Raw genomic sequence first — 54649 nt, forward strand, 5'->3', positions numbered from 1 at the left:
GCTGGCGGGATCGCCCACTGCCACCCATCCGATGGGCACCACCGCTCCGGCGTCGAGCCTGGAGTTGACCTGCACGACGCCGTTGATGCGGACTTCGGCACCCGGACCTATATAGGAGCCGGGAAAAAGCGAGGCCCCGGTGGCTATAAACGCCGCTGCTTCCACCGTGGCGCCGTTAATGTGGGCATGTGGCCCCACCATGACGCTGTCCCCGATGAGGGCGGGATGCCCGGAACGTCCGCGGACCAAAGCGTTCTCCATGACCACAACGTTCCGGCCGATGCGGACCTCGCCGTCCTCCGCCGTTATTACCGCACCGTGGAGGATCCGCGTTCCCTCGCCGATGACCACGGCACCCGACACGACGGCCGTGGGCGCAATATAGGCCTCGGGATGGATGGACGGGCGGGCACCTCGGTGTTCAAGCAGCATGAGGTCATCGTAGCTTTGTACTGTTGCCCCCTTTCCGTATAGCGGAGGAAGAATGATGGCCGAACCACTTTTCGATCGTTTGATGTCGATTGACGAAAAACTCGCCCACCTTGCCGCCGCCGACGAATTCTCCGGCGTCGTCCGAGTGGAGCGTGGGGGCGAAGTCCTGCTGGAATCAGCCCATGGGTTGGCCAGCCGCCGCTGGCAGATTCCTGTAACCGCCCGTACACGGTTCGATGTGGCATCGGTGACCAAGCTGTTCACCGCCGTCGCCGTTCTCCAGCAAGTCGACGCCGGCACGCTGGACCTCGATCAGTCGATCCACGCTTACGTTGACCTGGCGGGAACCACCATTTCCCCGGCGGTGACATTGCGGCACCTTCTGACCCACACCTCCGGCATAGGCGACGACGCCGACGAGGAAGCCGGCGAATCCTACGAAGCGCTCTGGATAGATCGGCCCAACTATTCCGTCACCGAAACGGCCCACTTCCTCGCCCAGTTCATCCACAAACCCGCAGTCTTCCCGCCCGGCGCCGGATGCCGGTACTGCAACGTGGGCTACATCCTGCTGGGCCTCGCCGTTGAACGGGTTACCCGTGAACGGTACCGTGACGTGATCGTCCGGGACGTCTTCCGGCGGGCCGGGATGTTTACGGCTGGATTTTTCGACATGCGTGATGCCGAGCCGGACGTGGCAGAGGGCTGGGAGCCCGTACGCAAATCCGACGGCGGCCCGGTGACAGGGTGGCGGCAGAACATCTTCTCCTACCCGCCGATCGGATCACCCGACGGCGGCGCCCACGCGACCGCCGGCGACCTGACCCGCTTCCTTACAGCGATACGCCAAGGGGAGCTGCTCTCACCAGCGTCAACGAGTGCGTTCCTCACGCCGCAGGTCTTGCACCATCGGATCAGCGATCCGGCAGAAGGCGCGACGGCGGAACTGCGCTATGCTTTCGGGCCCGCCGTCGAACTGACTTCAGAGGGCGCGGTCCGCTCGCTTTATAAGGAGGGAATCAATACAGGGGCCAGTGCGATGGTGAGGCACTATTCTGCACAGGACATCACGATGGCGGTCGTATCCAATAGCGAAAACGGCGCCTGGGAGCCGATCAGGCTGATCGATGAAGCTGTGACCCGCGCGTAGCAACATATTTGAAGAGGCACAGAGAAATCCCGGGCCCTTGCTCCAGATACCCCCTAGGGGTATATTGGTCGTGTTGTCAGTGAAGTGGTATGTCCAGGCCGGACCACCGGCCGTCACAGCCGTTCAACCCCAGCGCCATAACTTCTTCTAGGAATGGACCTGACATGCGCGGAACAGAAGACGCAAAAAGACTGCAGGATTCGACGACCCCCGGAACCACCAAGGCCCCTGCGGATGGCCATCACCACCACGACCAGAGCGGCCATCACCACCACGACCACGGCCCCCAAGCCGCCCAAGGGCATCAGGCTCATGACGCCCACGCCCACGAGGCACACAGCCAGGACGACGATCACGTGGTGCACAGCCACGGCCAGCACGCCGGGCACAGCACTGCGATGTTCAAAAACAGGTTCTGGCTGACCCTGGCACTGTCATTGCCGGTGGTCTACTTCAGCCCCATGGTCGGGCATCTGCTCGGCTACATGGCGCCGGTCTTTCCCGGATCGAGCTGGATCCCGCCGGTACTGGGAACTGTCATTTTTCTTTACGGCGGCCAACCCTTCCTTAAGGGCGGACTGAAAGAACTGAAGTCCCGGCGCCCCGGAATGATGCTGCTGATCGGCATGGCCATCAGCGTCGCCTTTGTAGCATCGTGGGCCACGACCCTTGGCATCGGCGGATTCGACCTCGACTTCTGGTGGGAACTGGCCCTGCTCGTGGCCATCATGCTGCTGGGCCACTGGATCGAAATGCGTGCCCTCGGTTCCGCGCAAGGCGCCCTCGATGCCCTGGCCGCCCTCCTTCCCGACGAGGCCGAGCGGGTCACTGACTCAGGTACCGAAACAGTCAGCGTCTCCGACCTCAGGGCAGGCGACGTCGTCCTGGTCCGATCAGGAGCGCGGATGTCTGCCGACGGCACGGTTATTGATGGCCAAGCCGAGTTCGACGAATCCATGATCACAGGCGAGTCGAAAACTGTTTCCCGCACCCCCGGTGACCAGGTCATCGCCGGAACGGTTGCCACGGACAACGCGGTCAGGGTCCGGGTTACGGCAATCGGTGAGGACACTGCGCTCGCCGGCATCCAACGCCTGGTCGCGGAAGCACAGGCGTCGTCGTCGAGGGCGCAGGCCCTCGCGGACAGGGCGGCAGCGTTCCTCTTCTACTTCGCCACCGTCGCAGGCATCATCACGTTCATCGCCTGGACGCTGCTGGGAAGCATCCCCGACGCCGTCACCCGGACCGTCACGGTGCTGGTGATCGCCTGCCCGCACGCTCTTGGCCTTGCCATCCCGCTGGTTATCGCAATCTCCACGGAACAGGCGGCCAGGGCCGGGGTGCTGATCAAGAACCGGATGGCGCTGGAACGCATGAGGACGGTCGACGTCGTCCTGTTCGACAAGACGGGAACGCTCACCAAAGGCGAGCCGGAACTCAAGGACGCCGCAGGCGCAGATGGTGTCAGCCGGAATCAATTGCTGGCGCTGGCTGCCGCGGTGGAGTCTGACAGCGAACATCCGGTGGCCCGTGCAGTGGTTCGTGCCGCTCAACGGGAGTCACTGGACATCCCCCGAGCCACGGGCTTTACGTCGCTGACCGGGAGGGGTGTCCGCGCCACGGTTGATGGGCGCAGCGTTCAGGTGGGCGGCCCCGCCTTGCTCCGCGAACTGGGGATCACCGAGCCTGACGAACTGTCCCGGGCGACCCGGGTCTGGATGGACCGCGGCGCTGCCGTCCTGCACGTCGTCGACGACGGAAAGGTCCTTGGCGCCGTGAGTCTCGAGGACGCCGTACGCACCGAATCACGGCAAGCCGTGAAAGCGCTGCAGGACCGCGGCGTCAAGGTGGCCATGATCACCGGAGACGCGAAGCAGGTAGCGCAGGCTGTTGGATCCGAGCTGCGTATCGACGAGGTGTTCGCCGAAGTCCTACCGGCGGACAAGGACAAAAAAGTGGCTGAACTTCAGGCCCGCGGTCTGAAAGTTGCGATGGTGGGCGACGGCGTCAACGATGCTCCCGCTCTGGCACGGGCAGAGGTGGGTATTGCCATCGGCGCCGGCACCGACGTCGCGATGGAGTCGGCAGGAGTTGTCCTTGCCGGCAACGATCCCCGGGCAGTGCTCTCCATGGTGGATCTGTCCCGCGCGAGCTATGGGAAAATGTGGCAGAACCTCGTGTGGGCCACCGGCTACAACGTCCTGGCCGTCCCGCTGGCCGCCGGAGTGCTGGCATTCGCCGGGGTTTCGCTCTCCCCTGCTGCCGGCGCGGTCCTCATGTCAGCCTCGACGATCGTGGTGGCATTGAATGCGCAACTGCTGCGGCGGGTGAAACTGAGCCCCGCCCAGGTACGGTGAGCCGTCGCCGTCGTGTATCAGCAGTCAGAGAGCTGCCCGGAACGGTAGGTTTGAAGTCACTTGCATCTTTGGAAGGAGGAACGCCATGAGCCGCAACATGACCGGTAATGCCATGGCGTTCCTGCGCAAGATCGGCCTGTTCGCCGCGGTTCTCTCGATCATCGCCGGTATCTTCGGCATGCACGTCATAAGCCCGGCGCACTCGGCCCAGCATCAGACACCGGCTCACCAGCTCGCGGCCTCACAGCATGACGCATCAGCCCACGCTCACGCCGCGGTCCCGGATATGGCCGCCGCATGGTCAATGGAGCAGTGCTCGTGCTCGGGTGACTGCACCAGCATGGACGCGACCCCGGCGTCCTGCACGCTCTCAACGAACACAACCTCCCTGGCGGCACCGTTTCCGGGCAGCACCTGGGTGGGGGTCAACACCAATGCCCGGGGAGTGAACCTTGCGACTGCCCACTGGGCTTTCCATCCTTCGAGCCCTTCTCCGGGTGAGCTGTCCATCAGTCGGACATAAAAACGGCCATTGATCGAACTGATGACTTGGACCATCCCGATGGCGCCATGCGCCACACCTGAAACTCGAAGGATCTGACTGATGAACAAGAAGACGTTTTTGACCGTGTCCGCCACCGCCCTCGCTGCCACGCTTGCCCTCGCGGGATGTGCAGCTGATCCAGGATCCAGCGGGCACGGCATGCCCGGCATGGATCACAGCACCTCAGCCGGCTCTCCATCCGGCACTGCAACCGCGTCAGCCGTGCTCCACAACGCAGCCGACACCATGTTTGCCCAGATGATGATTCCGCACCACGCCCAAGCTGTGGAAATGAGCGACATGATCCTGGAAAAGCAGGATATCCCTGCTCCAGTGAGGGACCTGGCCACCAGGATCAAGGCAGCCCAGGGCCCGGAGATCGAAACGATGACCGGGTGGCTGAAGAGCTGGAATGAATCCGCGACAGCTCACTCCGGCCACGGCATGGAGGGCATGATGGGCGAATCGGACATGGCAAAGCTGGAAGCCGCTCAGGGTACGGAAGCTGCCAAGCTCTTCCTGAGCCAGATGATCACCCACCACGAAGGCGCAGTAACCATGGCAAAAGCTGAAACAGCAGACGGGGTGAACCCGGACGCCGTGAATCTCAGCAAGGTGATCGTAACCGCACAGGAAGCGGAGATCGTCGAAATGCGGAACCTGCTGGGCACTCTCTGACCAACTGCCGCAGCTTGCGCTGTTAGCCGCTGCCCGCCGTCGTTCGTTCCACGGACTCACCGGCGGGCAGCGGTGGCTGCAGCCCGGCAAGGGTGACTTTCACTAAGCGGGCGATGGCCGCCCGTGAGCTCAGGCCCGCAGCCGCTTCCAGGGCATGGAGGCAGTAGGCAGCAAGCTCGTCCGGGGCAACGTCACTCCGGAAGACCGCAGCCTTAGCCCCTTCCTGAATCAGCTCTGTTAGGAAGTCAATGAGATGCTGCCGCGCGTGACCTACATGCCGCCCCCGATGCAGCTGGGCAGCTTCTGCACCGCCATGGTGCGAATGGGCGATCAGCGCGTAGGTCTCCAGGACGGCCTCGAGCTGGCGGGCTGGGCCATCATTATGCTGCCGGACCTCGGCCAGTTGCTCCAGATGGCTGTGGATTTGACGTTCATGCCAGGCCGCCAGAATGGCATCCACGTCAGGGAAGTACTTATACAGAGTGGCTCGTCCGATGCCGGCAGACTGTGCAACCTGCGACATGTTCAGCGAGGACAGTCCGTGCTCCGCCACCAAGGTTGCGGCGGTGTCCAAAATCGCTTCTCTCACTGCCTGCCGGTGGGTTTCAACTGTCGCATTCCAGAGCTTCGGCATCTAAGGAGTATACAACTTGACGCCCTTGTATACATGCCGTCGGATAGGATACATACTGTCTTATAAAATTCGCCGGAGTCTATTGAGGAGTTGCGGCAATGGCTGAACCAACTGAGCCCGCCAAATCGCCCGAAGAGAAGCACCACTCCATTGCCCGTGGCCCTCAGCAGGGAAGGCCGCGTTGGGTCAAAGGCTTCATGTTCGCAGCTGCGGTCCTCGTTGCCATCTTCGTCATTGTGCATCTGGGTGGCGGCGGGATGGGAAGCCATACACCGTGACAGTGATGACCACGGGCCTGCGAAAACTCATGCTGACCGCCCACGTCGTCTTTTCAGTCGGCTGGCTCGGAGCCGTTGCCTCCTTCCTCGCCCTGTCCCTCGCGGGCCTGCTCAACAGTGACCCCCAACTCGTTCGGGCGGCTTATCTCGGGATGGACCTCCTGGGATGGTCCGTCATTCTTCCGCTGAGCCTGGCGTCTCTGATCACCGGCACTGTTCAGGCACTTGGCACGGTATGGGGCCTCTTCCGCCACTACTGGGTGCTCATCAAACTGGTGATCACGGCCCTGGCAACTGCCTTCTTGCTCCTCCACTTGCAGGCCGTCACCGAGATGGCCCGAATAGCTTCGGCGTCTGAGCTTTCCCCGGGCGAAATGATGGGGATGCGAACGCAACTCCTGGTCGACGCCGGGGCTGCGCTGCTCGTGCTGCTGGTTGCCACAGTTCTTTCGGTCTACAAGCCCCGAGGACTCACCCGCTACGGACGGGCGCGCGCGACAGACGGGGCCTCACGCCCATAAAACCTGGAATCCTCGCTGCTAAGCGAGCAGAGTCAGAAGGTCATATTCGGGCTAAACCCCGGCCGCCTGAACGGCCACCGGCTTCTTGAGGAACAGCGCAACCATCAGCGCTGCGGCAAGGCAGAGACTTGCGTTGACCCAGATGGCCAGAGTGACGCCGCTGAGAACGGCCGGCGCGTCGGTTGACCCTAGTGACACGAGCCGCGCAGTAAAGATGGCGCTCATGATCGGGATGCCCATGGTGATGCCGATCTGCTGGCTCATGGTCGCCAGTCCGGTGGCCAGCCCCTGCTGCCCCTCCGGCAGCCCGGACGTAGCTGTGACCATGAAACCAACGATGACAACCAGGTTGGCAACACCGCCCACAAAGGTAGCGACCAAGAGCAGTGCAATGGCCGCAGCGTCGTTGCTCAGCATGACCAAGGATGCTGTCGCGATGGCCTGGACGAGGAAGCCATAGACGACAGCCTGCTTATTTCCTACCCTGGCGATGACCTTCGGTCCGAGGATGCCACCCAGGACGGTGCCCAGCCCCAGCACGGCGAAGGCGAGTCCGGCACCAAGGGGCGTGTAACCAAGAACCTGCTGGAGGTACAGGGTCAGCAGGAACACCAGGGACGTCTCAGTGACGAAAGCCAGAACTCCGGCGATGTTGCCCCAAGCGACGGTGGACCGCTTGAGGATTGTCAGGGGAACCAGTGGAAATTCGGCCCGCCGCTCGACGGCCGTGAAGGCAAGGAACAGTACTGCTGCTGCGGCCAACGAACCGAGCGTTAGCGGATCTGTCCAGGACTTCTCCGCAGCATTCGACATACCGAAGACCAAGGCAAGAAAGCCGAGGGTCACGGTGATTGCGCCGGGGACGTCCAATCTTGTCTTGGTGTTTGGCCTGCTCTCAGCGAGTACGACGGGCGCAATGGCCAGCACGGCTACTGCCACCGGAATATTGATGAAGAACGCCAAGCGCCAGCTGAAGACATCGGTGAGGAGCCCGCCTAGGATGGCACCCGTAGTGAAACCAGCGGCCATGAGCGCCCCGTTGAGTCCCAGCGCCTTGTCACGCAGTGGGCCCTCCGGAAATGCCCCCAACAGCAGTGACAGCGCCGCCGGGACAACCATGGCCGTAGCCACGCCCTGGCCTGCACGGGCAATGAGCAGAATGGTGGGTTCAACCGCCAGACCTCCCATCAGAGATGCGGCGCCCAGCAGCGCCATGCCGATGAGGAACATCTTGCGCCGGCCTGCCAGGTCGGCGACTCTGCCGAACAGCAGGGTCAGTCCCGCGGCACAAAGGGAAAATGCCGTGGCGATCCATTGCAGGTTCTCCAGGCTGAAGCCGACGTCGGCACCGATGGTGGGCAGGGCGACGTTGAGGATGGAGAAGTCGACGGCGAGCGTAAAGCTTGCGGTCAGGAGCACGATCAGGGCGAGCCGCTGTTTGCCGCTCATGCCAGGAGCCGCTGAGGCCTTTGGAAGAGCTGGCCTCGGTAGTGTGTCTGGATCGATGGTCTCGGATGGAGTGGTCATGTGAACGGTCCTTGTCGGCTTTATCTGGCCGCCAGGGCGGCGGGCTCAATCCTCAGCTTCGAGGAATGCGGCAACATCAACCACACCCCGCTGTGGGTACCCCTGCCAGTGACAGGACAACCACTGCGATTACCGGCAGACTGGGGCTCATGAGTAATCTGAGCGAACTTGGGGAGTTCCTTCGCGTCCGTAGAGCAGCCCTCCAGCCGGAAGACGTCGGTCTTTTGAACTACGGGATCCGCCGGGTGCCCGGTTTACGAAGGGAAGAGCTGGCCATGCTGGCCGGAGTCAGCAACACCTACTACACCCGGCTGGAGCAGGGGCTGAGCACCAATGCCTCCGAATCCGTCATCGGTTCCATTGCCCAAGCGCTGGGCCTGAACACCGATGAGCGCGCACACTTGTTCAACCTCGCCCGGCCAGGCAAAACAAAACGCCGCACGTTGACCAAACCCGACAAGGCCAGGCCTGGAACCCTGCGCCTGGTGCGCTCGATGTTTACCACTCCGGCGATTGTGTTGGGCCGCCGCAGCGAAGTGCTGGCATGGAACCCGCTTGGCCACCGTTTGGTGGCCGGGCATCTGGATCTGGCCGCACCGGATTCGCCGTCGACCCGTCCGAACATGACCCGGATGCTGTTCCTGGATCCGCACACGCGGGAGCTCTACTCGCACTGGCAGAAGGAGGCAACCCGCGCCGTCGCTTCGCTTCGCCTTCTGGCCGGTATGTCTTCGGATGATCCTGAGCTGGCAACCCTTGTGGGAGAACTGACCATGAAGAGCCCGGAGTTCGCCACGATGTGGGCTAAACATCCGGTGGAGAACTGCATGTCAGGATTGAAGCACATGCATAATCCTGAAGTGGGTGACCTTGAGCTGAACTTTGAAGTCCTGACTCAGAATGACGAGTCAGGCCACAGGATTCTGATGTTCACCGCTGACCCCGGCACACCGGCAGCGGAAGCTCTGCAGTTGCTGCGCGCGGATACAGATGAGCCCAAAGCAGCCAAGACAATAGGCACCGGGCAGACTGTAAGTGCCTGAAAAATCGGTCGGCTCCCTGCATCACGTCGAACTTTGGGTCCCCAACCTTCAGCGGGCCAGCGAGGAATGGGGTTGGCTGCTGTCCCGTCTTGGCTATCTACCTTTTCAGGAGTGGTCGTATGGGCGGAGCTGGCAGCTGGGCCCCACGTACATCGTGTTGGAGGAATCACCCCACATCACCAGCCGGGTCCATGAGCGCACCCGGCCCGGGCTGAACCATTTGGCCTTCAACGCGGGAAGCGAAACTCACGTCGATCTTCTGGCCAGGGAATGTAGAGGACATGGCTGGATGCCCTTGTTCGAGGAAAAGTACCCGAACGCGGGGGGATCCGGACACTACGCCGCCTACCTCGCCAACAGCGACGGATTCGAAGCAGAGCTCGTCGCGGGCTAAACCGGAAGCGTGACCGTGAAGCGCGTGTTCCCCGGCTGGCTGGTGACCCTGATGGTTCCGCCGTTGGCGTGCACCAGTGCCTGCACAATGGCGAGCCCAAGCCCTGTGCTGCCGGTGGAGGAACGGGCTGTGTCCGCCCGGCTGAAGCGCGTGAAGATGCTCCCAAGGAAGGCGTCATCAATCCCCGGCCCGTCGTCGGAAACGGTAACAGTTGCAACAGAGCCCTCCTTCCGGACGGTTGTCCGGATGGTCGTCCCCGGCGGAGTGTGTTTGTGCGCGTTCGCGATCAGGTTGATCAGCACCTGCCGGACTTCAGACTCGACGGCGGTGATTTGCACAGGCTCCTCCGGCAGGTCCAAAGTCCAGACGTGATCCGGCGCGGCCAACTGGACATCACGAGTCACCTCAACAGCCAGTTCCGTCAGGTCCACCTCCGTCGGATCCCCGCGCTGGCCCTCATCAAGGCGGGCAAGCAGCAGGAGATCCTCCACGAGGGAGGACATCCGCTGGGATTCACTGGCCACTCGCTTCAAGGCTGACTTGTCGGCGTCCTGAAGCCTGTCACCCATCAGGACCAGTTCCGTATACCCTCTGATGGACGTCAAAGGAGTGCGCAGTTCATGACTCGCGTCGGCAACAAAACTCCGCACCCGCGTTTCACTGTCCTGCCTGGCCGTAAGCGCCCGGGTGACGTGGTCAATCATTTCGTTGAGCGCGATTCCCACCGTCCCCACTTCCGTGCCGGGCTGGGCAGCTGTGGGCGGGACTCGGACGTTCACGGCGACTTCACCGGACGCCAAAGGAAGCTCTGTCACCGAGGTGGCAACGGCAGAAAGTTCCTCCAGCGGCCGCAGCGATCTCCGGATGATGAGGGTGCCGGCCAGGCCTGTCAGGAGGACCCCGAACAGAGAAACGGCCGCGATGGTCCCATCCAGGGACGCGAGCGTCCTGTCCCGGTCCGCCGTCGAGAGCCCTGTGACAAGGACGTCCCTTGTGCCCGGGACGACGGCGGAAACCACCCGGTACCGGCCGCTGGATAGGACAGTTTCCACCGGAGCAGAACCAGGCGTCAGCCTGGACACAACCTCCAAATCAGAGGCCGTCAGCGGTTTGGTGCTGCCATCATCCTGCACGACGGCGGAAACCCTCGCGGCACCGTCGTCGAACAAAGCGTTCAAGGTACCTGGGCGTTGCCCGCGGGCTTCTGACGGATCCGGGACGGAGGGCCGCCGCGGCCCTCCGCCGGGTGGACGCACCACACGCTCGGCAGCCGCGGCGAGGCCACCATCCAGTTCACTTGTCAGGTAGGCGTTCATGGCCACATGGCTCACCACACCGATCGCGGCGCAGATCAACGTCAGCAGAACAAGGGTGGCCACCACCAGCTTGGTGCGAAGATGCCACGCTCTGCGCCCCTCCCCCGGCCCGGCGCGCCGAGCCACAGGTCGGGCCCCCGACTCAGAATGCGCCCCCGCTTCCGTCATTGGGCGGCCGGTTTGATGACGTACCCGGCACCGCGGACTGTGTGGATCATCGGGGGTTTCCCGGCGTCAATCTTCTTCCGCAAATACGAGATGTAGAGCTCCACGATGTTGGCCTGCCCTCCGAAATCGTAGTTCCACACCTGGTCCAGGATCTGGCTCTTGCTCACAACCCTGCGCGGGTTCTCCATCAGGAAGCGCAGCAATTCCCACTGGGTTGCAGTCAGGGTTATCTCATCGCCTCCCCTGGTCACCTCCCGCGTCTCCAGGTTCAACACCAGGTCACCGACAACCAGCTCGGCCGAATCCGAGGCGGCCACCCCGGACCGTTGAACGAGGCGGTGCAGCCGCAGCATCAGTTCCTCCATGCTGAACGGCTTGGTGACGTAGTCATCGCCGCCAGCGGCCAACCCGGAAATTCTGTCCTCAACCGCGTCCTTGGCCGTGAGGAACAGCGCTGGGATCTGGGGAGCGAAGACCCGGATCTTGCGCAGCGCCTCAATTCCGTCGGCTCCGGGCATCATGACGTCGAGGACCAGCACATCAGGACGGAAATCCCGGGCAATCTTTACAGCGGAGAGCCCGTCATTGGCGATGGCAACGCTCCAGCCAGCCATCCGCAGGCCCATCTCCACCAGTTCGGCGAGGCTCTTTTCGTCGTCTACAACGAGTGCCCGGATGGGGCTTCCGTCGGGATGCGCCAGACGCGGCAGGTCGGAGAGCGAATGACTCGGACCTTCAGACATGGGTTCCCTTCCTTCATCCCTTGGATTTCCTCCTTCACTGTAAGCGCTGGGCCCACAATGTGTTTGGCGGGTTGCGCTCCTTTCGAAGGCACCCGGGGGTAGCGTTTCACTATGAGTGCCGAGCAGCCTGACGACGTCTACACCCACGGCCACCACGAATCTGTTGTGCGCGCCCATGCGTCCCGGACTGCAGAGAACTCGGCAGCCTTTGTCATCCCCCATCTCACCGCGGGCTCGTCGGTACTGGACGTGGGCTGCGGCCCGGGAAGCATCACGTGCGATTTCGCCAGCCTGGTTGCCCCTGGCAGAGTGACCGGGCTGGACAGGTCCCCTGACATCATCGCCCAGGCCAGGTCCCTCGCCGCAGAACGCGGCGTGGAGAACGTCGAGTTCGTCGCCGGGAACATCTACGACCTTGACTTCGAAGACGGAACGTTCGACGTCGTTCACGCCCACCAGGTCCTCCAGCACCTGACCGACCCCGTGGAAGCGCTGCGTGAGATGAGGCGGGTGGCCAAACCCGGCGGGATCGTGGCCGTGCGTGACGCCGATTTCCACGGCATGAGCTGGTACCCCACCATCCCCGAACTGGATGAGTGGATGGAGCTGTATCAAAAGATCGCCCGCCGGAATGGGGCGGAACCGGACGCCGGGCGCAGGCTGGTTTCCTGGGCCCAGGCCGCAGGCTTCACCGACGTCGCGCCCAGCAGCAGCAACTGGTTGTACGCCACTGGTCAGCAGCGGCGCTGGCAGGCACGGGTTTGGAGTGAGCGGGTGCTGCACTCGGCCTTCGCGGAGCAGGCATTGGAGTACGGCTTCGCCCAGGAAGCGGACCTGGCCCGCCTCTCCGCCGGCTGGCACCGCTGGGGTTCCACTGACGACGGCTGGTTCCTGATCCCCAATGGTGAGGTCATCGCCCGGGCGTGACCCGGGGGTGATGGCGGCGGCTGACGAGGTCCGGCGCGAAACCGCCGTCGAACTTTTTTCAAAAAGTGTCCCGGAGCATGTAGAGAACCAAGCTGCGGCTCCGACTTATCCATGAAGGCATCACCAAGAGGTGCCGCTAACCAAGGAGCCAGAGATGAAATACATGATCATGATGTTCGGTTCAGGCGAAAGCATGATGGAAACGGCGGATCCGGCATGGATCCAGGAAATGATCGGGTTCATGATCCAGATCGACAAGGACCTCACGGACTCCGGGGAACTGGTGTTCAATGCCGGGCTGGCTGACGGCAGCACCGCGAAACTCGTCAAGCAGACGCACGACGGCGTGATCACCACGGACGGTCCTTACGCCGAGTCCAAGGAATCACTCATCGGCTACTGGGTGGTTGATGTGGCCAGCGAGAAACGTGCCATCGAGATCTGCTCCAGCATCGTCAAGTACGCCGGAACCGTGGAGTTGAGGGCCGTCCAGGACGGACCGCCGGATGTCTAGCCGGCAGTAGGGGCGGGAACCACTAAGGCCTCATGAAACCGGGAAGCCGCCCGCTGGAGGACCTGCTGCGTACCCTCGCGCCGCAGGTTCTTGGCGTGCTTGCCCGCCGCCATGGTCAGTTTGATGCCTGCGAGGACGCGGTACAGGAGGCGCTGCTCGAGGCCTCTCTCAGCTGGCCCCGGGACGGCATTCCGGATAATCCCCACGGGTGGCTGATGACTGTCGCCGGGCGGCGTCTGGTGGATCAATGGCGCAGCGAGAGCGCCCGCCGTCGCCGGGAAGAAACCTTCGCCCTGGAGTCAACTGCATTGCAGAGTGGCGGAACTGTGTCCATGCCCGGGGAGCCTGTCGGGGAGCACCGGGAGTACGACGGCGGGGTGTCACCTGACGCCGATGACACGCTAACGCTGCTGTACCTATGCTGCCACCCGGCTCTTTCGCCGCCCTCCCAGCTCGCCCTGACCCTTCGTGCCGTGGGCGGCCTGACCACTGCTGAAATCGCCAGCGCCTTCCTGGTTCCCGAGGCCACCATGGCGCAGCGGATCAGCCGGGCGAAGGGCAGCATCACCCGTGCCGGTGCCCGGTTCGAGCCGCCGGCGCCTGACGAGGTGATGGCGAGGACCGCCGTCGTTCAGCAGGTCCTTTACCTGATCTTCAATGAAGGGTATGCCGCGAGCTCAGGGCGTTCCCTGCAGCGCTCGGACCTGACCGGCGAGGCCATCCGGCTTGCCCGTCTGTTGCTGGACGTCATCCCGGCAACGTCACTGGCGAGGGGCGAGACAACCGGACTGCTGGCACTCATGCTGCTGACGGATGCCCGGAGGTCAGCCCGCACGCTGCCCGACGGCGGCCTGGTGCCGCTCGCTGAACAAGACCGCGCTCTTTGGGACACCGCCCAGATCCGGGAAGGTGTTGGGCTGCTGACCAGCACGTTGGGCAAAGCCCCGGTGGGTCCCTACCAGCTGCAGGCGGCCATCGCGGCCATCCACGACGAAGCTGCCACGGCGGGCGACACGGACTGGCCGCAGATCCTGGCGCTCTACGATGTGCTGGAGCGGATCGCTCCAAGCCCTGTGGTCACGCTCAACCGTGCCGTAGCGGTGGCCATGGTGAAGGGACCCCTCGCGGGTTTGGCCGTGCTGGGAACTGTCGAGGCAGATCCACAGCTCACACGCAGCCACCGCCTTGATGCGGTGCGGGCGCACCTTCTCGAACTGTCAGGGGACACGACGGCGGCGCGCGAGGCTTATCTCCGCGCTGCGAGCTCGACGGCGAGCCTCCCCGAGCGCCGTTACCTTGCCGCACGGGCGGCCCGGCTGAGCTAGACGTTGGATGGGGAGCTGGTGGTCGAAGGCCTTCACAGTCCTCGCTCAGCCCAATCAGGGCGCTTCCACAATCCGCTGCTGCATGCTGGGTAGGCAGGCAAGGAAGGGAGTGCTGAGATGGGAAGGATCGTCTGGGCAACAGCCGGCGTGCTGCTCGCCCTGAGTATCGGAACGGGACTGACCATGCCAACGGCCTTTCCTGCAACCGCCAGCACCGGCCTACACCAGGTCGGCGGCGCACAGGCCAGCTCGCTCGTCAATCAGACAGGTTGTGACGACGACGGCGGCCCTGATACGGAAAGTGAACTGACCGAAGGCAGCCAGGACAACCACTCCTCGGGGACTTGAGCCAGCGCCTCGACTCAGGGACCGAACGTGGACAGCGGAGCGTAACGGACGGCGTCGGGCTGTCAAATGACAGTGGCCGACGGAGGCTCGGTGCTAACATGGAGCTGCGCTTGGGGGTCGTCTGAACCGCCTTCGCTGTCGGTTCAGCCTAGCCCACCCGAGAGTTCCCCATCATGATGTCCGCCAATTCGTCCAAGGGCACCGGAGGTCAGGTGGAGCACCAAGTAGAGGAGAGTCAGCCCTCCCGCTCCGGCACAGGGAAGATCCCCGTCGAGGCTCCTCCCCGCGCCTACTGGGCCATCCTTCAGGGTCTGGTGGGCTCTCTCATGATGTTCGTCGGATCCATCGGCACAGGATGGATCGCGAACGGTTCCCCGATGATCCGCCACCCGCTGGTGATTGCCCTGCGCACCGAAGGCTGGGGGGTCACCACTGCAACCCTGCTGCTCACCCTTGGCGCCATGATGCTGATGCGCTCCTGGCTGCGCCTCGGACAGCGGTTGGGCAATTGGGGCCCGGGATCGCTGAGATCGGTAGCGTGGGCTATCGCCGTCTGGTCAGCGCCCATGCTTTTTGCCGTGCCCATCTATTCCCGCGATGTGTACGCCTACACCGGGCAAGGGCGGCTGGTCCAGGAAAACCTCAACCCCTACAACACCGGCATCTCAGCCCTCAGTAACTGGTTTGCCCTCGGCGCTGACCCGGCGTGGGCCGAGGCAAGGACACCCTACGGCCCCTACTTCCTCTGGCTTGAAGGCCTGGTAGTGCAGATCACGGGGGCGCAGCCTGACTTCTCTGTCTTCCTGTTCCGCCTGATCGCCGTTGCTGGCGTGGTCTTGTGCATGGTCTACATCCCCAAGCTCGCCCAGCTTCACGGCATCAACGGCGGCAGGGCCTTGTGGATAGCCGTAGCCAATCCGCTCTTCCTGATCAGTTTCGTGGCCAGTGCCCACAACGACGCCCTCATGGTGGGGCTGGCCGTAGCAGGCACCTACTTCGCAGCCACGAACCGCGGTCTTTTGGGAGTCCTGCTGGTTACTGCCTCCATTGGCATCAAACCCATTTCCATCGTTCTCCTGCCCTTTATCGGCCTGCTGTGGGCCGGCCAGGCCGCGGGCTGGGGACGGAAGTTCTGGTACTGGTTCCTGACAGCCGCCATCAGTTTCGGCGCCCTGGCAGTGAGTGGCCTCCCGTTCGGCCTGGGCATGGGCTGGGTTTCGGCCATTACGGATCCGACGCCGGGTTACACCGGCTATTCGCCGTCCGGCTTCCTTGGCCAGCAGGTTGAGGGTCTGGCCAATGCGTTGGGGCTCGACGGCGGAATGCTCGCATCCGGGCTGCGATCACTGCTCAAGTGGGCCGGGGTGGGCCTGGTGATCCTGTTGATGTTCAAGGGAGACCACTCCCGGCTCATCCGAAGGATGGCTCTGGGCTTCGCCGCCATCGTGGTGCTTTCGCCGATCATCCAGCCCTGGTACGTCCTGTGGTTCATCCCCCTGCTGGCAGTAACTGGCATTCGGGATGACTGGCAGATGTGGACCGTATACGTGGTCATCACATTCTTTGTGGTGTTCGGAGCCCAGGACCAGCTGTCAGTGTGGGGTTTTGTCGAGCTGGACTACCAGGCCTCAACCCTTGCCTTCTTCGTGGCGCTGGCGTTCGTCCTGTACCTGCTTTTCTTAGACAAAAAAACGCGCAAGCTCCTGGTAACACCGGCTGCCAAGGCGGCGCTGCTGTCCCGCCAGCGCCGCCCGGAGGACGTTCCAAGCTAGTCCCGCAGACGTCCCGGACCGGTTTGCGTTCCGGAGGGGAAGCGGATTCCAGAGCCTGCCGCACCGTCCTTCGGTGAGCTCTGTGCCGGCCTGGGCACGGACCGAGAGGCCCTCGACCCTGGCATCCCACCGACCACCGGCTTGTAGCAGCTACACCTTCCTTGCTTTACGCTTAGGCTTCCGAGTTACAGCTCGGGAGCGTAAGCTCTTTAACCGCGCGTTCCGCCATGGAGAGTAGAGCGATGACTGCTGCCATCAGGCTCACGACCGAAGTCGCGAGCCTGCCACCCATTGCGGGGTTACACTTCTGGCTCGCTGGTCCTGATCCAGTAGCGCCACGCGGCGCCGTTTTCGCTTTCGCGGCCCACCTCAAGGATGCCGCCCTGGCGCTCGATCGTCTTGGCAGAGGCGCGGTTGCCGGCCTCGCAGACGACCATCACCCGGTCCATGCCGAGCAGCCGCGCCTCGTCTACTACTTAACCTAGTGCCCAGGTAGCCAGCCCCTGTCCGCGGGAGGAGGGCCGGATGCCGTAGCCGATATGTCCGGCCCGTGGCGCTAGTTCGTGGTTCTGGTGCCGCAGCGCGATTCCGCCCAGGACTCGGTCACCCTCAACGATCCACCAACAAGTACCATCTGACTCGTTGGCAAGCCTCGCCACCCAGGTCTGGAACCCGGCTGGCGAGTCGACTTCATCGGTTGCCAACAATCCGAACCCATCCTCGTGGAGTCCGGCACCCCACTCTGCATGGCACTGGAGCCATGATGCGTGCAGGCGTTCGGTGGGTGCGATCAACTCAGGCATGCCGCAACGATATATCGCTCAACCAAAAGCTCCCGTTCGGCTCGGTGTAGACCTTTCGTGTCAGACCCCTCCCCCACAATGGACACTGCTCCTTGGACTTGTACTTACGATAATGGGCTTCATTAACTTGGCTAGCGCTTTCACCGCAGATCGTCTCGCGTTCGTCGGTGCATTCATTTTCCTCATGGCTGGCGTCTGGTGCCTCTCGATGAGTCTTTTTGCCTTGATGGGTCATCCCCATTCAACCGCTGGCAGGGCTGCTTTTGTGGCGATAGGGTGGCTCGGTGCGGCCTACCCCCTGGGTGGTGGCCTTACATATCTGGGCGGCGGAGCATATATCGCCGCGGCGCCGATCGCAATGGCAGGAATAGCCCTGGCTCTCTTCTCAATCAGGAAGAGAACTGGGACGCCTTTGATTGGACGCCAGCCGCGCAGGGCAGGTGTCCCCATGGCGCCTGATGCGGAGGTGCCGGAGAATCATGGGGGCGCCTCCGGTGGGCACCATGATGAGTCCGCTACCGCTAGTGATTGGGGAATTTTTTTGAAACTCTTGATGCGTAAGACAGCTACTGCAGGCGCTGTGCTGGCTTTGGGTGCCGGTGCATTCCTGACGGGGGCGCCGGCGGCCAGTGCCTCGGGCTCGGGGACGGCGTGTCCATCAGGACGGGTGTGCTTCTATTTCAATTCGGATTTCCAGGGTGCACGGGCAGACTACGCCTATAGTGACGCCGGCATGGGGAATGAGTTGTTCACCGACGGCCCGGCTGGGCGGAACGGATGGGGTGTCCAGGTGAACAACAACGCCGCCTCGGTGATCAATAACACCGGCCACCCCGTTGTCTTGCACAGGGCCGCCAACTGCGACTACACGAGCATTGTGGAAGCCGTGCCAAACGGCGGGCGCGCCAACTTGTCTGTCTGGAACGCCCAAAACGATGTCTCTTCAATCCTGATCGGAAATGGGTCGGACTGCATCTCGCGGGACCAGTCCTGGGCTTAGCCCTGCAGTAAGCGGGCGGGTTGTGGCCCTGCCGCGCTCTTGAGGGGCAAGGCCACTCCCGTTGGTCCACCCAGTATGGGGTATTCGCTTGGAGGCAAGGGCTCCCTGAAGGAAACGCAGCTCAGCTTCTCAGCCAAAGGCAACCGCTTCATCGTGAGGTGGGGTGGGAAGGAAGCCGGAGGAAAAACCCTGCACAGAGGGACACTAACCCCATGGAAGGCATAGCGGCCTGGCTATGAACTACACCTCGTGTCGCTACCGAGTGAGCGCGGGGGCGACTGTGCCACTTCCTTGGATCTGGGACGTCTCGTGGAGTGGGATTCTGGCAGCGATTCCGCCCTGGACCTGGGATCGGTCGTATCAGCCATCTTCCACAATGTCGTTAACTCTTCCCTCTCCCACAATTCGTCCGTCGTACCAGATTTGGAAAGGAACACCCCTGGAGGCATAGAGCCTCGACAGATCTGACCAGAAGGTGAGCTTTCCTTCCGCCATCAAGGCCGGTCGAACGTTCTCGCCGACCAGGTCAAGAAAGGCACCGAGCTGAACTGAGTCTTCCTCAGCGTCAGTGAGGGGAGGGAAAATCATGATCAAGGAGCGTGTTGGGCTGGTCATTTCCGCCGTCAGACCGTTGTTGTCTGTCGGGTAGAAGCGGAATTGCGCGGAAACGGTATGTGGGCTCATTGGCCTGTCTGTCCTATCCACACTGGAAACGGATGCCAACTCGGACGGGACTCCCCGGCGCCAGTTAGGATCGCACGTTGTCTACGTTCACGTAGTAGACGCGCAGCCGCAGATCTGCCGTGCTCTTGAAGGTGTACTGCTCATGGTCGCGGAGGAGCTCCTCCGCTGTACCAGGATCAACAAATTCCGGTTCCTGCGACCAGTGACCGGCCGAAATCTGGATCCGCCCCTCTCGTAGGAGCTCGATCAACGCAGTGCTGATGTCCTCGACGGAAGCGCCTTCACTGAGAACCTCCGGGTCTGTTGCTGCTTCCGGCAACGGAATATCATCCTCAAGCCCGAGATCCAGAAGAGCCTGCCGAAGATTCGTCGGATCCATCATGGGACTAGGGGAACGCGCACGCCGGCAACTGGTGACATGGCCAAAGCCTATTACCCGCGCTCCCGTCTGTTCCACATCCTTGGTACCGGGACATCCCAGGTGGGACGCCCCGGAGTGGACTGCTCCCGAGTTGCACCCGGGTGAAGCCTAGGCTTTTTCGGTTTCCGGAGAACCCAGGACAGCACCGCAACCGAACACGATGGTATAGCCGTCGGGATCGCGAACGTAGACGTTCTTGAAGGTCATTCCATCGTTGTGGGTTTGCTCAATGGGGCCAAGCGCTATCTCGGCACCATGGTCGTGAAGTTCTTGGACAAAAGTCTCGAACTCCTCGAAGTTGATTAAGGCGAACGTGTCCCAGCCATGATCGGGTCCCTGCCAATCGGTTGGATAGGTGTCCCGCTTGGCGGCAGTCGGATTCGGTCGTACCTGCGACGGGTCCTGTGCCTGTTGGAGGATGAGCTGCAATCCCCCGCGCAGCGCGTGTCCCCAGCCATCGACCTCGCAACCGAGGATATCGCGGTAGAAAGCCTTCGACTGTTCCAGGTTGGTGACCAGTCGTACCTGGCGAGCCTCATCAATCGTCGTCCTCGGCATGCTTGTGTCCTTTCATGGAAGCCAGTGCCCTAATGCAACCATTCTTTGCACGGGTGGGCAATCGTTTTCCCTAAAAGATTGCTGGTCAGCTGCGATAAGTACGCAGCAGGGCTCGGTGCCGTTCTGGCCGTTCCAGTGGACAGGATCAAGTAGCAACAAAATCATTCGGCAGCGGATCGCCAACTCTCGCTTCGAACGTGCGTCCCACATCCTTGGACATGGGACACTCTCTGCGGATACCTCTCCCAGGATCGTGACGGATCAATCGGCAGCGATATTTGTCTCAGGTTCGGCCCATTCAAGTGCCGCGACCAGATGTCCTTCGTCGGGAAGGGCTTTTTGTTCAGCCGGGGAAAATTGTCGTAGGTGTACGCCGCCACCGCTATGGGCCAAGTGGATCGCCCCAGGCTGTACCTGACGCTGCGGTCGTTCTTGGTGCCGCAGATCAGGATGCCGATGGTTTCGTTGTGGTGCTCGCGTCGGAGCATGTCATCTACAAGCGCGACATAGAAGTTGAGTTTTCCGGCCCATTCGGGCTGAAACTTTCCAGTCTTGAGCTCTACAACGACGTACCGGGACTGGTCAATGTTGAAAAAAAGCATGTCGACATAAAAGTCGTCGCCGTCGACGTCGAAGTGCACCTGCCGGCCGACGAAGGAGAAGCCCGGACCGAGTTCACGCAGCGTTTCGGTGATTCTGCTAGTCAGGGCGTTCTCCAGGTCGCACTCAGCCACTTCGCCGGACAGGCCCAGGAACTCAAAGTTGTAGGGGTCTTTGGCGACTTGCTATGCAAAATCCGAGTCTGGTCCAACAAGCCGTTGGACAAAGTTCGACGGTGCCGCCCCGGTGCGCTCCAGCGTTTTGTTCATGATCATGTTCAGCAGAACATTTCGGGACCAGCCATTCGACGGCGGCAGTTGCGTACCATGCTCGATCATCAGGGCGGTCGAGCTTATCCAGCCTCACCGCCTCTGAACGTGTGATTGTCCCCTTTTGAGCTCGCCGGCCCGGCGGTGTTGCTTAACTCCGCTGCGAGTTTCCGGGATTCCAGGTTGGTCACCTGCAGCAACGTCCTCTCCCACCGGGCAACACATCGGCTCCAACCACCCAGATACCGCACCATCGAACCTCTGCCCTCCGTGCAAGGAACCACCCACGTCCAACGAAACAGCCGTAAACGCAAAACCCGCCCCGACACCGCCGGCCGTGCATTTGTCTAGCGAAATGCGCTCCAAAACATTCATGCTTCCTGAGCCGCCGTTCGACTAATTGCTTCGTGCAGTACCGAAATGAAACCTCGATCGCCTGCGGCGGTGCGCGGCTCAAAGCACCGCTCCCTCCAGGTGCGTCTCAATACCGAAGATCCTTCTGGTCGAAGAACTTCCTGCGCTACTCAGTGGGTGTGATGCCGATCGTTCGCAAGAAGTGAACCGTAGGAGAGGAGCTGCGGCGAAACCAGACTCAGAGGACAGTCGACAAGGTCCACGAGGCACTCAAGCATCTGGAAGCTGCACACCACTTCGGCAAGATCGTAATAACAATGCCACATTCCCCGCCGTTGGAGTGACTCTTCCCGGGGACCGAGTTCTGGTCCAGGGAGTATCGGACATGCTGATGGGCGCTGCCGGAGCTGTTGGCGGGCGTTTCTCCGGCCTGGTCATGAGTTGGATCGGCTATCAGGGACTTAACCTCGTCGCCGTGTCCATTGCCTCCTTGGTGGTGGCCGTAATGTTGGCTTCGAAAATCCGCAGCTGAGGATACCCGCCCTAGGACTCGCATCGCACTTATCGATGCGCCTTATCCCGCTATTCGACCTGTTGCTTTTGGTCGACAGCTGTCAATCTGTCGATGCTCACGTCCGCGGCGGGGCAAGACTTCAGCGCAGACTCCGCAAGTTCCTGACTGAAGCTGTGCGTCAGCCAGGGCGTGGAAGCTCAGGCATTTTAGATTCTTCAGGTGATTGCAGGATATGGTGAGCCAATGATTATCAGTGCAAACCATGGTGGCCTTGTCTAGACCGGCCTGAGCCGTTGAAGGTCGATGTCGCAGATCCTGTGATTAGACATCCCTGGACTCGTTCAGGTCGGAGCGCTCCTTAATGCTCTCTTTACATGGAAAAATCACGGTACTTCGCCGCGCGCCCACTGATAAGGAACAATCATGACTATCGATTCACTCAGCTCCTCCTATCTCAACGAATGCCGAAATGCGTTGAAAGAGGAACAGACACGAAGCCTTGCTGCCACCAACCACTGGGAAGACGTGGATCGACCCCTAGTCCACGCGGACTGGGATGCGCTATATAAGCAGATAGGCCCGCTCGTTGAGAGCGCAGACCCCACCAGCAAGCAGATACAAACCCTCATCGCCGCGCACTATGACATCGCCTGCAGATTCTACGTTCCAACTGCGCGCGCCTACGTGGGCATGGCACTCAACTATCGCGAGGACGCCGACATGGCATCCTTCCACAATGCCTACCACCCGAACATGGTGCCATTCCTCGCCGATGCGATGTGCTCCTACGCGCACAACAACTTGAGCTAACCCAATCGGTCTAGGCTCAATACCATGAAGACGGTATGAGCCTGGACCCATATATAAGGCCGGTCAGCGACAACCTGCTGACCGGCCTCGCTCCAACATTCCGGCCCATGAGCAGGTCAGATTGATCAGTGACAGCATCGGGCCGCGAGTAACGGACAAGGACTAGGGACTGCCCCCGGTTTTGTTGACTCCTTGACCTAGCGAGCTTGTGCTCGTGGAAGGATGTTGACCATGGCCAATGGCTGTGAGGGGGGTACCCGGGAGTTTCCACTACCGAATAGAACTTCGATCTGCAGCTAACTGCGCTTAAGGCAACCTGTACTGCCAGGGTCTTTGCCGATAACGGCGTCAGCGGGTCCACCATCGAACGCCAACTCTCCAAGGCCATAGAAAGGTTAGAGCCCGGTGACGTACTGACCGTCTGGAAGCTCGACCGCTTGGGACGCAACACCAGGCATGTCCTCGTGGAGAACATCAGGGGTCAAGGAGCGGGTTTCCGCTCACTCACGGAGACCTGCAGCCGCTGCGACGGGCTGGCTCTTGCGGGCCGCCAACTCCAGCGTGCGCTTCACAGACCAGTACAGGAGAACCACCAAGAGCACGTTCCGCGCCGTGAGGACCAGGGCAATAAGCGGGTGGCCGTGGATCAGCGGTGTGTAGAACAAGGGATAGATCACGAAGGTAAGCGCTGCTATGGACATCAGCAGTGCGCCCGGCACCTTCCAGCGGTTCCAGTCATGAGTGAGGCCCGCGACCACCACCGGAGCCAACCAGATGATGAACTGCGGGGAGCCCACCTTGTTGAAGACGATGAAGGCCGCCGTCATCATGAGCGCGCCTTCGAGGAACAGCTCTTCGCGCTCCGCTCCCCTGCGCAAGGCCCACATCAGCAGCACGGCACCGGCTGCCACGGCGATCAGGAACAGAGGCTGCATCAGAACGGCTGCGATGGAAACCCCGGGGCCATAAACTTCCGAGGAGTTGATGGCCACGTTGTCCGCGATTCTTGCGTCGCCTATGTTCAGGACGCTCAACCATAGCCAGGGAGTGGAGAACGTGGCCTCGAGCTGCATCCCTCGCTCGCCTTGATTGGTGAGGAAGTCGAACAGGTGGCTGATACCGCCGGCCCAATATGTACCCACCACTACGGCTGCACTCACGGCGATGCCGGCGGCGATGATTTTCACCCGGTCCCTGCTGGCAATCAGGATCGGGAGCAGGACAGCGGCCGGAGAGACTTTGATCCACGTGGCAACACTGAGCAGCACGGCAGCAACCGCCGGCCTGCGGGCCGCGAAGAGCAAAGCAATCAGGACGATGGGCGCCGTGATTCCCTCAACACGGGCGAAGCTGAGGTAACCCATGAAGACGGTAAAGCCCAGCCACCACCAGGCGGGAGCAATTCCTTGAGGCCGTCTACCGCCTCGGATCAGGTAAGCCAGGGCCACTGCGTTGAGGGCCGTGATCATCAGGGTCCACACCAGCAGGTAGTGGTCCGGCCCGGCGATGTTTGAGAAGTAAATGGGCAGCTGCGCCAGTGCCGGGTACACCCACGGACTGATGGACGCCTCACCGTTTCCCGGGTTGGCTCCGTTCACGGCCCATTCCCGGTACTGCAGGGTATCGCTGAACATCTCACCCTTGAGGATGAAGGACATCATCCAGCCCAGGAAGTAGAGATGAACAACCGCGAAGCCCCACCAGACGGAAGAGGGCCTGCTCAGCCACTTCACCGCAGCAGGTGTCAGGACCCTGCCACGAAGGCGCGTCAGTCCCTGGCCAACCCTTTGCAGCATGTCAGCGGGCCTCGGCTTCATCGGCAACGTCACCCTCAGGCGCATGCTTGCTCAGACGGTAGAGACGCCGCACGGACCAGCAGAAGAGAACCACCAAAAGCACGTTCCGGATGGTCAGAACCAACGCCATCAGGGGGTTGTTGTGGCTCAAGGCGTCGTAGAAAAGCGGGTAGATAAAGTACGTGGTCACAGCGATGGCGATCAGGATGGCCGCCGGCACCCGCCACTGCTTCCAATGGCTTGCCAGTCCCACTGCAACAGCAGGAGCGAGCCAGACCATGAACTGCGGCGATCCCACCTTGTTGAAAACCACAAAGGCAGTGGTCATGGTGAGCGTTCCTACCAGCAGCAGCTCAGTGCGGTCCGACAAGCCCACGCGGTTGCCGGCGTGCAGTGCCCGGAAGATCAGCACTCCCACCAGTACGGCAGCCAAGGCAAGCAAGGGCTGCATCAGGAATGACATGACCTCGGTCCCGGGACCATCAACCTGCATGGAGTTGATCTCGGTGTTCATGTACATCCGCGAGCTGCCCGTGTTCAGTACGCTCAACCACAGCCATGGAGTGGTGAAGGTTGCCTCCAGCTGCATGCCCCGATCCCCCTGTGCGGTCAGGAAATTCAGGAGTTTCGGAGCCACGCCAAGCACCAGTGCCGCTCCGACGGCGACAGCAGTCACCAGCATCCCGGCCGCCAGCACGTGCAGCCGGCGCTTGGCGACGGTGAGCAGCGTCAGGACAACGGCAGCAGGCCACACCTTGATCCAAGTGGCGATACTGAGGAGCAGCGAGGCTGCGAAGGGGCGGGAGACTCCGAAAAGAAGCGCGCTCAGTACCAACGGGGCGGTCAAGCCATCCACCCGGGCGAACCCCAGGAAGCCCATGAGGAAGATGAAGCCGAGCCACCACCAGGCGGCGGGGAGGGCAGCGGTGTTCTTGCCCCACTTTGTCAGGTGGCCAACCGCCAGCGCGTTGAGGGCGATGATCATCAGCACCCAGATGAGCAGGAACGGTCCGGGTCCGGCCATTCCGGCGATGGCGATGGGGAGCAGGGCCAGAATCGGGTACACCCACGGGCTGGGCAGCCCCACCAGGTTTTCTTCGCGGAACCCTCCGGCGGCCCAGTCGCGGTAGATGTTGGTGTCGCTGAAGGCCTGGCCCTGGAGGACGAAGGTCAGCATGTAGACCAGGAAAAAAAGGTGGACAACAATATAGCCCCACAGCAGTCCCGAGGGCGTGTTCAGGCGCCGCTCCAGCTTTTCCGGGATCAGGGCTTTTCTGCAGCGCGTCAGGGCAGTGAAGAACCTTTCGGTCCTGGCAGAACCGTGCGGACCGTTTGCGGGCTGCGTATTCGGGGCGGTCACCGGCCCTCGATTAGTTTCCGGCACCGAGATTTCCTTTGAGTCGTTCCCGCATGAGGGTACTGGCGTCGTTGAGGCCGATGATCTTCACGTCCTTGCCGTGCTTGTGGTACTTGTCGGTGATGGCGTCCAGGGTGGCGATGGTCGAGGCATCCCAGAGGTGGGAGGCGTGCATATCGATAATCACGTGTTCCGGATCCAAGGCGTATTCGAACTGGGTGTAGAGGTCATTGGAGGAAGCGAAGAAGAGTTCGCCGTCCACGACGTAGCTCGCTGTCTCCTGCCCGTTGATGCTGGCGACTGTTCGTTCCACGGTGACGAAGTGGGCCACCCGGCGGGCAAAAAGAACCATGGCCACGAGGACTCCGACGCCGACGCCGATGGCCAGGTTGTGGGTGGCGACGACGACGATGACGGTGGCGACCATGACCAGGGTTTCGCTCCTGGGCATCATCTTCAGCGTCCGGGGTTGGACGCTGTGCCAGTCGAAGGTAGCCCAGGAAACAAAGATCATCACGGCTACGAGTGCGGCCATCGGGATCACGGCTACGACGTCACCGAGGGCGACCACCAGTATGAGCAGGAAGACGCCGGCCAGGAATGTCGAGATCCTGGTCCGCGCGCCGGAGGCCTTGACGTTGATCATGGTCTGGCCGATCATCGCGCAGCCGCCCATGCCCCCAAAGAAGCCGGTAACGATGTTGGCCACGCCCTGCCCCCACGCCTCGCGGCTCTTGTTTGAGCGGGTGTCGGTGACGTCGTCGACGAGCTTGGCCGTCATGAGCGATTCCAGCAGTCCGACAAAAGCCATCGCGAGCGCGAAGGGAAAAATGACCTGCAGGGTCTCGAGGCTGAAGGGCACGTTCGGGACCAGCAGCGACGGCAGGGATTCCGGCAACGCACCCTTGTCCCCGACGGTTGGCACCTCCACTGAAGCCACTACCGCAATGAGCGTCAGGACCACAATGGCAACAAGCGGGGCCGGCACCGCCCTGGTCAGTTTCGGCAGCCCGAAGACAATGACGAGGCCAAGGGCAACGAGCGGGTAGACCAGCCACGGGACGCCCAGCAGATCCGGGACCTGGGACATGAAGATCAGGATGGCCAAGGAGTTGACGAACCCCACCATCACGGAGCGGGGGATGAAGCGCATCAGTTTTGCCACCCCGGACAGCCCCAGGACAATCTGGAAGATGCCTGCAAGGATGACGGCTGCAATCAGGTAATCGACGCCGTGGGACTTGACCAGGGGCGCGATCACCAGGGCCACTGCACCAGTGGCTGCAGAGATCATTGCGGGGCGACCGCCTACCAAGGCAATGGTGACCGCCATGGTGAAGGATGCGAACAGGCCCAGCCTGGGATCAACGCCTGCAATGATGGAAAATGCGATCGCTTCCGGAATCAGGGCCAGGGCCACCACCAACCCGCCCAAAACTTCCGTTTTGAGCCTGCGTGCTGAGCGCAGGGTCCCCCGGACGGACTGAAGCTGTTCGGGAGTGGGGGCTGCAACGTTCGGGACTTTGGGAGCCGGGACTGTGGGGTCCGTCCTAACCATGACTGGCTCCATCCGTGGTCTTGAAGAAGCGCTGGAGCGCCTTCGTGGTTGTTGAAGAATCGAGCGGTGCGGCACAGCACCGGGGCACGGGAAGAGGGGCAGTATGCCTTCCGGAATCCACCCATGCCTTATAAAGGCTAACCCAGCGCCCGGGGAGGGCTACAATCCAGCCGCCGTCATAAGGACCGATAATTTCTTCTCCGAATGGTTTCGCCTGCGTGGAAGCCTCTATAGGGTGCAAGAACAATCCAAGCGGAAGGGACCTCTTCATGTCATTTCAGGCCTACCTGGACACCATCGAAGAAAAGACCGGGCTGACGCCTCGCGAGCTAGTCGGGTTAGCTCACGAGCGCGGCTTCGATGACCCCAAGACGAAAGCCGGAAAAATCATCGACTGGCTCAAAGAGGATTACGGTCTGGGCCGCGGACATGCCATGGCACTGGTTCACGTCATCAAGAACGGACCGATCATCAGCGAAAAACACGTCGGGGCTGATGGCGTCCACCGTGACGAGTCGACGGAACTGTGGCTGGACGGCAAGAACAACCGCCCCAAGTAGGCCGGTTCGGCCGTCGCGAGGTGGCCCGTAAACTTGACTGATGCAAACTTCCCTGTGGCTCGCTCTCGCGGGCACCGGAGTCCTCATCAGCCTTACGCCCGGGGCGGGCGCGATCAACACGATGAGCAACTCGCTGAACTCCGGATTCCGTCGCTCCATCTGGGGAATCCTGGGCCAGCAGACTGCCCTGATAATCCACATCCTGCTCGCTGCGCTGGGCGTGGGCGTGCTGGTATCCGGATCACCGCTGCTGTTCAACGTCATCCGCTACGCGGGCGCCGCTTATCTCGTGTACTTGGGGATCCGGCAGTTTATGCACAAGCCCAACCTGGAACAGTCCGTCGTCGAATCCCTCCGGAACGAACCCGCTACCTCCATGTTCCGGCGCGGCTTGTGGGTCAACATACTCAACCCCAAGGCGATCGTATTCTTCCTCGCTTTTATGCCGCAGTTCATCCGTCCTGAGCAATCCCTGCTTCCGCAGTACCTGGTCCTCACAGCAACGGTTGTGCTCATCGACGTCCTGGTGATGTGGTTCTTCTTCGCAGCGGCCGCCGCCTGGTTCCAGCGGTTCACTCAGAACGCCCGCGGACAGACCATCCTGAACCGCGTTTTTGGTGTGCTGTTCGTCGCAGTTGGTGTGATGCTGGCACTCATCCACTAAACGATGAACGCAGCGCGGCCTTGCGGATCTTTCCGCTCGCCGTCCTCGGCAGATCGTCCACGAAGATCACTGACTTCGGGATCTTGTAGCGGGCCAGCCTGCCTTCAAGGTGCTCTCTGAGCTCGTCCTCACTGAGATGCGCGTCCTCGCGCAGCACTACCACCGCCCTGGGCACCTCGCCCCACTTGTGATCCGGGATACCGATAACCGCCACACTCGAAACTGCAACAAGCTCGAGGATGGCCTGTTCCACCTCCGCCGGGTAGATGTTCTCCCCGCCGGAAATGATCATGTCCTTGAGCCTGTCGGAGATGAACAGGAACCCGTCCTCGTCCTTGTAGCCCATGTCGCCGGACCTGAACCAGCCGCCGTCGGCAATACAGTCGGTAGCTGCCTCCGGCCTGTTCCAGTACCCAGGGATGACGTTGGGCCCTTTAATCTGGACCTCCCCCACCTCACCTGCAGGGACCACGCCTCCCATGAGGTCAGCGATCCTGATGTCGGTGAAGAAATGCGGCAGACCTGAAGAACCGGCCTTCTCCCGGGAACGCTCGGCCGGAAGAGTGGTAGCTCCTGGCGCTGTTTCGGTCATGCCGTAACCGTTGGAAAACCGCAAGCCGCGCGCTTCGTAAGCCTCCAGCACCCGCATGGGCACTGCAGACCCGCCGCAGGTGAGCTTGTTCAGCGAGCTGATGTCCGCCGTCGGCCAGTTCTGGTGCTCGCAGAGCAGTTGGTAAGTGGTGGGAACGCCGCTGATGGTGGTGGCGCGGTGCCGCTCGATGAGTTCCAGGGTCCGCCGTGGATCGAACTTGGACTCCAGCACTACGGTGCCGCCCTTCAGGATGGTCGGCAGGACGCCCATGTCCAAGGCGGCTACGTGAAACATCGGCGAGATCATGAGCGCGACGTCAGCCGAGGAGAAATCAAAATCCACGATCACGTTGAAGCAGTTCCAGGTGATGTTTCCGTGCGTGAGCACAGCGCCCTTGGGCTGACCGGTGGTGCCCGAGGTGTACAGGATCATGGCCGCGTCGTCCAGCCCCACAGGTTCGTCCACGGGATCGGTGGCAGAGGAGGCGAGAACCTCCTCAAAATCCTCAAGCGAAACGGCGCCGGCTGCGTCACTGGTTGCGCTGTATGAGTCCGTCCGGCTGTCGCCGTCTGCCAAATCGTCGACGACGACGAACCTCCCAACGCCGCTCCCGGCAGCTCCGCGGGTGGCCAGCTCGCTGAGGCTCCGCGAGTGGATCAAGACGGTGACTCCGCAGTCCTGCAGCTGGTAGTGGATTTCCGGTGGCGCCAGCCGGGTGTTGAGCGGCACGAAGACCGCCCCCAGAGTGCCGCAGGCAAAGAGTGTTTCAAGGAACGCCGGGTGGTTCTCGCCCAGGTAGGCTACCCGGTCACCCTTGGCCACCCCCCGGTCTTTGAGCGCGTGGGCGAGGCGGAGGGTGCGGTCCGCAAGCTGTTCGTAGCTGACTTGCCGGTCTCCGGCCACCAGCGCAGTCTTACTGCCCGACTTCGGGCGGCGACGCTGCAGCCAGGAGCCGATGCCAAAATTTTCCATCGTGAATCCTCTCTTATCCCAAGCTAGTCCTGCTGCGGTTCCCCGGGCAGTCTCTACTTGTAGAAGCGGGCCAGGAATTCTGCCACGACAGCGGGGCGCTCCTGGCCTTCGATCTGGATGGTGTTGGCCACCTTGATCTGGGCGCCGCCCTTCACCTCGGTGACTTCGGCGATGGTGGCCTGCATGCGGATGCGTGAGCCGACCTTCACCGGTGAAGTGAAGCGGACCTTGTCGAGCCCGTAGTTCACTTTCGTGGCTACACCTTCGACGTCGAAGAGCTCGCCCCAGAACGGGATGATGAGCGAGAGCGTGAGGAAGCCGTGGGCGATCGGCGCACCGAACGGCCCGTCCTTGGCCCGTTCCGGGTCCACGTGGATCCACTGGTCGTCGCCCGTCGCGTCCGCGAACCTGTTGATCTGTTCCTGGGTGATTTCCCGGTATTCAGTGACGCCGAGATCGGTGCCGGCGAGAGTGAGCAGTTTGTCGAAATCGACGACGAGATTGGGCATTGTTGCCTCCAGCAGTAGCGGTTTTGTAGTGGGTAAGTACGACGGCGGTGGGGAAGTTTGGAGTTCTGCGCACGTGATCTGAATAAGCCGGGTCAGCGTGCGAAGGCGCTTTCGCCGGTGAGGGCGCGCCCAACGATAAGCGAGTTGATCTCGTGGGTTCCCTCGTAGGAGTAGACCGCCTCGGCGTCGGCGTGGAACCGGGCGACGTCGTGTTCGAGCGTGATGCCGTTCCCGCCCACAACTTCACGCGCCAATGCCACTGTTTCGCGCATCAGCAAGCTTGTCTGCATCTTCGCCAAGGCGGAATCCGGGTCACGGTAGATCCCGTGGGCCTGTTGCCCCGTCAACCGGACCACCAGCGAGAGGGACGAGGTGAGGTTTCCCAGCATGCGCGCCAGCTTTTCCTGGACCAGTTGGAAGGACCCCAGCGGCCGGCCGAACTGCTCGCGCTCCTTGACATAACGCAGCGCAGCTTCAAAAGCCCCTGCCTGGATGCCGGTGGCGATCCACGCGACATCCGAACGCATCGCCCGGAGCATGGCGGCGACATCGCGGAAGGAATTGACGTTCTGAAGGCGTCTGGACTCCGGAACGCGTACGCCCTCGAGGGTTATGTGTGCGTTCTGCATCATCCTCAACGACGTCTTGCCGTGGATCTTTTCAAGCGTCACCCCGGGGGCATCCCGGTCCACGAGGAAAGCCTTCACCTGGCCGTCCGCGACGTCCCGAGCGAACACGGCCAGGACGTCGGCAGTGGCCGCGCCGCCGATCCAGCGCTTGGCGCCGTCCAGAACCCAGCTGTCTCCGCGGGCACCCGATTCACGCCGTGCCGTCGTCGACAGTCCGCCGGCAATGTCGGAGCCGGAACCTGGCTCGGTGAGCGAGAAGGCACCCTTAAGCGTGAAGTCAACGACCCGTGGCATCCATTCGACCTGTTGCCCGGCGGAGGCGCCCATCCGGATAGCGGTCCGGAACAGCCCGGCCTGCGCAGTGTAAAAGGTGGCCAGTGAGGCGTCGGTCCGGGCAAGCTCGAAGATCCGGAAACCATGGAAAATTCCCCGGGCGGGGCCGTCGGCGGTAAGTTCGGCGGGCTCCATGAGGTCCAGGTCGATGAGGGGCCGGGCCAGTTGCTCGGGAAACTCGCCGCGCTCCCAATAATCCGCAAGCAGCGGGCTTGCCGTTTCATCGAGGAAGGACCGAAGCCTGCCGAGTACCCGGCGCTCGGCTTCAGTGAGGAGGGACTCGGCGTCGTAGTAGTCGCACACCCCGTACAGCCGCTCCTGAACTGGAGAGTCAGCCGTCACCGTCATCTCAGCGAGTGTCATCTCAATGGCCCAGCCCGAGGAGCCGGACGGCGTTCTCCTTGAGGATCTTCGGCCGCACCTCGTCCTTGAGCGGCAGGTCGGCGAAGGCGCCGAGCCACTTCTGCGGCGTGATGAGGGGGAAGTCCGTGCCGAACAGCACCTTGTCCTGCAGCATCGAATTGGCGGCCTTCACCAGGGATTCCGGAAAATACTTCGGGGACCAGCCGGAAAGGTCAATGAACACGTTGGCCTTGTGCGTGGCGATCGAGTTGGCCTCGTCCTGCCACGGCACCGACGGGTGGGCCATGATGATCTGCAGCTCGGGGAAGTCAGCAGCGACGGCGTCGAGCAGCAGCGGGTTGGAGTAGGCCAGCTTGATGCCGTAGCCACCGGGGAGTCCGGCGCCCATGCCGTTCTGCCCTGTATGGAAAATGGCAGGAAGCCCCAGTTCCTGGAGCGTTTCCCATAGCGGGTAAAACTGTTCACTGGACGGATCGAAGCCCTGCAGGCTGGGGTGGAACTTGAAACCGCGGGCGCCCAGGTCCACCGCCTGGTGCTTGGCACCTTGAATCGCTTCCGTGCCGGTGCGCGGGTCCACGCTGCCGAAGGGAATCAGGACGTCATTGTTCCGGGCGGCACCGGCGATGAGCTCCGGAATGCTGTTGGGCTCATGCTTGAGCTGGGTCCTGGCATCCACGGTGAACACGACGGCGGCCATGTTCAGCTCGCGGTACACATCGGCAATCCGGTCTACCGACGGCGTCCGGTCCTCGGCTTTGAAGTATTTTGCTGAGGCTTCAGTCAGCGCTGCGGGGAGCGAACCGTGCCCGTGCCCGTCCACTTCGAGGTGTACGTGCATGTCGATCGCAGCGAGCTTCGAGGCATCAACGCCCAGCTCGTAGGGCTGAATAGCGGAGGACGCGGACATGTCAGCGCGCCTGTGCCGGTACTGGTTCCTGGCGGGCAGGCTGAAGCTCCTCCGGCAGTGGGAGGAATTCCTCGCCCACACTCTGCAGCTTTCCTCCGAACAGCGGGGTGAAGTTTTCCACGAGCTCCTGGTAGCTCCAGCCGCCGTCACAGTAGTGGGTGACAGCCGCTTCCGGGTGCGTCCACAGCTGTAGGCGGTCACCGCCGGCACCGATCACCTGGCCGGTGATGCCGGAAGCCGCGTCCGAGGCGAGGAAGGCAATCAGCCCGGAGACGTCGTCGGCCGTTCCAAAACCGAGCTCCTGCCGGAAGAAGTCCGGCATCGCTTCGCCCCGCTCGTCGGCCTCAACAGCCTTCTGGAAATACGGAATGGTCTTGGTCATGGCGGTAGCGGCCACGGGGACTACGGTGTTGACGGTAACCCCTGCCTTCTTCATTTCAAGTGCCCAGGTGCGGACCATCCCCACGATTCCGGCTTTGGCTGCCGCATAGTTGGTCTGGCCGAAGTTGCCGCGCTGGCCGGTGGGTGAGCCGATGGTGATAATGCGGCCTGCCACCCCGTTTTCCTTGAAGTAGGCGAATGCTTCGCGGGCACAGGTGAAGGTGCCTCGCAGGTGGACATTGATCACAAGATCAAAGTCCTCGTCGGTCATCTTCAGCAGGCTCTTGTCCCGCAGGATGCCGGCGTTGGTCACCAGGATGTCCAGGCGGCCGAATTCGGTAACTGCAGTATTCACGAGCAGTTTTGCGGCTTCCGTGCTGCCTACGGGAGCGACAGCTGTTACTGCCCTGCCGCCGTCGGACTGGATCAATGCCACAGCCTCTTCCGCAGCGGCGGCGTCAACATCGTTGACGACGACGGCAGCACCCTGGCGCGCAAGCTCCCTCGCATAGGCCAGCCCAAGGCCCCTGGCGCCCCCGGTGACGATTGCTACTTTGCCTGACAGGCTCATGGCTGCTCCTTTGCTGCTGGCATTGTGATGCCGCGGACCTATGCACCCGGCCATCCGGCACGTGATGCTTGCTATATCCATGAAAATATACATTGTTGAAAAAGTCAACGATTAAGACATGCCGCGCGCAGTGACATCGGTTCTGGATGTTCTTGATTCCGTCGTGCAGAATGCCGTATGAGCATCTTTCCGGAGTCCGCGACCGTGCTGGTGTACGGCGCCTATGGCCATACAGCCCGATTCGTCATCGATGAGCTCGTCCGCAGGGGTTCCCGGCCGGTGCTAGCAGGGCGAAGCCCGGAGCGGCTCCAGTCAGTGCGTGGAGATTATCCCGATCTCAGCATCAGGACTGCAGGGGTTGCCGATGCCCAGGATTTGCTCGCAGCAGTGGACCTGGTCATTAATTGCGCCGGTCCCTTCGCGGATACTGCTGTCCCCTTGGCTGCCGCCGCGGTGCGGGCGGGCGTTCATTATCTGGACCTGAGCGCCGAGCAGCAACCTGTACTGGACTTGGCCGCGGAATTCCAAGATGGTCCATTCGCCAGCACGGTTATGCCGGCCGCTGGCTTTTTCGGTGCTCTCGGCGATCTGCTTGCCACTGCGGCGGCAGGTGATTGGGCTGAGATGGACCAGATAGAGGAGATCTCAGTGTTCACCGCCCTTGACCACTGGCATCCCACATCAGGGACGCGTCGCACAGGGGAACGCAACACCGGGCCGCGGTTCAAGGTGGCCGGGGGCAAGCTTGTCCCGATTGCCCCAGCTCATTCGCAGGCCGGCCGACCGTTCAGCTGGACCTTCCCCGCCCCGTTCGGCACCTGCGAACTGGGCGAACTCGGGCTCGCGGAAACCATCTGCATTTCCCGGCACCTGCCCGCAACACGCATCAGCAGTTATCTGAACCTGAGCGCACTTTCCGAGTTGCGGGACCCTCATACGCCGCCACCGATCGCCACCGATACCGCCGGACGGTCCGCCCAGCGTTTTACCATGGAAGCGGTTGCGGTGCGCGACGGCGTCCGCCGGACAGCCCGCGTCCAGGGCCAGGATATCTACGCCAGCTCGGCACCAATTGTGGTGGAGGCCGCTGCAAGGATCCTTGCCGGCGAAGCACCATCCGGCGTGGTCTCCCCTGCGTCTGCCTTCCCCGCTGAAGAGTTCCTCGCGGCGCTCCCGTTTGAAGAGTTCTCACTCAACACCAAGTCGGACCAACACTCTCCTTCCGTCTAGAGGGGAGGCCCACTGCTGGCCGTGGTGTGACTCCCTGCCTATGGGGCCATGGGCGGATCGAAGAAAAAGAGATCCCCGACCTGACAGTCCAGCACTTCACAAATTGCTGCCAGAGTGGAGAACCTTATTGCTTTCGCCCTGTCGTTCTTCAGGACAGACAGGTTGACGATGCTCACTCCCACCCGCTTACTCAACTCGGTCAGGGTCATCCCGCGGGCCTCCAGCAGCTCATCGAGCCGGCAGTGGATGGCTGTCGCGTCTTCTGCCGGCATCAGATGAGCCCTTCGGTATCTTTCTGCAGCCTGCGGCCGATCTGGAAGACTGCAGCCAGGAGGATGAGGACAATGCCAGCCATCGTCGGCCCCGTATCGAAGTGGGCCGTGAAAATGGGGACGGCTTCGTCGGCAGTGCGCTGGTTTGCCCCGATCAGCTCTGCCAGGCGGTTGCGGGCAGCGGAGTCGAGGAGCTGCCCGATGGTTCCGGCCAGGGTGAGTACAAAACCGCAGGAACCCAGGATCCATACAGAGCCCGCGGTAAACAGGTTGCCGCTGTGGAGCCTGAGCCCGAGCAGAAAAATCAGGGCTAAGACTGCCAGGATGCCCATCTGGTTCAGCGCCCCCGCCCAGGCCAAAAGTGCGGCTTCGTATGAGGGCACTGCAGGGATTACTGCTTCAACGGAGGTGAAGTGTGCCTGCGCTCCGAGCCGCAGCCCCGTGGGAGTTTGGTGCGTAGTGGCCAGCGGAAGCGTCAGAGTCACCGGCCCGGCGAAAAGGCGGACGATCTCGGATACGGCCAGAACGGTGGTGACCACGGCTGCGGCTGCAGAGGCTAAAACGATCAGAACCGCCTCCGCCCTGGATACGACTTTCTTGTCATCTGACCCTCGGCGGCCGGTGCCCAATATCTGTTTCATGATTCCCCCAAAATTGACTATCGATATTCGATAACAACGAATATCGATAAACTATTTCCCTCCGTGTCCAAAGTCAAGGGCAACCCCGCGCCGATCTGCCGTTCCCCCATGGGGCCAACCGGTTGGCTACGAGGAAGGCACGCCCGCGCTCAAAGTGGTGAAGGCGCGGGCCTGATCCAAAAGCACCGGGATTGCCATCGCCAGTCCGGCGGCTGTTCCGGACCCGGGCTGATTTCCATGAGAGATGATGATGTCCCCAGGCTTGGCCTTGGCTGTTACCTGCGCGACCAGTTCCTTCGGGTACGTCGCCCCGCCGTCGGCGTTGATACTGAATCCGGCAGGGATGGTGCCCAGCGCATGGCAAATTTCGGCCGCAACCTCGTCCAGGTAGGCGGTTCCGGGGCGGAAGAAACGCGGGCGTTCACCGGTAATTTCCGTCAAGAGCTTGTCGTTGGTCATGATCTCGTCATAGACCTGCAGGCTACTTTGCGTTCCGGGTATCCCGTACGCGGAGTGCCCGGCCACACTCAGCGGCAAATGCTGGCTGCCATGGTTGGCTAATTCAAAGAAGGGTACCGCGGCCAGGTCCCCTGCCAGGGAACGATTGGCGTGGATCCACCGCGCGTTCATGAACAGCGTCGCGGGGACCTGCAGCCGCTGCAACATGTCCAAGGCAGCGTAGTCCACTCTGTTTCCTAGAGGACCACCGCAAAAGTCCAGGGTCAACGCAATTCCTGCCGCAGGCTCCGTCAGGACCCGCAGGACCTTAGGTGCCTCGAGGCCCCAATAGGACGGTACATGGCCGGCGAATCTGGCTGCGATCTGCTCATGCGAGGGTGTTGTTACCGCCGGCGCGGGAGTCACTGGAGGCGTGGCAGGTGGAGTCAGCTGAGGCGTCACTGGAGGCGTCACTGTGGCGGAAGCGGGAGAAGCGGGAGCACTGGTTGGCGCTTCAGGGGTGGGCTGGGCCGCGGTCTGCCGGCCGGAAAGCAATGGGCCCGGACCCGCGTCTGGCCTGCACCCGGAGACCAGCAAGGCGGCCGCTGCCGACAAAAGTAGCGCACGACGCCCTGGATTGCCGATCACCGGCGGTCCTTATGCAACATATCCCCCAAGATTGAACCGCACTCATCATGCCATGACTTGGCTTGGATCCACGCCATCCAAGACCCGCCAGTGCCGTTGACGAAGCGACATCCCCGGATCATGCTTAGCTGCATGTCCCCGTCGTCGAACCCATACCGGATCATCGCGGTCTGCACCGGCAACATCTGCCGTTCCCCCATGGCCGAACGAATGCTCGCAGACGCGTTTGCAGCAGCCGGTCTCGGCGACGTCGTTGTGGTGGATTCCGCCGGCACCACGGCCTATGAAGCAGGCCGTCCCGTTGATCCCCGCGCTGCACGGATTCTTACAGCCCGCTCGATAGACTCAAGCGGACATCGCGCAAGGAAATGGCAACCGGAATGGTTCGCTGAGCGTCACCTCATCCTTGCCTTGGACGTGGACCACTACGGCTGGCTCCTGGAAGAGGCACCCGACGAGGAATCCCGCGCCCGCATCCGGATGCTGCGCTCCTTCGATCCGGTGGTGGCCGACGGCGACAACCTGGACCACGGCATCGACGATCCCTGGTACGGAGGGCAGTCCGATTTCGAAGAGACCTGGCGACTCATAGAGGCCTCTGTTCCCGGAATTGTTGAGCATGTCAGGGCACAGCTCAGGCTGCAGAAGTAACAGGACCCTCCGGAGCAGCAGGTACGCTCTATTCCATGAGCCCCGCACCTGTGATCATCGCCATCGACGGGCGGTCCGGAGCAGGCAAAACAACCATCGCTATCGAACTGGCTGCGCGTTTGCGCGCCCACCACAAGGTCTCCCTCTTCCACCTTGAGGATATCTATCCAGGCTGGAACGGGCTCGCGGCAGGAGTGGAACGCTACATCACCACCGTGCTGGCTCCCCTGCGGAGCGGGCAGGCCGCCGAATGGGTGACGTGGGATTGGGAAAAGCATTACGACGGCGACGTCAGGGTCACGCTTCCCGCTGAAATCGTGATCGTCGAAGGTGTGGGAGCGGCCTCGGACGCCGCCCGGCCCCTGTTGGACGCTGTGGTCTGGGCGGAAGCCCCCGACGACGAGCGCCGCGCACGCGCCTTGTCCCGCGATGGAAGCACTTATGAGCCTTACTGGGATCTCTGGGCCGCGCAGGAGGTGGAGTGGCTGGCCGCGGATGCGGTGCGGGAGAACATTGACGTGCGGGTGCTCAACCGGGCGGACGGCAACGCTCCCGGGGATGTTCTGCGCGCCCTTCAGTTCCTGCCCTCATGCTCCGGCGTACTCTCGCCCGAGCTCTCCGCCCGCCGCGGCCTGAAGCTTCGGGCCGAACGAATTGCGGCAGAGCCCGACGCCGCTGCCCTCTATGAAACGCTGTATGGAGCTTCGGCCAATGCCGTATGGCTGGATTCTTCGGACGGTCCGGAGCTCGCGAGGGATGCAGGTTCTTCCGCCGACGTTCCGGGCGTCTCGCCTGCGGCCGGCGTCTCCCAGGCAGCGGACGTTTCCCCGGCAGCGGAGCGCAGGCGGTTCAGTATTCTGGCCGACGACGGCGGCAGCCACGGCCAGTTGGCCACGCACCACAACGGGATCACCACCGTGCGCACAGGCTGCGCTACGGTGAGGATCGAAGGCCCCTTCTTCCGCTGGCTGGACGCGGCCTGGGCAAGCAGCATGGCCCCCTCGCCCGAGGGCTACGGTGGTGAATTCACTCTCGGCTGGCTGGGCTATCTGGGCTACGAGCTGAAGCGCGAGACCGGCGGAAGTGACGTCACATCCCCCACCCCGGATTCCGCCCTGCTCTTCGCGGGGCGTGCTGTGGTCCTGGACCATCGGGAGGGTTCCGTCTGGCTGTTCGCCCTTGAAGCGTCCGACGCCGCCGGCTGGATAACCAAAGCCGCCCAAGCCGTGGCAGCTGCCTCGGACACCGCGACGGGCACCGCTGCAGGTGACGATGCCGACACAGGTGGCAACGCCGTCGGACATTCCGCAGAACCGCGTGCAGGTGCCCCGGAATTCACAGCCCGGGACACTGAGCTGGACTACAAACACAAGATCGGGGTGGCCCAGCACGAGATTGCGGAAGGCAACTCCTACGAAATCTGCCTGACCACAGCGCTCCACGCCCAGGGCACCGGAGTGGAACCGTGGCAAAGTTACATGCAGCTCCGGCACAGGAATCCTGCCCCTTTCGGGAGCCTCCTGCGTTTCGGCAGCCTCGCGGTGGCCAGCACCTCACCGGAGCGCTTCCTCAGGATCACTTCAGCCGGCAGTATGCGGGCCGAACCCATCAAGGGCACAAGAGGCCGCTCCGTGAATCCCGAGCAGGACGCGGCTCTTCGCTCTGACTTGGAATCCTCGCCGAAGGACCGCGCCGAGAACATCATGATTGTGGACCTGTTGCGGAACGACCTCAGCCATTTTGCCGAGCCCGGCAGCGTTACCGTGAGCCGCTTGTGCGTGGTGGAAAGCTACGCCACGGTCCACCAACTCGTGAGCACCATTGACGCACAACTCCTGCCAGGAGCCTCGCGGGCCGAGGCTGTTGCTGCGTGCTTCCCGGCCGGTTCCATGACTGGCGCCCCGAAAATCAGCACCATGGCCATCCTGGACCGGCTGGAAGAAGCGCCCCGCGGCGTGTACTCGGGTGCCATCGGCTACTTTTCCCTCAATGGCGCCACGGATCTCGCAGTCGCTATCCGGACGCTGGTGGTCACATCCGACGGCGACGGCCGCACTGGGCTGAGCCTCGGCGTCGGCGGTGCCATCACGGCCGATTCCTCGCCGCAGGAGGAGTACGAGGAGATCCGGACCAAGGCCTACGGGGTGCTGTCGGCGCTCGGCGCCGAGTTCCCCGACTGAGCCCTGTGCGCGAGCGGGGCGGCACCTCACCAAGACCGGCCGCCACCCGCTTGACCGGCCCGGGGCGGGGCCGGTTGTGCGGGCAGGGGCCGGTCTTGCCGCTACTGCAGGGTCGCCGTCAGCCGCGCCACATTGTCCACATACTTGACCAGCATGGGCCGCTGCATCCAGTCGTCGAGGATGAGTTCGTGCGAGATGTCCCGGTAGGTGTCCTCCACGGCCCGCATCCGGGTGACAATGTCCTTTCCCAGGAGCATCACGGACACCTCCAGGTTCAGCGAAAATGACCGCATGTCCATGTTGCTGGAACCGAGGACGGCCACTTCGTCGTCGATGGTGAAGTGCTTGGCGTGCAGCACAAACGGCGCTTTGTACAGGTAGATGCGCACGCCGGCTTCCAGCAGCGCCTGGTAGTAGGACCTTTGGGCGTGGTGCACCAGGAGCTGGTCGCCTTTTTCGGAAACGAAGAGTTCGACGGCGACCCCCCGCTGCGCCGCCGTTGTCACCGCGTAGAGCAGGGAGTCGTCGGGGACGAAATACGGGCTGCAGATGGAGATCCGGTGCTGGGCGGAATAGATGAGGGTGTTGAAGAGCCGCAGGTTGTTTTCGGTGCTGAATCCGGGGCCGCTGGGGACCACCTGGGCGGTAATGGTGCCGGGCGACAGTTCGGGCGGGTGCGCCAGCTGATCCTCCAGGGAATCGTCTGTCTCACTCAGCCAATCGGTGGCGAACACCACGTTCAGGGTGGTGACAATCGGGCCGCGCAGGCACGTCATCAGCTCTACCCATTCACGGCCGACTTTGCGGTGCCGGGGATTGTTGTAGGAAGGCTCGATCAGGTTCTGGGAGCCCGTGAAAGCCACTTCGCCGTCGATCACCATGATTTTGCGGTGGTTGCGAAGATCCGGCCGGCGCCACTGTCCATGGACGGGACGCAGCGGCAGCATGGGGCGCCACTGGATCTTGCTGTTGTTGAGCCTTCTGATGAGCTTCCGGTAGCCCTTGATACGCAACGTGCCGAGGTGGTCGAACAGTACACGGACCTCAACACCGCGCTCAGCTGCTTCCACCATGGCCTCGAAGAGGTCTTCGGTGACGTGGTCTGCGCTCATGATGTAGAACTCGGCATTGACGAAGACCTTGGCTTTGCGCACGGCTGCAGCCATTGCCTTGATCGAATCCGGATACCCGGGCAGCAGCTCCACACTGTTGCCGTCCACCATGGGCAGCGAGCCAAGTCTGCGGTTGAGCTCCGCGGCGGAACCCACCCACTCCGGACCGGAGTACCTGCTCGCGAGGGTGGCAAGTTGCGATGTGCCTGCCTGAATCCGCTTGTTCACGGCTTCCTGCTGTGCCCTGCGCCGGCGGGAAAGCCTGAAGTTGCCGAACAGCAGGAAGAGCACCAGTCCCAGCACCGGAACAAAGAAGATGCCCAGCAGCCAGGCCATCGCGGTGGTGGGGCGCCGGTTTCCGGGAATGATTCCAACGGCCAAGACACGGATCACCAAGTCGAGAAGGCTCAGGAACAATATGAGCCAAGGTGGCAGCGTGCCAGCCAACGGAAACGGCCAGAGCAAAATGAACCCCCATAGTTCACAGCCCGCCGGACCTGTTCCGGAGCGGGCAATGCCCACAGCCTATCCCGCAGCAGCCCGCACTAAGCTGGAGGCATGACTGCTGCTACTCCCGCCACGGTGCTGGTGTTCCTTGATCCCGAGTTCCCCAACGGCCGGATTGCCGACGCCTCACAGCCGCAAATAATGGCCACGGACCAGGGAGCCACCCGCGGGGACGGAGTCTTCGAATCCCTCCTGGCTGTAGCGGGACATCCACGGAAGCTGCAGGCGCACCTGGACCGGTTGGAGGGTTCAGCCCGGCTCTTGGACCTTCACATCCCCGCCCAAGAGGCATGGCGGCTGGCCATCACCACCGCGTTGGCGGAGTACCGCACGGCGCATCCTGCCGTGGACCCGGCCGAAGACGAAGCCGTACTGAAGCTCCTGGTGACCCGCGGCGTCGAAGGCTCATCCGGCCCCACCTGCTGGGTACAGGCTTCACCGGTGCCTCCCACCGGCCGACGTCAGCGTGAAACGGGTGTTGACGTCATCCTGCTGGATCGTGGCTATGACAGTGAAGCTGGCGAGCGCGCCCCATGGCTGCTCCTCGGAGCCAAGACACTGTCCTATGCGGTCAACATGGCGGCCCTGCGGTACGCCCACAAGCAGGGCGCTGACGACGTCATCTTTACGTCCGCCGACGGCCGGGTCCTGGAGGGTCCCACCTCAACGGTGCTGCTCGCCCATGTTCAAACGGTCGACGGCGGCGGCATCAGTCGCACGGTCAAGCGGCTTATCACCCCCCAACTGGACAGCGGGATCCTGCCCGGGACTTCCCAGGGCGCTCTTTTCACTGCCGCCAAGGCCGCGGGCTGGGAGCTCGGCTATGGCCCGCTGGAACCACAGGACCTGCTGGATGCCGACGCCGTCTGGCTCATTTCCAGCATCCGCCTCCTGGCGCCGGTGAACCATATTGACGGGAAGGAAATCGGAACCCCTGCACTCCGCAAACAGCTCACGGTTGAACTCAGCGAGCTTTTCGCGGGGACCGAATAGGTTTCACCAGGGCCGGGTCCGATGTCAGAAGGGTCCTCGTGGCGGCTCGTCCTGCTCCGTGGACTCCTCGGAAACCTGTTCTTGTTGAGCCTCCGGAAGGGACTCGGGGCGCACTTCCACCAGCGCCTGCGGTCCGGTCCGTATTTCCGGAATCGGGCCCGGCCGATCCGGAAAAAAATCGATGACCCGGGCCAGCTCATCGTGCAGTGAGCGGCGACGGGAAATGCCTGGCGGGAGGGCATCACGTTCGGCCTGCCGTGCGGCTTCGAGCGCCCTCTGCCCTGCTTCGGTGATGGCCACGTCTATGCTGCGCCGATCCACCGGGCTGCGGGAGCGCGTCACCAGACCGCCGGCTTCAAGCCGAGCCAGCACTTTGCCCAGGCTTTGGCTCTGGACCTTGATTTGGGCTGCCAGCCTTTCCTGATTCAGGGGACCACCCTCGATGCACTGGAGTGCTATGACTGCCGCGTGGGTAAGCCCTAATGCTGCCAAAGCCCGGTCCTGTCGTCGTTCAACGAGCCGTGCAGCCATGGACAGCAACTGATGCGTGCTCCAGGTGTTGGCGTCCTGATTCCGAATCATCCGTCCAGCCCTCCTCCTGGTTGCGATCCTTGCCGCCAATGCCCTGGGGTTACCGTCAGGACATAACTTCAGCGCATAACATCCAACGCTCTACCATAAGCATGCTTACTATCCTTATGGCAAGTATGCTTACCAACTCTTTGTGGCCGGCGCCGGGCCAGCCCTTGCCTATAGGCGGAAAATTCTTGCGATTCAAGGTGACACCGGCGGACATGACCACCCGTTACGGAACATGACGACGGCGGCGGTGCAGGCCGCCGTCGTAAGTGTTACTTTTTTGAGGAGTAATGAGAACCGGTGCCAAGCCCTGACTTGCCGGTCGGCAACCCTCCCTTTCGCGGCGGGGTGCCTCAGGTGAATACTCGGCATTCGACCACATCGAGCTGCAAGCGTGAGAGAAGGAGACCTCGTGTCAGACGCACCTGCCCAAACCATTCCGGCCCCCAGCGCCGAAGCGGCCGCTTCGGAAGAGAAACTGGCCTACCGCCTGATTACCGGACCGGATGACCGGAGTTTCTGCGAGCGGATCTCGACTGCGCTGGGCGAAGGCTACGTGCTGCACGGAAGCCCGGCAGCCACCTACAACGGCATCAACGTCATCGTGGCGCAGGCACTCGTGCTCCCCACGGCCATTGCCAGTGCCGACGCCGCAGTTGCCACCGCTGTTGACCGGCTTGAGGCCGATGACACCGCTGACGACGCCGAAGGCGCATTTGAGGGGCACGCATGAGCTACGCAGGAGATCTGACGCCTACGGATGCCTGGGCCAAACTCGAAGCCGGCGCCATCCTGGTGGACGTCCGGACTGAGGGCGAATGGGCCCACATCGGCATTCCGGAGACCAAAGCGACGGAGAACGATCCTCTGTTCATTTCCTGGTCCTTCCCCGGCGGAAAACCGAACCCGGAGTTCATCGACCAACTCAGGCAGCAAGCGCCTGAGGATGCCGACGTCGAGCTCGTCTTCCTGTGCCGCTCGGGCCAGCGCTCCATCTCCGCAGCCATCGCCGCAACTCAAGCCGGCTACACCTCGTACAACGTCCTGGAGGGGTTTGAAGGCGAGCCCGACCGTTACGGCGAGCGCACCGTCAACGGCTGGAAGAACCGCGGCCTTCCCACCAACCTTGGAAAGAACTAAGTGACCTTCAACCCTGACGCCGCCGGCTGGAGCCCTGACACCCAGGCTGTTCGCGGCGGACTCGACCGTACCAACTTCCAGGAGACAGCTGAGCCGGTTTTCCTGAACTCCGGTTTCGTCTATGAATCCGCGGCCGCTGCCGAGCGCGCGTTCACCGGCGAAGACGAACGATTCGTCTACTCCCGCTATGGGAACCCGTCCGTGGCCACCTTCCAGGAACGCCTGCGGCTTTTGGAAGGCACCGAGGCGTGCTTTGCGACGGCGTCCGGCATGTCCGCTGTTTTCACGGCACTCGGTGCGCTGCTGGCTGCCGGCGACAGGGTGGTGGCTGCCCGCTCTCTGTTCGGTTCCTGCTTTGTGATCCTCAACGAGATCCTCCCCCGCTGGGGCGTCGAGACGGTCTTCGTCGACGGCCCGGACCTGGAGCAGTGGAGCGAGGCGTTGTCCGTTCCTACCACCGCCGTCTTCTTTGAATCACCGTCCAATCCCATGCAGGAGATCGTGGACATCGCGGCTGTCAGCGAACTGGCGCACGCCGCCGGCGCAACCGTCGTCGTCGACAACGTTTTTGCCACTCCCCTGCTGCAGCGCTGCGGAGACCTCGGTGCCGACGTCATTGTTTACTCCGGCACCAAGCACATTGACGGCCAGGGCAGAGTACTGGGCGGCGCAATTATGGGGACCAAGGAATTCATCGACGGCCCCGTGAAGCAGCTCATGCGGCACACCGGCCCTTCGCTGTCCTCCTTCAACGCGTGGGTGCTGACCAAGGGCCTCGAAACGATGGCGTTACGGGTCAACCATTCCTCCGCCTCAGCCCTTCGCCTCGCCGAATGGCTTGAGCAGCAGCCGGGTGTCAGCTGGGTCAAGTACCCGCTCCTGAAGTCCCACCCGCAGTACGAGCTCGCGGCCAAGCAGATGAAGGCCGGCGGAACAGTACTGACCCTGGAGCTGAACCCTTCGGCCGGGCGCACCGCCAAAGACGCCGCCTTTGCCCTCCTGGACGCCCTGGGGATCATCGACATCTCCAACAACCTTGGCGATTCCAAATCCCTCATCACCCACCCCGCCACCACAACCCACCGCGCGATGGGACCGGAAGGCAGGGCAGCGATCGGGCTGACTGACGGCGTGGTTCGGCTGTCCGTGGGCCTGGAGGACGTGGATGACCTCATTGGTGACCTGGAGCAGGCACTCAAGCAGGTCTGACGTCATATATATTGTGGCGGTACCGACCGCCGCTTGTGTTGGTTTGTTTCCCAGCATCAGAACCCGCCGCCTCCCGGCGCGGGTGCTGCAGTTCCTGACCGTCAGCAGGAAAGGCATTCGGTGTTCAGCGATACTCAGATCGTTCGACAAAAGGAGAACCAATGCAGACCGGACAGAACATTGCAGCCGAAGAGCAACGCACATCGGCCCCAGCCTCACAGGAGCCAGCGGCCAGCGGCGCACCCCTGCCGCCGGCAGCTGCCCGCCCACTCGCGCCGGTAGCTACCCGCCCACTCGCAGTCGTCAGGATCGTACTTGGGTCCGTTTTTCTCTGGGCTTTCTTTGACAAGACTTTTGGACTCGGCTTTGCCACTTCGCCCGGAAAGGCATGGATCGCCGGCGGCTCCCCGACGGCAGGCTATCTGGGAAGCATGAAGGGTTCGTTCTCAGGAATGTTCCAGGCACTGGCCGGCGCGCCCATCGTGGATTGGCTTTTCATGCTCGGGCTCCTGGGAGCAGGAACCGCACTGGTTCTGGGCATAGCCCTCCGCACGGCGGCGGCCGGCGGAACTGTTCTTCTCGGCCTGATGTGGCTGTCCTCCTTGCCGCTCCAGAACAACCCCATCATTGACGAACACGTCGTGTATGCCGCGGTCATCATAGCCTTGGCCGCAGCGCGCGCCGGGGACACTTGGGGGCTGGGCCAACAGTGGTCCGCCCTCATCAAGAACCCGTCACTAGGCTGGCTGCGCTGACAGCTTCGCCCACTGGAAGACTGGCAGAGGCCAGTCGCTAGAATGCCGAGTGAAGTACCACCTGCACGGACGCACGTCGGGCGAAAAGAGCCGGCTTGCCGGATCAGAGGCGCCTTACGCGCTGGAGGACCGGCGGCTGGGCCGCCGTCGGAATTGCCTCAACTCCGTGCATGGTGACCTCCACCGCGTGGGCGACGACGGCGGCCAGCCCGCCGCCGTCGAACGCCGCGTCCACTCCTGCTTCTTCCCGGGCCCGCCGCTGCTGCTCAGCGCCGGTACCGTGCGAGAGGATCCGGGTGACGCCGGCCCTGACCTGTTCCAGCTCCCCCTGCTCCCGCAGGACCGGTTCGAGGTAGTCAACCAGGGCGTTCACGACGTCGGCCGCGGGGGCAGGCGTGAAGGTGCCGAAATGGAGGAGCTCACCGCGGAGACCGCGATTGCTGGCCTGCCAGGACGCCGTCCTCAAGAGGACAGTGGGAACCGGGAGCGGATCAACGTCATCGCGCCATTCCCGGCTTGCCGTTTCCACCAGAGCGCGGACCAGCACAGCGATGAGGGCTGCATCCTCAGCGCGAAGGCAGACGTCCGCCACACGGACCTCCACGGTGGGGTGGTTCCGCGCCAGCCTGGCATCGAAGTAGATCATGCCCTCGTCAAGGAGCACCCCTGTTTCCAGGAGCCTTGCAACCGTGCGCCGGTACACGGGCAGGGTACCGAAAATCGCCGAGGGACCCGACGTCGGCAAACGGTTCCAGGCTTGGGTGCGGTAGCTTTCAAACCCGGTCTCCACTCCGTTCCAGAACGGCGAATTGGCGCTCAGGGCAACGAGGATGGCCAGCTTGTCCCGGATCCTGTCCAGCACGGCCACACCCTCCTCAGGGGACTGGATGAAGGTATGGACGTGGAAACCGCATGTGAGCAGCTCGTGCAAAGTCAGGCCGAAACGCTCTTTAATGGCTGCATACCGGGGGTCTGGTGTGATGTGGGTGGTGGAGGCAAGGGGCGACGTGGCCAGCGCAGCCACACGCGCACCATGCTGTCGTGCAGCCTGGTCGGCCAGGGCCCGGCCGTCCCGGATCTGCTGGAGGAGCTCCGTGTAGTCCCGGCACGGCAGCGTCTGGATTTCGATCTGCTCCAGCTTGAGCTCAGCAGTCAGCCCCCTGTCGCCATCAGATTCCGGGCCGTCGTCGGAAGTGGCGGTCCTGACTGCCAGGAGCGCGTCGGCCAAGGCCAGCGGCTCCCCCGTATCAGGGTTCACTATGAGCAGTTCTTCCTCCACGCCAAAGGTCCGCATAGATCCATTGTGCGCTCAGCGGCCGTCGATATGACTGGAAGCGATCAGTCCTGGAAGTACTCGATCCTGGCGCCGAGGGTGTTGAGGCGTTCTGCGAGGTCTTCGTAGCCGCGCTCGATGACGTAGATATTGCGGAGCTCCGAGACGCCCCGGGCAGCCAGCATCGCGAGCAGGAGGCAAGCAGCCGGACGGAGTGCAGGCGGGCATCCGACTTCAGCAGCGCGCCATTTGGTGGGGCCGTTGACGTAGATCCGGTGGGGATCCAACAACTGAATCTGCGCACCGAGTTTGTTCAGTTCGGTCAGGTAGATGGCACGGTTCTCGTAGACCCAGTCGTGGATCATCGTCTGCCCCTCCGCGTTCGCGGCTATGACGGCAAAGAACGGCAGATTGTCGATGTTCAGGCCAGGGAAAGGCATGGGATGGATTTTGTCCTGGGGAGCATGCAGCTCTGATGGCTTGGTGGTGACATCAACCAGTCGTGTGCGTCCGTTGCGGGCAAAGTACTCACCGGAAACCTCCAGCTCCTGGCCCATCTGCCCGAGCGTGGCCAGCTCGATCTCCATGAACTCGATGGGAACCCGACGGACTGTCACTTCAGAATTGGTAACGATGCCGGCTGTAATGAGGCTCATGGCCTCGATCGGGTCTTCTGACGGGAAATATTCGACGTCGGCGTCTATGGAGGGTTGACCGGTGATCTTCAGGGTGGTGGTACCCACACCCTCAATCTCCACGCCCAGCATCTCGAGGTAGAAGCAGAGATCCTGGACCATGTAGTTGGGGCTGGCGTTACGAATGACGGTGGTGCCACGACGATGTGCTGCCGCCATGATGGCGTTTTCGGTGACGGTGTCGCCGCGTTCGCTGAGCACAAACGAGCGGTCCTCATCATCCGACTGAGGCGCCTGAACGGCGTAAAACCCTGCGCTTGCCTCCACTGACAGGCCGAATTGCCGCAGGGCCTGCATGTGCGGTTCCACTGTGCGCGTGCCCAGATCGCAACCCCCGGCGTAGGGGAGCTGATACTCTGCCGATTCATCCAGCAACGGGCCCAGCAGCATGATGACGCTGCGCGTGCGGCGGGCGGCCTCGACGTCCATTGAGCCCAGATCCAGAACTGCCGGCCTGCGGATCTGCAGATCGGTGTCGTTGAGCCATGTACATTCGACGCCGATGCTGGTGAGGACTTCCACAATCCTGTTGACTTCCTCGATCCTGGCCAGTCTGCGGAGAGTGGTTGTCCCCCTGTTGATAAGGCTGGCACAGAGAAGCGCGACGCCGGCGTTCTTGCTGCTGTTTACGTCCACCGAGCCGGAGAGCGTAAGTCCACCCTCCACCCGGAGATGGGTCATCTGTGGCCGGCCGACCTTCACGATGGCATGACCGAAGATGGTTTCCAGCCGCTGAATCATTTTGAGGCTCAGATTCTGCTTGCCCTGTTCCATCCGGGCTATGGCACTCTGGCTTGTTCCAAGCTCTGCGGCAAGCTGACCCTGGGTCCAGCCCTTCTCCGTCCGAGCATCGCGAAGCATGGCACCGACGGATTCCGCAGTTTCTTGAGTCATAGCAAGAATATACCATTTATGAGTTCTCAAGTCCCTAAAAATGACTGATTCTGCGAGCAATCACACATTCTTACCCGTCTGGTGCGATACTGCTCCAGGCGATCTGGGCTTGACCGGCCTCGCCCCGCACAAGCGTTGCTGGCCCGGGCCGTTCCTGCGGGTCCCGGCCGCCCGTGTTGGCGAGGGCCGCCAGAGAAACCGTCCCCGCGGCCAGGCCGTTCCCGCGCGCTAACCGAAACGCCTCAGCCTGTTGCGGCCCACACCAGGTTCCACGTTCCTGCACCGATTGCCGCAGCCACGGCGGCAGCTGCGATCAGCGTGCCGCCCACGAGCACCCAGATGTCCAGCGGGCTGTACGTGGATTCGCGCGCCCACGTCCGTTGGGCTCCACCGAACCCGCGTGCCTCCATGGTGACGGCGAGCCTTGAAGCGCGCCGAATGGCCTGCACCAGGAGCCCGAAACTCTGGCCCAGGGTGGCCCGGATCCTCTGCAAAGGGGTTCCGCGGGAACCGACTCCACGGGCACGGCGTGCCATCCCGATGGTTTGCCATTCCTCCGCCATGAGCCCTACAAGGCGCATCGCAGCCAGGGTTCCCAGGACGAAGCGGTGTGGCAGTTTCGCCTTTTGAGCCAGGGCGTCGGCAAGGTCAGTGGGGTCGGTGCAGCTCATCAGCAGCACCGCCGGCAGCGCAATGGCCAGCCCCCGGAGCATGAATCCCAGCCCCAGTTCGAGGGAACCTGAGCTGATGGACCAGATGCCGACGTCGAGCAGTATCGTGCCGGTGTCCGGAGCCAGAATGGCGGTACTCCAGCCGCCCAGGGCAGCGGCAAGGATCAGGGGCCAGCCGCGTTGCCACAGGAGTAAGGGAGTCAGACCGGCCAGCGGAAAGAGCAGCAGCTCGAACCCCAGCGCCACAGTTGCGGAGACCCAGTCGATGGACAACGCCAGGACGAGCGTGATGAGGAAGACGGCCACAAACTTGGTCAGCGGGTTGGCGCGGCTCAGGAGCGATTCACCGCGCAGGGTCAAGGCTGCTCTCATGATGCCGCCATTTCGGGAGTTCCCAGGGCGAGTTCGGTGCCGCCAAGGACCGAGGAGAATTCCCGGTCGTGGGTCACGGAAACCACAGCCGCCCCGGCATCCAAAAGTTCGGAGAGGAAGGACGCGAGTTCAGCCCAGGTGTTGGCATCCTGGCCGAATGTAGGCTCATCCAGCACCAGCACCTGCGGGTGGGCGGCCAAGACGGTGGCCACGGAGAGCCTCCGCTTTTCGCCGCCGGACAGTGTGTAGGGGTTGGCGTCCACAAGGGATGTGAGCCTGAGCCGCTCCAGGAGTTCGTCGACGCGTTCCTCGCCATGGCCCAGATGTTTGGGCCCGAACAGGAGCTCGTCCAGGACCCGTCCGGTGACAAACTGGTGCTCGGGCTCTTGGAAGACCGTACCGATCCTGGAGATCAGCTGTTCGGCCTTCCAGGCGTAGGGGTCAATCCCGGCGCCGGCGCTGAGCTCAAGGGTGGCCGATACCGCACCGGCCACGGGCTTCAGCAGCCCGGCCAGCGTGAGCGCAAAGGTGGATTTTCCGGAGCCGTTGGGCCCGGTGACGGTGAGCGCTTCACCTGCCCGCACCTGCGCCGAGATACCGCTTTGCACCGGGGTGGGAGGAAGCGTCTTGAAGCCACGGCGTCGGGGCCGTTCACGCGAGACGGCAAGCTTTTCCGCGGCAAGGAGCAGCTGGCCGGGACCTGCGCTGCCGGGCGCCCGAGCAGCAGCGGAATTCCGTGGGCGCGTGGCCGGAACGTGACCAGGAACCCAGACCCCTGCCCTGATCAGCATCTCTTTTGCCTGCTCCAGGACCTGGTCAGGGCTTCCGTCAATGAGCACCGCACTGTCATTGGAGGCTCCGGGCTGCAGCACCACGATGCGGTCCACGAGGTCTTTCCACACCGCAACACGGTGCTCCACAACCACCAGCGTTGCCCCGGTTTTCTCCAGGCAACGGCCCACGGCGTCGCGGACTTCCAGCACCCCGGCAGGATCGAGGTTGGCGGTGGGCTCATCCAACAGAATGATTCCGGGTCGCATCGCCAGGATGCCGGCGAGCGCCAGCCGCTGCTTTTGCCCGCCGGACAGGGCCGACGTCGGGTGGTCCAGAGGCAAGTGACCCAGCCCGACGTCGTCGAGCGCCTCATGCACACGGGCCCAGATCTCCGCCCGGGGCACCGCAAGGTTTTCGGCGCCGAAGGCGACGTCGTCGCCGAGCCGGGACAGGATCACCTGCGTTTCCGGATCCTGCTGCATAAGCCCGGCCCGCCCACGCTGAGCACGCGGAGGCTGGCCGTCAATGAGCAAGGAACCGGACTCGTCGGAGTCCCCGGCCTCGCCGTCGTCGTCGTTCGCGTCGCCGAGCACCCCTGCAAGGGCGTGCAGGAGCGTGGATTTGCCGGCACCCGACGGGCCGAGCAGGAGCACCCGCTCCCCCGGGCGGATGTCCAGGTCAAGCCCTTGGACGGCGGGACGGGGCCTGCCGGCATGCCGCCAGGCCCAGCCTTGTGCCGTTACTCCAGCGGGACGGACGCCGCCGACGCGGTTCGGTGTCATCAGGAGAAGACAGGCTCCGTCGCAGCCTTCCGGGAGGCGAAGGAGCTCAGAACTCCGGTCTTGGCAAGGCCGCGGGTGGCGATCCAGGACAGGGCCCCGGCAATGATGGCACCCGAGATCGCAGTGAACAGGATATACGCGGCCTTGTCACCGGCAGCGTAGGCAATGTTCCAGCCCCACGGTGCGAAGGAATCGTTCAGGCCGCAGAAGAAGCCTGCACCGGCACCGGCCAGCAAAGCGACCGGCAGGTTGAACTTCTTGTACACGAAGGCCGCGAACACGAGTTCAGCGCCAAGCCCCTGCAGCAGGCCGGAAATCAGCACGGTGGTGCCGTACTGCGAGCCCATGAGGAGCTCGCCGGTGGCCGCAACGGTCTCGCAGAACAAGGCCGCGCCCGGCTTCCGGATGATGAGCATTCCCAGCACCGCCGGGATCATCCACCCACCGGCGTACAGTCCGGTCAGCGGCGGGTAAACGGCATTGAGCGGAGCCGTAATAACGTTGGCGCCCTGGGACCAGGCCCAGAAAATTACGCCACCGGCGACGGCTATCAAAGCCGCCACCACGATGTCCACAACGCGCCAGCTCTTTTTGCTGGTTGTGGGGGTCTGCTTTGCAGAAATTCCAGTCATGTCTTCCTCCTGAGGAACAGGAGGGGAAAGTGCTCCCCGGCTGGAGCGGATTTGCGCCGCTTCTGCCGGACACTCTGAGAACTCGACTCCCTTGCGCCGGTACTAACCGGATCAGGTTCGAGGGTCTGCGGCTGTCCGCACTCTCAGCGCCCATCCATCGCACTACCGGAAAATCCCGGTGATGCCCGACGGCGGCGCTCCCCTGTCGTAATCAATCTGCCCTTGTGGGCGTTGTCCAGTTTACACCTGGCGGTGCTTGGGATTTCTGTGGCGATGTCACAATCGGCGGGGCAGGACTCGTGCCTTTCCGGAGCGCACGTTCCGGGCAGTCCGTACTGCCAGCACCTGACTCTTTTACCCTTTATGATCCTGGGATGGGGGAAACAACACGCACGAAAGAAACACGAGGCGGCCGGCAGATCTATGTGGAGATCCTGGTGCGCTCGTCCATGGAAAACCTTTGGGAGCTGAGCCAGGATCCGGCCCTCCATCCGCGCTGGGATCTCCGGTTCTCCAGGATCATCCCGACGGGCGTCGGCAGTGACGGTCACTTACAGTTCCGGTATGAATTCCAGCTGCCGTTTTACGCCATCACCGGAACCGGAACATCCCTGGGGCATAAAACGACAGCAAGCGGACAGGCCACATCGGTGCTCAAATTCTCCACCAGCAACCCTCTCTCACCGATCGGTCCCGGCTCCGGCTACTGGCGCTACATACCCGTGGATCAGGGCATCCGCTTTATCACCGGCTACAACTATGCTCCCGGCATGGGTGCCATTGGCCGGAAGCTGGACGCTCGCTTCATCCGTCCCGGGCTTGGCTGGGCCACGGCGCTAAGCTTTGACCGGCTTCGCCTCTGGGCCGAGTCGGGCGTGGATCCGGCCCAGAGCCGCAACGCCTGGTTCCTTGATGCGGCAGCGCGCGCCGCCGGCTTGGCCGGAGCGGCGGCGGTCCTTCGGCATGGTGTTGCGGCGCGCCCCCGGGCCGCTTCATTCCAGTATCCCGGTTCGTTGAAGGAACTCTCGGCAAGGGCTTCCACTACGGCACTTGGACTGAGCCTGGGCGCTTTGGCCCTGATGCTGCCCTCTCATCCAACGGTGCCCAAGGCAAAACGCTGCCTCCGTCAGCCACTGGACAGGGATTCGGCGGAAGCTCCGGCGTCACTGAAGACGCTGCCTGATCCGGATCACGGGAACCAACGACGGTTTGTGGGTGCGCGAGCATGACCTCCATCTTCGCCTCCGCCCTGGGTGCGGATTTTCACCGCCTCCACCCGATGCTGCAACGGCGGTTCGGCGTGGACCTCGACTCAGGCTATGCCTGCATCGGAAGCGGCATGTTTTCGGAAGTACGCCGCGGGGCGTGGTGGACCGTCCCTTTCCTTCGCTTCGGCGCTTTCCGGAACATCCTCTTTCCAGACCAGGGGAAGGACATCCCCTTCACCATCGAAAACTACCCCTACCTTGACGGGTTTGGACGCCCGACTGTGACCTTCGTGCGGACCTTGACTGTGAAGCCGGGCAAGAAACGCCGCTTTGACGCCACCATGATTTACAGCGAAAAAACGGGCGGCATCGTGGACTACCTGGGGACGCACCAGCATCTGGCCACGGACCTGGACCTCGAAGTCCTTCCGGACGGTTCGCTTCACCTGCGATCCGCCGGCCAGCGATTCTACGAAGGCAGGCTGGGCTTCACTTTTCCTGCTTTCCTGACGGGCACGGCTGACCTGTACGAAGGTTACGACGAGCAGCGCGGGGTGTTCACCATCCAGATGCAGGTTCGGAACCCTGTCTTCGGGTTCCTGTTCGGTTACCGGGGCGAGTTCACGTGTGCCTTTCCGCCTGTGTCAGCGGAGGGGACGCCAGCCCACCTCAAGCCCGTCCGGGAGGAACGGCGGCAGTAGCTGGCTCCCAGCGGGCTGGCTCCTAGCGGGCAGCGTCCTCACGGGCAGCATCCTCGACGACAGCAGCCTCACGCGCTGCGGCTTCAAGCCGGGCACGGTGGGCCACCCACTCGTCGGGGCTGCGCACGGAGAGATTCGGATCACCCGGCCGCTGCCCTGCAGAGCCGTCAATGAGTTCGCGGAGGATATCGGCGTGCCCCAGATGATGGGCGGTCTCCACGCACATGTGGACAAGTATCTGGTGAAGGGTCACCCGACGTCGTTCTTCCGGCCACCAGGGAACTTCGCCGGAGGCATCGAGCGGCAGCGCCGCGATGGTGGCGTCGGAATGCGCGGCAGCGAAACGGTGCAGCTCGGTGATCTCCCCGCGCGTTTCCTCAGGGGCTGCCCAGAGATCGGCATCGGGTTCCGCCTCA

General features: G+C 62.7%; 58 protein-coding genes, 1 pseudogene and 2 riboswitches (2 of these 61 cut by a window edge). Of the genes and pseudogenes, 30 read left to right on the plus strand and 29 right to left on the minus strand.

The window, feature by feature from the left end:
* Window positions 1–432, minus strand: the 5' portion of a protein-coding gene (locus MU551_RS17480; protein ID WP_247046601.1) for a gamma carbonic anhydrase family protein. It extends 165 nt beyond the left edge of the window; only the first 432 of its 597 coding nucleotides appear in the window; it begins with the start codon at window positions 430–432; its stop codon lies off the left edge, out of view.
* A gap of 82 nt (window positions 433–514) precedes the next feature.
* On the opposite strand from MU551_RS17480, the gene MU551_RS17485 reads away from it, so the two are divergent.
* The 4 genes from MU551_RS17485 (at window position 515) to MU551_RS17500 (ending at window position 5161) form a co-directional block, all read left to right on the plus strand.
* Entirely contained in the window at window positions 515–1582 is a 1068-nt protein-coding gene (locus MU551_RS17485; protein WP_247046602.1) for a serine hydrolase domain-containing protein, read from the plus strand.
* Window positions 1583–1746: 164 nt separating this feature from the next.
* Window positions 1747–3939 carry a copper-translocating P-type ATPase gene (locus MU551_RS17490; RefSeq protein ID WP_247046603.1) on the plus strand — a complete coding sequence of 731 codons (2193 nt, stop codon included), beginning with the start codon at window positions 1747–1749 and terminating at the stop codon, window positions 3937–3939.
* Window positions 3940–4024: 85 nt separating this feature from the next.
* The gene (locus MU551_RS17495; RefSeq protein WP_247046604.1) at window positions 4025–4462 is read left to right on the plus strand and encodes a DUF6153 family protein; all 438 of its coding nucleotides are present in this window, start codon (window positions 4025–4027) and stop codon (window positions 4460–4462) included.
* Window positions 4463–4543: 81 nt separating this feature from the next.
* Complete coding sequence (locus MU551_RS17500; RefSeq protein WP_247046605.1) at window positions 4544–5161, plus strand: DUF305 domain-containing protein; 618 nt, start codon at window positions 4544–4546, stop codon at window positions 5159–5161.
* Window positions 5162–5183: 22 nt separating this feature from the next.
* Here MU551_RS17500 and MU551_RS17505 read toward each other — a convergent pair whose 3' ends face one another.
* Complete coding sequence (locus tag MU551_RS17505) at window positions 5184–5795, minus strand: TetR/AcrR family transcriptional regulator (protein WP_247046606.1); 612 nt, start codon at window positions 5793–5795, stop codon at window positions 5184–5186.
* A 98-nt stretch (window positions 5796–5893) separates the two neighbouring features.
* Between MU551_RS17505 and MU551_RS17510 the strand changes: the two genes are divergently transcribed.
* Both MU551_RS17510 and MU551_RS17515 read left to right on the plus strand, forming a co-directional pair.
* Window positions 5894–6073, plus strand: a complete 180-nt coding sequence (locus tag MU551_RS17510; RefSeq protein WP_247046607.1) for a hypothetical protein — start codon at window positions 5894–5896, stop codon at window positions 6071–6073.
* Complete coding sequence (locus MU551_RS17515) at window positions 6070–6594, plus strand: DUF2269 domain-containing protein (RefSeq protein WP_247046608.1); 525 nt, start codon at window positions 6070–6072, stop codon at window positions 6592–6594. The genes MU551_RS17510 and MU551_RS17515 overlap by 4 nt, the downstream gene beginning before the upstream one ends.
* Window positions 6595–6645: 51 nt before the next feature.
* Here MU551_RS17515 and MU551_RS17520 read toward each other — a convergent pair whose 3' ends face one another.
* Complete coding sequence (locus tag MU551_RS17520) at window positions 6646–8043, minus strand: MFS transporter (protein WP_372489888.1); 1398 nt, start codon at window positions 8041–8043, stop codon at window positions 6646–6648.
* 227 nt (window positions 8044–8270) lie between these two features.
* Between MU551_RS17520 and MU551_RS17525 the strand changes: the two genes are divergently transcribed.
* Window positions 8271–9164 (plus strand): helix-turn-helix transcriptional regulator, encoded by an 894-nt coding sequence (locus MU551_RS17525; protein WP_247046610.1) that lies wholly within the window; start codon window positions 8271–8273, stop codon window positions 9162–9164.
* On the plus strand, window positions 9157–9558 hold the full coding sequence (locus MU551_RS17530) for a VOC family protein (protein ID WP_247046611.1): 402 nt from the start codon (window positions 9157–9159) through the stop codon (window positions 9556–9558). Before MU551_RS17525 ends, MU551_RS17530 begins: the two co-directional genes overlap by 8 nt.
* On the opposite strand, the gene MU551_RS17535 is transcribed toward MU551_RS17530, so the two are convergent.
* Window positions 9555–10937: a sensor histidine kinase gene (locus MU551_RS17535; RefSeq protein ID WP_247046612.1), complete on the minus strand. Its 1383-nt coding sequence runs from the start codon at window positions 10935–10937 to the stop codon at window positions 9555–9557. The two genes, MU551_RS17530 and MU551_RS17535, sit on opposite strands and share 4 nt — an antisense overlap.
* 101 nt (window positions 10938–11038) lie before the next feature.
* Window positions 11039–11785, minus strand: coding sequence for a response regulator transcription factor (locus MU551_RS17540; protein ID WP_247046613.1), 747 nt, complete (start codon window positions 11783–11785; stop codon window positions 11039–11041).
* Window positions 11786–11896: 111 nt separating this feature from the next.
* On the opposite strand from MU551_RS17540, the gene MU551_RS17545 reads away from it, so the two are divergent.
* The 6 genes from MU551_RS17545 (at window position 11897) to MU551_RS17570 (ending at window position 17156) form a co-directional block, all read left to right on the plus strand.
* A complete protein-coding gene (locus tag MU551_RS17545) occupies window positions 11897–12712 on the plus strand; it encodes a methyltransferase domain-containing protein (RefSeq protein WP_247046614.1) in 816 nt (271 codons plus the stop codon).
* A gap of 154 nt (window positions 12713–12866) precedes the next feature.
* Window positions 12867–13226, plus strand: coding sequence for a YciI family protein (locus tag MU551_RS17550; protein ID WP_247046615.1), 360 nt, complete (start codon window positions 12867–12869; stop codon window positions 13224–13226).
* Between the two features lie 32 nt (window positions 13227–13258).
* Window positions 13259–14551, plus strand: a complete 1293-nt coding sequence (locus MU551_RS17555) for an RNA polymerase sigma factor (protein WP_247046616.1) — start codon at window positions 13259–13261, stop codon at window positions 14549–14551.
* Window positions 14552–14668: 117 nt separating this feature from the next.
* Window positions 14669–14899, plus strand: a complete 231-nt coding sequence (locus tag MU551_RS17560) for a hypothetical protein (protein ID WP_247046617.1) — start codon at window positions 14669–14671, stop codon at window positions 14897–14899.
* A gap of 173 nt (window positions 14900–15072) precedes the next feature.
* Window positions 15073–16671, plus strand: a complete 1599-nt coding sequence (mptB, locus tag MU551_RS17565; RefSeq protein WP_247046618.1) for a polyprenol phosphomannose-dependent alpha 1,6 mannosyltransferase MptB — start codon at window positions 15073–15075, stop codon at window positions 16669–16671.
* A gap of 242 nt (window positions 16672–16913) precedes the next feature.
* A complete protein-coding gene (locus MU551_RS17570; RefSeq protein ID WP_247046619.1) occupies window positions 16914–17156 on the plus strand; it encodes a hypothetical protein in 243 nt (80 codons plus the stop codon).
* Here MU551_RS17570 and MU551_RS17575 read toward each other — a convergent pair.
* Window positions 17148–17474, minus strand: a complete 327-nt coding sequence (locus MU551_RS17575; RefSeq protein ID WP_247046620.1) for a GNAT family N-acetyltransferase — start codon at window positions 17472–17474, stop codon at window positions 17148–17150. The two genes, MU551_RS17570 and MU551_RS17575, sit on opposite strands and share 9 nt — an antisense overlap.
* A 553-nt stretch (window positions 17475–18027) precedes the next feature.
* Here MU551_RS17575 and MU551_RS17580 point away from each other — a divergent pair.
* Complete coding sequence (locus MU551_RS17580) at window positions 18028–18474, plus strand: peptidase inhibitor family I36 protein (RefSeq protein ID WP_247046621.1); 447 nt, start codon at window positions 18028–18030, stop codon at window positions 18472–18474.
* Window positions 18475–18834: 360 nt separating this feature from the next.
* Here MU551_RS17580 and MU551_RS17585 read toward each other — a convergent pair whose 3' ends face one another.
* The 4 genes from MU551_RS17585 to MU551_RS17600 form a co-directional block, all read right to left on the minus strand.
* On the minus strand, window positions 18835–19158 hold the full coding sequence (locus MU551_RS17585) for a hypothetical protein (protein ID WP_247046622.1): 324 nt from the start codon (window positions 19156–19158) through the stop codon (window positions 18835–18837).
* 64 nt (window positions 19159–19222) lie between these two features.
* Window positions 19223–19540, minus strand: coding sequence for a hypothetical protein (locus MU551_RS17590; RefSeq protein ID WP_247046623.1), 318 nt, complete (start codon window positions 19538–19540; stop codon window positions 19223–19225).
* Between the two features lie 147 nt (window positions 19541–19687).
* Window positions 19688–20137 (minus strand): VOC family protein, encoded by a 450-nt coding sequence (locus MU551_RS17595; RefSeq protein ID WP_247046624.1) that lies wholly within the window; start codon window positions 20135–20137, stop codon window positions 19688–19690.
* Between the two features lie 161 nt (window positions 20138–20298).
* Window positions 20299–20871, minus strand: coding sequence for a PDDEXK nuclease domain-containing protein (locus MU551_RS17600; protein WP_372489886.1), 573 nt, complete (start codon window positions 20869–20871; stop codon window positions 20299–20301).
* An 874-nt stretch (window positions 20872–21745) separates the two neighbouring features.
* Here MU551_RS17600 and MU551_RS17605 point away from each other — a divergent pair.
* From MU551_RS17605 to MU551_RS23655, 3 genes and pseudogenes are all read left to right on the plus strand, one after another.
* Window positions 21746–21892, plus strand: coding sequence for a hypothetical protein (locus MU551_RS17605; RefSeq protein WP_247046625.1), 147 nt, complete (start codon window positions 21746–21748; stop codon window positions 21890–21892).
* A 405-nt stretch (window positions 21893–22297) separates the two neighbouring features.
* Complete coding sequence (locus MU551_RS17610) at window positions 22298–22684, plus strand: TipAS antibiotic-recognition domain-containing protein (RefSeq protein WP_247046626.1); 387 nt, start codon at window positions 22298–22300, stop codon at window positions 22682–22684.
* Between the two features lie 290 nt (window positions 22685–22974).
* Window positions 22975–23139: pseudogene (locus tag MU551_RS23655) on the plus strand (recombinase family protein); the annotation flags it as partial.
* A 45-nt stretch (window positions 23140–23184) separates the two neighbouring features.
* Here MU551_RS23655 and MU551_RS17615 read toward each other — a convergent pair.
* From MU551_RS17615 to MU551_RS17625, 3 genes are all read right to left on the minus strand, one after another.
* Window positions 23185–24480, minus strand: a complete 1296-nt coding sequence (locus tag MU551_RS17615) for a glycosyltransferase 87 family protein (protein WP_247046627.1) — start codon at window positions 24478–24480, stop codon at window positions 23185–23187.
* Between the two features lies 1 nt (window position 24481).
* Window positions 24482–25732 (minus strand): glycosyltransferase family 87 protein, encoded by a 1251-nt coding sequence (locus MU551_RS17620; protein WP_247046869.1) that lies wholly within the window; start codon window positions 25730–25732, stop codon window positions 24482–24484.
* Between the two features lie 118 nt (window positions 25733–25850).
* Window positions 25851–27395, minus strand: coding sequence for a SulP family inorganic anion transporter (locus tag MU551_RS17625; RefSeq protein ID WP_247046628.1), 1545 nt, complete (start codon window positions 27393–27395; stop codon window positions 25851–25853).
* Window positions 27396–27664: 269 nt separating this feature from the next.
* On the opposite strand from MU551_RS17625, the gene MU551_RS17630 reads away from it, so the two are divergent.
* Window positions 27665–27955 (plus strand): DUF4287 domain-containing protein, encoded by a 291-nt coding sequence (locus MU551_RS17630; protein WP_247046629.1) that lies wholly within the window; start codon window positions 27665–27667, stop codon window positions 27953–27955.
* Window positions 27956–27995: 40 nt separating this feature from the next.
* The gene (locus MU551_RS17635; protein WP_247046630.1) at window positions 27996–28619 is read left to right on the plus strand and encodes a LysE family transporter; all 624 of its coding nucleotides are present in this window, start codon (window positions 27996–27998) and stop codon (window positions 28617–28619) included.
* Here the strand turns inward: MU551_RS17635 and menE are convergent.
* The 5 genes from menE to MU551_RS17660 all read right to left on the minus strand — a co-directional run bounded on the left by menE (window position 28609) and on the right by MU551_RS17660 (window position 33876).
* A complete protein-coding gene (menE, locus tag MU551_RS17640) occupies window positions 28609–30183 on the minus strand; it encodes an o-succinylbenzoate--CoA ligase (RefSeq protein WP_247046631.1) in 1575 nt (524 codons plus the stop codon). The genes MU551_RS17635 and menE overlap by 11 nt on opposite strands.
* A gap of 53 nt (window positions 30184–30236) precedes the next feature.
* On the minus strand, window positions 30237–30692 hold the full coding sequence (locus MU551_RS17645; protein WP_247046632.1) for a MaoC family dehydratase: 456 nt from the start codon (window positions 30690–30692) through the stop codon (window positions 30237–30239).
* 92 nt (window positions 30693–30784) lie between these two features.
* Window positions 30785–32017 (minus strand): acyl-CoA dehydrogenase family protein, encoded by a 1233-nt coding sequence (locus tag MU551_RS17650; RefSeq protein ID WP_247046633.1) that lies wholly within the window; start codon window positions 32015–32017, stop codon window positions 30785–30787.
* Between the two features lies 1 nt (window position 32018).
* Window positions 32019–32924: an amidohydrolase family protein gene (locus MU551_RS17655; RefSeq protein WP_247046634.1), complete on the minus strand. Its 906-nt coding sequence runs from the start codon at window positions 32922–32924 to the stop codon at window positions 32019–32021.
* A gap of 1 nt (window position 32925) precedes the next feature.
* Window positions 32926–33876 carry an SDR family NAD(P)-dependent oxidoreductase gene (locus MU551_RS17660; protein ID WP_247046635.1) on the minus strand — a complete coding sequence of 317 codons (951 nt, stop codon included), beginning with the start codon at window positions 33874–33876 and terminating at the stop codon, window positions 32926–32928.
* Window positions 33877–34053: 177 nt separating this feature from the next.
* Between MU551_RS17660 and MU551_RS17665 the strand changes: the two genes are divergently transcribed.
* Complete coding sequence (locus tag MU551_RS17665) at window positions 34054–35106, plus strand: saccharopine dehydrogenase NADP-binding domain-containing protein (RefSeq protein WP_247046636.1); 1053 nt, start codon at window positions 34054–34056, stop codon at window positions 35104–35106.
* Between the two features lie 38 nt (window positions 35107–35144).
* On the opposite strand, the gene MU551_RS17670 is transcribed toward MU551_RS17665, so the two are convergent.
* The 3 genes from MU551_RS17670 to MU551_RS17680 form a co-directional block, all read right to left on the minus strand.
* Window positions 35145–35378 (minus strand): helix-turn-helix domain-containing protein, encoded by a 234-nt coding sequence (locus tag MU551_RS17670; protein WP_247046637.1) that lies wholly within the window; start codon window positions 35376–35378, stop codon window positions 35145–35147.
* The gene (locus MU551_RS17675; protein ID WP_247046638.1) at window positions 35378–36019 is read right to left on the minus strand and encodes a hypothetical protein; all 642 of its coding nucleotides are present in this window, start codon (window positions 36017–36019) and stop codon (window positions 35378–35380) included. Before MU551_RS17675 ends, MU551_RS17670 begins: the two co-directional genes overlap by 1 nt.
* A 126-nt stretch (window positions 36020–36145) precedes the next feature.
* Window positions 36146–37105 (minus strand): polysaccharide deacetylase family protein, encoded by a 960-nt coding sequence (locus MU551_RS17680; protein WP_247046639.1) that lies wholly within the window; start codon window positions 37103–37105, stop codon window positions 36146–36148.
* A gap of 132 nt (window positions 37106–37237) precedes the next feature.
* On the opposite strand from MU551_RS17680, the gene MU551_RS17685 reads away from it, so the two are divergent.
* Both MU551_RS17685 and MU551_RS17690 read left to right on the plus strand, forming a co-directional pair.
* Complete coding sequence (locus MU551_RS17685) at window positions 37238–37756, plus strand: low molecular weight protein-tyrosine-phosphatase (RefSeq protein WP_247046640.1); 519 nt, start codon at window positions 37238–37240, stop codon at window positions 37754–37756.
* A 35-nt stretch (window positions 37757–37791) separates the two neighbouring features.
* Window positions 37792–39936 carry a chorismate-binding protein gene (locus tag MU551_RS17690; RefSeq protein ID WP_247046641.1) on the plus strand — a complete coding sequence of 715 codons (2145 nt, stop codon included), beginning with the start codon at window positions 37792–37794 and terminating at the stop codon, window positions 39934–39936.
* Window positions 39937–40037: 101 nt separating this feature from the next.
* On the opposite strand, the gene cls is transcribed toward MU551_RS17690, so the two are convergent.
* Entirely contained in the window at window positions 40038–41513 is a 1476-nt protein-coding gene (gene cls / locus MU551_RS17695; RefSeq protein ID WP_247046642.1) for a cardiolipin synthase, read from the minus strand.
* Window positions 41514–41606: 93 nt separating this feature from the next.
* On the opposite strand from cls, the gene MU551_RS17700 reads away from it, so the two are divergent.
* Window positions 41607–42548, plus strand: a complete 942-nt coding sequence (locus MU551_RS17700; RefSeq protein WP_247046643.1) for an aminodeoxychorismate lyase — start codon at window positions 41607–41609, stop codon at window positions 42546–42548.
* Between the two features lie 24 nt (window positions 42549–42572).
* Here the strand turns inward: MU551_RS17700 and MU551_RS17705 are convergent, their stop codons facing one another.
* Entirely contained in the window at window positions 42573–43130 is a 558-nt protein-coding gene (locus MU551_RS17705) for a MarR family winged helix-turn-helix transcriptional regulator (RefSeq protein WP_247046644.1), read from the minus strand.
* A gap of 283 nt (window positions 43131–43413) precedes the next feature.
* Window positions 43414–43528, plus strand: a riboswitch (SAM riboswitch).
* 11 nt (window positions 43529–43539) lie between these two features.
* Here MU551_RS17705 and MU551_RS17710 point away from each other — a divergent pair.
* The 4 genes from MU551_RS17710 to MU551_RS17725 all read left to right on the plus strand — a co-directional run bounded on the left by MU551_RS17710 (window position 43540) and on the right by MU551_RS17725 (window position 46231).
* Window positions 43540–43860: a DUF1737 domain-containing protein gene (locus tag MU551_RS17710; RefSeq protein ID WP_247046645.1), complete on the plus strand. Its 321-nt coding sequence runs from the start codon at window positions 43540–43542 to the stop codon at window positions 43858–43860.
* A complete protein-coding gene (locus tag MU551_RS17715; protein WP_247046646.1) occupies window positions 43857–44267 on the plus strand; it encodes a rhodanese-like domain-containing protein in 411 nt (136 codons plus the stop codon). Before MU551_RS17710 ends, MU551_RS17715 begins: the two co-directional genes overlap by 4 nt.
* The gene (locus MU551_RS17720) at window positions 44268–45476 is read left to right on the plus strand and encodes an O-succinylhomoserine sulfhydrylase (RefSeq protein WP_247046647.1); all 1209 of its coding nucleotides are present in this window, start codon (window positions 44268–44270) and stop codon (window positions 45474–45476) included.
* 161 nt (window positions 45477–45637) lie between these two features.
* The gene (locus MU551_RS17725; RefSeq protein ID WP_247046648.1) at window positions 45638–46231 is read left to right on the plus strand and encodes a hypothetical protein; all 594 of its coding nucleotides are present in this window, start codon (window positions 45638–45640) and stop codon (window positions 46229–46231) included.
* 103 nt (window positions 46232–46334) lie between these two features.
* Here the strand turns inward: MU551_RS17725 and MU551_RS17730 are convergent, their stop codons facing one another.
* The 5 genes from MU551_RS17730 to MU551_RS17750 all read right to left on the minus strand — a co-directional run bounded on the left by MU551_RS17730 (window position 46335) and on the right by MU551_RS17750 (window position 52324).
* Window positions 46335–47525, minus strand: a complete 1191-nt coding sequence (locus MU551_RS17730) for a glutamate--cysteine ligase 2 (RefSeq protein WP_247046649.1) — start codon at window positions 47523–47525, stop codon at window positions 46335–46337.
* Window positions 47526–47569: 44 nt separating this feature from the next.
* Entirely contained in the window at window positions 47570–49093 is a 1524-nt protein-coding gene (locus MU551_RS17735; RefSeq protein ID WP_247046650.1) for a UDP-N-acetylglucosamine 1-carboxyvinyltransferase, read from the minus strand.
* Window positions 49094–49335: 242 nt separating this feature from the next.
* Window positions 49336–50136 carry an energy-coupling factor transporter transmembrane component T family protein gene (locus tag MU551_RS17740; RefSeq protein ID WP_247046651.1) on the minus strand — a complete coding sequence of 267 codons (801 nt, stop codon included), beginning with the start codon at window positions 50134–50136 and terminating at the stop codon, window positions 49336–49338.
* Window positions 50133–51692, minus strand: a complete 1560-nt coding sequence (locus tag MU551_RS17745; RefSeq protein WP_247046652.1) for an ABC transporter ATP-binding protein — start codon at window positions 51690–51692, stop codon at window positions 50133–50135. The genes MU551_RS17740 and MU551_RS17745 overlap by 4 nt, the downstream gene beginning before the upstream one ends.
* Complete coding sequence (locus tag MU551_RS17750) at window positions 51692–52324, minus strand: ECF transporter S component (RefSeq protein ID WP_247046653.1); 633 nt, start codon at window positions 52322–52324, stop codon at window positions 51692–51694. Before MU551_RS17750 ends, MU551_RS17745 begins: the two co-directional genes overlap by 1 nt.
* A 70-nt stretch (window positions 52325–52394) precedes the next feature.
* Window positions 52395–52538, minus strand: a riboswitch (TPP riboswitch).
* A 160-nt stretch (window positions 52539–52698) separates the two neighbouring features.
* Here MU551_RS17750 and MU551_RS17755 point away from each other — a divergent pair.
* Both MU551_RS17755 and MU551_RS17760 read left to right on the plus strand, forming a co-directional pair.
* Window positions 52699–53553, plus strand: coding sequence for a hypothetical protein (locus MU551_RS17755; RefSeq protein ID WP_247046654.1), 855 nt, complete (start codon window positions 52699–52701; stop codon window positions 53551–53553).
* Window positions 53550–54233 (plus strand): DUF4166 domain-containing protein, encoded by a 684-nt coding sequence (locus MU551_RS17760; protein ID WP_247046655.1) that lies wholly within the window; start codon window positions 53550–53552, stop codon window positions 54231–54233. Before MU551_RS17755 ends, MU551_RS17760 begins: the two co-directional genes overlap by 4 nt.
* 22 nt (window positions 54234–54255) lie before the next feature.
* Here MU551_RS17760 and MU551_RS17765 read toward each other — a convergent pair whose 3' ends face one another.
* On the minus strand, window positions 54256–54649 hold the 3' portion of the coding sequence (locus MU551_RS17765; protein ID WP_247046656.1) for a DinB family protein. The gene runs 218 nt beyond the window's last position; the window shows 394 of its 612 coding nt (coding positions 219–612); its start codon lies off the right edge, out of view; its stop codon occupies window positions 54256–54258.

This window comes from Arthrobacter rhizosphaerae (genome assembly GCF_023062595.1).
Classification (GTDB): Bacteria; Actinomycetota; Actinomycetes; order Actinomycetales; family Micrococcaceae; genus Arthrobacter; species Arthrobacter rhizosphaerae.

Bases quoted from the DNA above. Each gene is read 5' to 3' on its own strand.
- MU551_RS17750 (WP_247046653.1), bottom strand. From the start codon at position 52,324: ATGACTGGAATTTCTGCAAAGCAGACCCCCACAACCAGCAAAAAGAGC.
- MU551_RS17760 (WP_247046655.1), top strand. From the start codon at position 53,550: ATGACCTCCATCTTCGCCTCCGCCCTGGGTGCGGATTTTCACCGCCTC.
- MU551_RS17485 (WP_247046602.1), top strand. From the start codon at position 515: ATGTCGATTGACGAAAAACTCGCCCACCTTGCCGCCGCCGACGAATTC.
- MU551_RS17755 (WP_247046654.1), top strand. From the start codon at position 52,699: ATGGGGGAAACAACACGCACGAAAGAAACACGAGGCGGCCGGCAGATC.
- MU551_RS17575 (WP_247046620.1), bottom strand. From the start codon at position 17,474: ATGCCTGAGTTGATCGCACCCACCGAACGCCTGCACGCATCATGGCTC.
- MU551_RS17605 (WP_247046625.1), top strand. From the start codon at position 21,746: ATGCTGATGGGCGCTGCCGGAGCTGTTGGCGGGCGTTTCTCCGGCCTG.
- MU551_RS17495 (WP_247046604.1), top strand. From the start codon at position 4,025: ATGAGCCGCAACATGACCGGTAATGCCATGGCGTTCCTGCGCAAGATC.
- MU551_RS17685 (WP_247046640.1), top strand. From the start codon at position 37,238: ATGTCCCCGTCGTCGAACCCATACCGGATCATCGCGGTCTGCACCGGC.
- MU551_RS17555 (WP_247046616.1), top strand. From the start codon at position 13,259: ATGAAACCGGGAAGCCGCCCGCTGGAGGACCTGCTGCGTACCCTCGCG.
- MU551_RS17490 (WP_247046603.1), top strand. From the start codon at position 1,747: ATGCGCGGAACAGAAGACGCAAAAAGACTGCAGGATTCGACGACCCCC.
- MU551_RS17550 (WP_247046615.1), top strand. From the start codon at position 12,867: ATGAAATACATGATCATGATGTTCGGTTCAGGCGAAAGCATGATGGAA.
- MU551_RS17740 (WP_247046651.1), bottom strand. From the start codon at position 50,136: ATGAGAGCAGCCTTGACCCTGCGCGGTGAATCGCTCCTGAGCCGCGCC.
- MU551_RS17630 (WP_247046629.1), top strand. From the start codon at position 27,665: ATGTCATTTCAGGCCTACCTGGACACCATCGAAGAAAAGACCGGGCTG.
- MU551_RS17580 (WP_247046621.1), top strand. From the start codon at position 18,028: ATGCGTAAGACAGCTACTGCAGGCGCTGTGCTGGCTTTGGGTGCCGGT.
- MU551_RS17670 (WP_247046637.1), bottom strand. From the start codon at position 35,378: ATGCCGGCAGAAGACGCGACAGCCATCCACTGCCGGCTCGATGAGCTG.
- MU551_RS17510 (WP_247046607.1), top strand. From the start codon at position 5,894: ATGGCTGAACCAACTGAGCCCGCCAAATCGCCCGAAGAGAAGCACCAC.
- MU551_RS17505 (WP_247046606.1), bottom strand. From the start codon at position 5,795: ATGCCGAAGCTCTGGAATGCGACAGTTGAAACCCACCGGCAGGCAGTG.
- mptB (WP_247046618.1), top strand. From the start codon at position 15,073: ATGATGTCCGCCAATTCGTCCAAGGGCACCGGAGGTCAGGTGGAGCAC.
- MU551_RS17635 (WP_247046630.1), top strand. From the start codon at position 27,996: ATGCAAACTTCCCTGTGGCTCGCTCTCGCGGGCACCGGAGTCCTCATC.
- MU551_RS17520 (WP_372489888.1), bottom strand. From the start codon at position 8,043: ATGAGCGGCAAACAGCGGCTCGCCCTGATCGTGCTCCTGACCGCAAGC.
- MU551_RS17540 (WP_247046613.1), bottom strand. From the start codon at position 11,785: ATGTCTGAAGGTCCGAGTCATTCGCTCTCCGACCTGCCGCGTCTGGCG.
- MU551_RS17525 (WP_247046610.1), top strand. From the start codon at position 8,271: ATGAGTAATCTGAGCGAACTTGGGGAGTTCCTTCGCGTCCGTAGAGCA.
- MU551_RS17675 (WP_247046638.1), bottom strand. From the start codon at position 36,019: ATGAAACAGATATTGGGCACCGGCCGCCGAGGGTCAGATGACAAGAAA.
- MU551_RS17595 (WP_247046624.1), bottom strand. From the start codon at position 20,137: ATGCCGAGGACGACGATTGATGAGGCTCGCCAGGTACGACTGGTCACC.
- MU551_RS17570 (WP_247046619.1), top strand. From the start codon at position 16,914: ATGACTGCTGCCATCAGGCTCACGACCGAAGTCGCGAGCCTGCCACCC.
- MU551_RS17735 (WP_247046650.1), bottom strand. From the start codon at position 49,093: ATGACTCAAGAAACTGCGGAATCCGTCGGTGCCATGCTTCGCGATGCT.
- MU551_RS17500 (WP_247046605.1), top strand. From the start codon at position 4,544: ATGAACAAGAAGACGTTTTTGACCGTGTCCGCCACCGCCCTCGCTGCC.
- MU551_RS17730 (WP_247046649.1), bottom strand. From the start codon at position 47,525: ATGCGGACCTTTGGCGTGGAGGAAGAACTGCTCATAGTGAACCCTGAT.
- MU551_RS17560 (WP_247046617.1), top strand. From the start codon at position 14,669: ATGGGAAGGATCGTCTGGGCAACAGCCGGCGTGCTGCTCGCCCTGAGT.
- MU551_RS17700 (WP_247046643.1), top strand. From the start codon at position 41,607: ATGACTGCTGCTACTCCCGCCACGGTGCTGGTGTTCCTTGATCCCGAG.
- MU551_RS17650 (WP_247046633.1), bottom strand. From the start codon at position 32,017: ATGACACTCGCTGAGATGACGGTGACGGCTGACTCTCCAGTTCAGGAG.
- MU551_RS17690 (WP_247046641.1), top strand. From the start codon at position 37,792: ATGAGCCCCGCACCTGTGATCATCGCCATCGACGGGCGGTCCGGAGCA.
- MU551_RS17610 (WP_247046626.1), top strand. From the start codon at position 22,298: ATGACTATCGATTCACTCAGCTCCTCCTATCTCAACGAATGCCGAAAT.
- menE (WP_247046631.1), bottom strand. From the start codon at position 30,183: ATGGAAAATTTTGGCATCGGCTCCTGGCTGCAGCGTCGCCGCCCGAAG.
- MU551_RS17705 (WP_247046644.1), bottom strand. From the start codon at position 43,130: ATGATTCGGAATCAGGACGCCAACACCTGGAGCACGCATCAGTTGCTG.
- MU551_RS17715 (WP_247046646.1), top strand. From the start codon at position 43,857: ATGAGCTACGCAGGAGATCTGACGCCTACGGATGCCTGGGCCAAACTC.
- MU551_RS17585 (WP_247046622.1), bottom strand. From the start codon at position 19,158: ATGAGCCCACATACCGTTTCCGCGCAATTCCGCTTCTACCCGACAGAC.
- MU551_RS17660 (WP_247046635.1), bottom strand. From the start codon at position 33,876: ATGAGCCTGTCAGGCAAAGTAGCAATCGTCACCGGGGGCGCCAGGGGC.
- MU551_RS17615 (WP_247046627.1), bottom strand. From the start codon at position 24,480: ATGCTGCAAAGGGTTGGCCAGGGACTGACGCGCCTTCGTGGCAGGGTC.
- MU551_RS17545 (WP_247046614.1), top strand. From the start codon at position 11,897: ATGAGTGCCGAGCAGCCTGACGACGTCTACACCCACGGCCACCACGAA.
- MU551_RS17745 (WP_247046652.1), bottom strand. From the start codon at position 51,692: ATGACACCGAACCGCGTCGGCGGCGTCCGTCCCGCTGGAGTAACGGCA.
- MU551_RS17625 (WP_247046628.1), bottom strand. From the start codon at position 27,395: ATGGTTAGGACGGACCCCACAGTCCCGGCTCCCAAAGTCCCGAACGTT.
- MU551_RS17590 (WP_247046623.1), bottom strand. From the start codon at position 19,540: ATGATGGATCCGACGAATCTTCGGCAGGCTCTTCTGGATCTCGGGCTT.
- MU551_RS17725 (WP_247046648.1), top strand. From the start codon at position 45,638: ATGCAGACCGGACAGAACATTGCAGCCGAAGAGCAACGCACATCGGCC.
- MU551_RS17665 (WP_247046636.1), top strand. From the start codon at position 34,054: ATGAGCATCTTTCCGGAGTCCGCGACCGTGCTGGTGTACGGCGCCTAT.
- MU551_RS17655 (WP_247046634.1), bottom strand. From the start codon at position 32,924: ATGTCCGCGTCCTCCGCTATTCAGCCCTACGAGCTGGGCGTTGATGCC.
- MU551_RS17645 (WP_247046632.1), bottom strand. From the start codon at position 30,692: ATGCCCAATCTCGTCGTCGATTTCGACAAACTGCTCACTCTCGCCGGC.